General features: G+C 41.1%; 54 protein-coding genes and 1 other RNA gene (2 of these 55 cut by a window edge). 46 read left to right on the plus strand and 9 right to left on the minus strand.

The annotated features are described in order from the left end of the window. The 17 genes from xseA to R4146_RS05335 form a co-directional block, all read left to right on the plus strand. Positions 1 to 1,273 carry the 3' portion of an exodeoxyribonuclease VII large subunit gene (gene xseA, locus R4146_RS05255; RefSeq protein WP_339960373.1) on the plus strand. Its footprint begins 86 nt before the window's first position, so only the last 1,273 of its 1,359 coding nucleotides appear in the window; the start codon falls outside the window, past its left edge; the stop codon is at positions 1,271 to 1,273. Further along, a complete protein-coding gene (locus tag R4146_RS05260; RefSeq protein ID WP_339960374.1) occupies positions 1,273 to 1,500 on the plus strand; it encodes an exodeoxyribonuclease VII small subunit in 228 nt (75 codons plus the stop codon). Before xseA ends, R4146_RS05260 begins: the two co-directional genes overlap by 1 nt. Before the next feature lie 2 nt (positions 1,501 to 1,502). Beyond that, entirely contained in the window at positions 1,503 to 2,387 is an 885-nt protein-coding gene (locus R4146_RS05265; protein ID WP_339960375.1) for a polyprenyl synthetase family protein, read from the plus strand. A 17-nt stretch (positions 2,388 to 2,404) separates the two neighbouring features. Further along, on the plus strand, positions 2,405 to 3,223 hold the full coding sequence (locus tag R4146_RS05270; protein WP_339960376.1) for a TlyA family RNA methyltransferase: 819 nt from the start codon (positions 2,405 to 2,407) through the stop codon (positions 3,221 to 3,223). Positions 3,224 to 3,258: 35 nt separating this feature from the next. Then, positions 3,259 to 3,714, plus strand: a complete 456-nt coding sequence (argR, locus tag R4146_RS05275; protein WP_339960377.1) for an arginine repressor — start codon at positions 3,259 to 3,261, stop codon at positions 3,712 to 3,714. Between the two features lie 47 nt (positions 3,715 to 3,761). Next, positions 3,762 to 5,456 carry a DNA repair protein RecN gene (gene recN, locus R4146_RS05280; RefSeq protein WP_339960378.1) on the plus strand — a complete coding sequence of 565 codons (1,695 nt, stop codon included), beginning with the start codon at positions 3,762 to 3,764 and terminating at the stop codon, positions 5,454 to 5,456. Between the two features lie 71 nt (positions 5,457 to 5,527). Continuing rightward, positions 5,528 to 6,145 (plus strand): guanylate kinase, encoded by a 618-nt coding sequence (gmk, locus tag R4146_RS05285; RefSeq protein ID WP_339960379.1) that lies wholly within the window; start codon positions 5,528 to 5,530, stop codon positions 6,143 to 6,145. Then, positions 6,145 to 6,339: a DNA-directed RNA polymerase subunit omega gene (gene rpoZ / locus R4146_RS05290; RefSeq protein ID WP_339960380.1), complete on the plus strand. Its 195-nt coding sequence runs from the start codon at positions 6,145 to 6,147 to the stop codon at positions 6,337 to 6,339. The genes gmk and rpoZ overlap by 1 nt, the downstream gene beginning before the upstream one ends. Before the next feature lie 67 nt (positions 6,340 to 6,406). Beyond that, positions 6,407 to 7,615 carry a bifunctional phosphopantothenoylcysteine decarboxylase/phosphopantothenate--cysteine ligase CoaBC gene (gene coaBC, locus R4146_RS05295; protein WP_339960381.1) on the plus strand — a complete coding sequence of 403 codons (1,209 nt, stop codon included), beginning with the start codon at positions 6,407 to 6,409 and terminating at the stop codon, positions 7,613 to 7,615. Between the two features lie 17 nt (positions 7,616 to 7,632). Beyond that, positions 7,633 to 10,044, plus strand: coding sequence for a primosomal protein N' (priA, locus tag R4146_RS05300; RefSeq protein WP_339960382.1), 2,412 nt, complete (start codon positions 7,633 to 7,635; stop codon positions 10,042 to 10,044). Positions 10,045 to 10,057: 13 nt separating this feature from the next. Beyond that, complete coding sequence (fmt, locus tag R4146_RS05305; RefSeq protein ID WP_339960383.1) at positions 10,058 to 11,008, plus strand: methionyl-tRNA formyltransferase; 951 nt, start codon at positions 10,058 to 10,060, stop codon at positions 11,006 to 11,008. Beyond that, a complete protein-coding gene (rsmB, locus tag R4146_RS05310; protein WP_339960384.1) occupies positions 11,001 to 12,347 on the plus strand; it encodes a 16S rRNA (cytosine(967)-C(5))-methyltransferase RsmB in 1,347 nt (448 codons plus the stop codon). The genes fmt and rsmB overlap by 8 nt, the downstream gene beginning before the upstream one ends. Next, a complete protein-coding gene (locus tag R4146_RS05315) occupies positions 12,344 to 13,102 on the plus strand; it encodes a Stp1/IreP family PP2C-type Ser/Thr phosphatase (protein ID WP_339960385.1) in 759 nt (252 codons plus the stop codon). Before rsmB ends, R4146_RS05315 begins: the two co-directional genes overlap by 4 nt. Continuing rightward, entirely contained in the window at positions 13,095 to 14,996 is a 1,902-nt protein-coding gene (pknB, locus tag R4146_RS05320; protein WP_339960386.1) for a Stk1 family PASTA domain-containing Ser/Thr kinase, read from the plus strand. The genes R4146_RS05315 and pknB overlap by 8 nt, the downstream gene beginning before the upstream one ends. A gap of 53 nt (positions 14,997 to 15,049) precedes the next feature. Then, complete coding sequence (rsgA, locus tag R4146_RS05325; protein WP_339960387.1) at positions 15,050 to 15,931, plus strand: ribosome small subunit-dependent GTPase A; 882 nt, start codon at positions 15,050 to 15,052, stop codon at positions 15,929 to 15,931. A gap of 10 nt (positions 15,932 to 15,941) precedes the next feature. After that, complete coding sequence (gene rpe / locus R4146_RS05330; protein WP_339960388.1) at positions 15,942 to 16,595, plus strand: ribulose-phosphate 3-epimerase; 654 nt, start codon at positions 15,942 to 15,944, stop codon at positions 16,593 to 16,595. Further along, complete coding sequence (locus R4146_RS05335) at positions 16,595 to 17,245, plus strand: thiamine diphosphokinase (RefSeq protein WP_339960389.1); 651 nt, start codon at positions 16,595 to 16,597, stop codon at positions 17,243 to 17,245. The genes rpe and R4146_RS05335 overlap by 1 nt, the downstream gene beginning before the upstream one ends. A gap of 138 nt (positions 17,246 to 17,383) precedes the next feature. Here the strand turns inward: R4146_RS05335 and rpmB are convergent, their stop codons facing one another. Continuing rightward, entirely contained in the window at positions 17,384 to 17,569 is a 186-nt protein-coding gene (rpmB, locus tag R4146_RS05340; protein WP_035167220.1) for a 50S ribosomal protein L28, read from the minus strand. A 214-nt stretch (positions 17,570 to 17,783) separates the two neighbouring features. On the opposite strand from rpmB, the gene R4146_RS05345 reads away from it, so the two are divergent. From R4146_RS05345 to rplS, 18 genes are all read left to right on the plus strand, one after another. Next, positions 17,784 to 18,146, plus strand: a complete 363-nt coding sequence (locus R4146_RS05345) for an Asp23/Gls24 family envelope stress response protein (protein WP_339960390.1) — start codon at positions 17,784 to 17,786, stop codon at positions 18,144 to 18,146. Positions 18,147 to 18,180: 34 nt separating this feature from the next. After that, positions 18,181 to 19,869, plus strand: a complete 1,689-nt coding sequence (gene fakA / locus R4146_RS05350; RefSeq protein ID WP_339960391.1) for a DAK2 domain-containing protein — start codon at positions 18,181 to 18,183, stop codon at positions 19,867 to 19,869. Positions 19,870 to 19,919: 50 nt separating this feature from the next. Further along, positions 19,920 to 21,944, plus strand: coding sequence for an ATP-dependent DNA helicase RecG (recG, locus tag R4146_RS05355; RefSeq protein WP_339960392.1), 2,025 nt, complete (start codon positions 19,920 to 19,922; stop codon positions 21,942 to 21,944). Between the two features lie 15 nt (positions 21,945 to 21,959). After that, a complete protein-coding gene (plsX, locus tag R4146_RS05360; protein WP_339960662.1) occupies positions 21,960 to 22,997 on the plus strand; it encodes a phosphate acyltransferase PlsX in 1,038 nt (345 codons plus the stop codon). 15 nt (positions 22,998 to 23,012) lie between these two features. Next, positions 23,013 to 23,258 (plus strand): acyl carrier protein, encoded by a 246-nt coding sequence (acpP, locus tag R4146_RS05365; protein WP_339960393.1) that lies wholly within the window; start codon positions 23,013 to 23,015, stop codon positions 23,256 to 23,258. 66 nt (positions 23,259 to 23,324) lie between these two features. Beyond that, complete coding sequence (gene rnc / locus R4146_RS05370; protein WP_339960394.1) at positions 23,325 to 24,014, plus strand: ribonuclease III; 690 nt, start codon at positions 23,325 to 23,327, stop codon at positions 24,012 to 24,014. 30 nt (positions 24,015 to 24,044) lie between these two features. Beyond that, complete coding sequence (gene smc / locus R4146_RS05375; protein WP_444939756.1) at positions 24,045 to 27,581, plus strand: chromosome segregation protein SMC; 3,537 nt, start codon at positions 24,045 to 24,047, stop codon at positions 27,579 to 27,581. Between the two features lie 5 nt (positions 27,582 to 27,586). Beyond that, entirely contained in the window at positions 27,587 to 29,080 is a 1,494-nt protein-coding gene (gene ftsY, locus R4146_RS05380; protein ID WP_339960396.1) for a signal recognition particle-docking protein FtsY, read from the plus strand. Positions 29,081 to 29,141: 61 nt separating this feature from the next. Continuing rightward, on the plus strand, positions 29,142 to 29,483 hold the full coding sequence (locus tag R4146_RS05385; protein WP_339960397.1) for a putative DNA-binding protein: 342 nt from the start codon (positions 29,142 to 29,144) through the stop codon (positions 29,481 to 29,483). Between the two features lie 13 nt (positions 29,484 to 29,496). Then, positions 29,497 to 30,957: a signal recognition particle protein gene (ffh, locus tag R4146_RS05390; protein ID WP_339960398.1), complete on the plus strand. Its 1,461-nt coding sequence runs from the start codon at positions 29,497 to 29,499 to the stop codon at positions 30,955 to 30,957. Between the two features lie 58 nt (positions 30,958 to 31,015). Further along, complete coding sequence (locus R4146_RS05395; protein WP_339960399.1) at positions 31,016 to 32,158, plus strand: ATP-binding protein; 1,143 nt, start codon at positions 31,016 to 31,018, stop codon at positions 32,156 to 32,158. 19 nt (positions 32,159 to 32,177) lie between these two features. Then, positions 32,178 to 33,452 carry a vWA domain-containing protein gene (locus R4146_RS05400; protein WP_339960400.1) on the plus strand — a complete coding sequence of 425 codons (1,275 nt, stop codon included), beginning with the start codon at positions 32,178 to 32,180 and terminating at the stop codon, positions 33,450 to 33,452. Then, on the plus strand, positions 33,453 to 33,746 hold the full coding sequence (locus tag R4146_RS05405; protein WP_339960401.1) for a hypothetical protein: 294 nt from the start codon (positions 33,453 to 33,455) through the stop codon (positions 33,744 to 33,746). A gap of 100 nt (positions 33,747 to 33,846) precedes the next feature. Further along, a complete protein-coding gene (rpsP, locus tag R4146_RS05410) occupies positions 33,847 to 34,122 on the plus strand; it encodes a 30S ribosomal protein S16 (protein WP_339960402.1) in 276 nt (91 codons plus the stop codon). A gap of 10 nt (positions 34,123 to 34,132) precedes the next feature. Next, positions 34,133 to 34,384, plus strand: a complete 252-nt coding sequence (locus tag R4146_RS05415) for a KH domain-containing protein (protein WP_339960403.1) — start codon at positions 34,133 to 34,135, stop codon at positions 34,382 to 34,384. Between the two features lie 72 nt (positions 34,385 to 34,456). Continuing rightward, positions 34,457 to 34,972: a ribosome maturation factor RimM gene (gene rimM / locus R4146_RS05420; protein WP_339960663.1), complete on the plus strand. Its 516-nt coding sequence runs from the start codon at positions 34,457 to 34,459 to the stop codon at positions 34,970 to 34,972. Continuing rightward, entirely contained in the window at positions 34,972 to 35,736 is a 765-nt protein-coding gene (trmD, locus tag R4146_RS05425) for a tRNA (guanosine(37)-N1)-methyltransferase TrmD (protein ID WP_339960404.1), read from the plus strand. The genes rimM and trmD overlap by 1 nt, the downstream gene beginning before the upstream one ends. Positions 35,737 to 35,859: 123 nt before the next feature. Beyond that, complete coding sequence (rplS, locus tag R4146_RS05430; protein WP_339960405.1) at positions 35,860 to 36,219, plus strand: 50S ribosomal protein L19; 360 nt, start codon at positions 35,860 to 35,862, stop codon at positions 36,217 to 36,219. Between the two features lie 59 nt (positions 36,220 to 36,278). Here the strand turns inward: rplS and R4146_RS05435 are convergent, their stop codons facing one another. After that, positions 36,279 to 37,709: a C69 family dipeptidase gene (locus R4146_RS05435; protein WP_339960406.1), complete on the minus strand. Its 1,431-nt coding sequence runs from the start codon at positions 37,707 to 37,709 to the stop codon at positions 36,279 to 36,281. Positions 37,710 to 37,826: 117 nt separating this feature from the next. Between R4146_RS05435 and glpK the strand changes: the two genes are divergently transcribed. After that, the gene (gene glpK / locus R4146_RS05440; RefSeq protein WP_339960407.1) at positions 37,827 to 39,326 is read left to right on the plus strand and encodes a glycerol kinase GlpK; all 1,500 of its coding nucleotides are present in this window, start codon (positions 37,827 to 37,829) and stop codon (positions 39,324 to 39,326) included. Here glpK and R4146_RS05445 read toward each other — a convergent pair whose 3' ends face one another. Beyond that, on the minus strand, positions 39,327 to 40,145 hold the full coding sequence (locus R4146_RS05445) for an HAD family hydrolase (protein ID WP_339960408.1): 819 nt from the start codon (positions 40,143 to 40,145) through the stop codon (positions 39,327 to 39,329). 87 nt (positions 40,146 to 40,232) lie between these two features. Between R4146_RS05445 and R4146_RS05450 the strand changes: the two genes are divergently transcribed. Next, positions 40,233 to 41,588, plus strand: coding sequence for an RsmF rRNA methyltransferase first C-terminal domain-containing protein (locus tag R4146_RS05450; protein WP_339960409.1), 1,356 nt, complete (start codon positions 40,233 to 40,235; stop codon positions 41,586 to 41,588). Positions 41,589 to 41,621: 33 nt separating this feature from the next. Here R4146_RS05450 and fni read toward each other — a convergent pair whose 3' ends face one another. From fni to mvk, 4 genes are read right to left on the minus strand one after another with little or no spacing between them, the layout of a single operon-like run. Beyond that, positions 41,622 to 42,668: a type 2 isopentenyl-diphosphate Delta-isomerase gene (gene fni / locus R4146_RS05455; protein WP_339960410.1), complete on the minus strand. Its 1,047-nt coding sequence runs from the start codon at positions 42,666 to 42,668 to the stop codon at positions 41,622 to 41,624. Continuing rightward, a complete protein-coding gene (locus R4146_RS05460; RefSeq protein ID WP_339960411.1) occupies positions 42,643 to 43,749 on the minus strand; it encodes a phosphomevalonate kinase in 1,107 nt (368 codons plus the stop codon). Before R4146_RS05460 ends, fni begins: the two co-directional genes overlap by 26 nt. Before the next feature lie 15 nt (positions 43,750 to 43,764). Next, a complete protein-coding gene (gene mvaD / locus R4146_RS05465; RefSeq protein ID WP_339960412.1) occupies positions 43,765 to 44,757 on the minus strand; it encodes a diphosphomevalonate decarboxylase in 993 nt (330 codons plus the stop codon). Between the two features lie 12 nt (positions 44,758 to 44,769). Then, entirely contained in the window at positions 44,770 to 45,693 is a 924-nt protein-coding gene (mvk, locus tag R4146_RS05470; RefSeq protein ID WP_339960413.1) for a mevalonate kinase, read from the minus strand. Between the two features lie 176 nt (positions 45,694 to 45,869). Between mvk and R4146_RS05475 the strand changes: the two genes are divergently transcribed. From R4146_RS05475 to R4146_RS05490, 4 genes are all read left to right on the plus strand, one after another. After that, positions 45,870 to 48,659, plus strand: a complete 2,790-nt coding sequence (locus tag R4146_RS05475; RefSeq protein ID WP_339960414.1) for an exonuclease domain-containing protein — start codon at positions 45,870 to 45,872, stop codon at positions 48,657 to 48,659. A gap of 66 nt (positions 48,660 to 48,725) precedes the next feature. Next, entirely contained in the window at positions 48,726 to 49,229 is a 504-nt protein-coding gene (locus R4146_RS05480) for a cell wall elongation regulator TseB-like domain-containing protein (RefSeq protein WP_339960415.1), read from the plus strand. 30 nt (positions 49,230 to 49,259) lie between these two features. After that, on the plus strand, positions 49,260 to 50,555 hold the full coding sequence (gene asnS / locus R4146_RS05485) for an asparagine--tRNA ligase (protein WP_339960416.1): 1,296 nt from the start codon (positions 49,260 to 49,262) through the stop codon (positions 50,553 to 50,555). A 59-nt stretch (positions 50,556 to 50,614) separates the two neighbouring features. Then, positions 50,615 to 51,352 carry a DnaD domain-containing protein gene (locus tag R4146_RS05490; protein ID WP_339960417.1) on the plus strand — a complete coding sequence of 246 codons (738 nt, stop codon included), beginning with the start codon at positions 50,615 to 50,617 and terminating at the stop codon, positions 51,350 to 51,352. Between the two features lie 70 nt (positions 51,353 to 51,422). Here R4146_RS05490 and R4146_RS05495 read toward each other — a convergent pair whose 3' ends face one another. Next, the gene (locus tag R4146_RS05495; protein WP_339960418.1) at positions 51,423 to 53,762 is read right to left on the minus strand and encodes a PBP1A family penicillin-binding protein; all 2,340 of its coding nucleotides are present in this window, start codon (positions 53,760 to 53,762) and stop codon (positions 51,423 to 51,425) included. Between the two features lie 16 nt (positions 53,763 to 53,778). Continuing rightward, positions 53,779 to 54,378, minus strand: a complete 600-nt coding sequence (recU, locus tag R4146_RS05500; RefSeq protein WP_339960419.1) for a Holliday junction resolvase RecU — start codon at positions 54,376 to 54,378, stop codon at positions 53,779 to 53,781. A 121-nt stretch (positions 54,379 to 54,499) separates the two neighbouring features. On the opposite strand from recU, the gene R4146_RS05505 reads away from it, so the two are divergent. The 5 genes from R4146_RS05505 to R4146_RS05525 all read left to right on the plus strand — a co-directional run. Next, on the plus strand, positions 54,500 to 55,066 hold the full coding sequence (locus tag R4146_RS05505; RefSeq protein ID WP_339960420.1) for an SLOG family protein: 567 nt from the start codon (positions 54,500 to 54,502) through the stop codon (positions 55,064 to 55,066). Positions 55,067 to 55,123: 57 nt separating this feature from the next. Continuing rightward, a complete protein-coding gene (gene gpsB, locus R4146_RS05510) occupies positions 55,124 to 55,510 on the plus strand; it encodes a cell division regulator GpsB (RefSeq protein WP_339960421.1) in 387 nt (128 codons plus the stop codon). A 17-nt stretch (positions 55,511 to 55,527) separates the two neighbouring features. Beyond that, positions 55,528 to 55,906, plus strand: an RNA gene (gene rnpB / locus R4146_RS05515) — RNase P RNA component class B. A gap of 80 nt (positions 55,907 to 55,986) precedes the next feature. Further along, complete coding sequence (locus R4146_RS05520) at positions 55,987 to 57,138, plus strand: THUMP domain-containing class I SAM-dependent RNA methyltransferase (protein ID WP_339960422.1); 1,152 nt, start codon at positions 55,987 to 55,989, stop codon at positions 57,136 to 57,138. Further along, positions 57,131 to 57,671 carry the beginning of an NAD(P)/FAD-dependent oxidoreductase gene (locus R4146_RS05525; protein ID WP_339960423.1) on the plus strand. Its footprint extends 572 nt past the window's final position, so only the first 541 of its 1,113 coding nucleotides appear in the window; the start codon lies at positions 57,131 to 57,133; its stop codon lies off the right edge, out of view. The genes R4146_RS05520 and R4146_RS05525 overlap by 8 nt, the downstream gene beginning before the upstream one ends.

Raw genomic sequence — 57,671 nt, forward strand, 5'->3', positions numbered from 1 at the left:
GAAGGTCTTTGTGACGGGTGAAATTTCTAATTTTCGCCCGCGGCCCAATTCACACCAATACTTTGCGTTAAAGGATGAACAAAATAAGATCAACGTGGTGATGTGGAAATCTGCATTTGCTAAGTTGGCGTTTCAACTCGAAGAGGGGATGAAGGTCTTTGCTACCGGCCGGGTCTCTGTTTACCCACCAACTGGGAGCTATCAATTATACATTGACCGCATGGAACCCGATGGTGTGGGGGCCTTATATCAAGCTTATGAACAATTAAAGCAACGGCTGAATGCAGCGGGATTGTTCGATCCAGCTCATAAGCAACGAATCCCGGTTTTTCCCAAGCGCATCGCGGTGGTAACGTCTGAAAGTGGTGCGGTGATTAAAGATATCATCACTACGACCCGGCGGCGCTTTCCAATTGCGCAAATCGTTTTATTTCCAGCGATTGTGCAAGGGAATGATGCCGCTGCTGATATTACGCACCAAATTGAACGCGTGAATCAAATCGGCAATTTTGATACGTTAATTGTTGGTCGGGGTGGTGGCTCCATTGAAGACCTCTGGCCATTTAACGAAGAACAAGTTGCAATGGCGATTTATAATAGCCGCATTCCGGTGATTTCGTCCGTTGGGCATGAAACTGACACTACGATTGCTGATTTAGTTGCTGATCAACGGGCGGCCACGCCAACGGCAGCAGCTGAAATAGCAGTTCCTAAGCTATCAGATGTATTGTTGGCCATCCAAAATGACCATGATCGTATTTTGAACGCATTTCGTAATTATTTACGTAATGATCAGCAATATTTAGATAAGATTATGGCATCATATGTCTTTAGACAACCAGAACGGCTTTATGAAACCTATTTACAACAGGTGGATAATTTAACGGGCCGGTTGAACAACGCCTTTCAAAAGCGGCTGACGACCACCCAACAACGCTTACAACAAGTGATCTATAACTTAAATTATCATTCACCGATCCAACAGGTAAACGCACAACGTAACCAGTTGAAATTATTAAATCAACGGCTGCGCAGTGCCGCTACGAATTTGGTGCAACAAGATCAAAATCGATTGAATCGACTTGCTAATGCCTTAGACCACCTAAGTCCACTTAGAATTATGGGACGTGGTTATTCATATACTTCGAAGGCTAACCACGTAGTGACTAAGGTCGATGAATTGAACGTAAATGATGAAATCACCCTCAGCTTCATTGACGGTAGTGCGAAGGCAGAAGTGAAGCAAATTAACCCGAAGGAGCGACAAGATTAATGAATGAAGAACCATCATTTGAACAAAATATGCAACAACTAGAACAAATTGTTCAACAATTAGAACAAGGCAACGTGCCATTAGAAGCGGCATTGGAACAATTCCAAGCGGGCGTTAAGTTAAGTCGTGAATTACAAGCGACCTTGAACAACGCGGAACAAAAGCTAACTAAGGTCATGAACGATGATAATCAAGAAGTCCCATTTGATCGGGACGATGGTCAATAATAATGGCAATTGATGAGCACCTTAGTCGATTTGAAGCGCAATACCGCCCCCAAATCAATGCCTGTTTAGCTAATGATGTATCAGCGGATGTAGATCAAGCAACGTTAGCTAGTTCCATGCAATATTCTCTAAATGCGGGTGGTAAGCGATTGAGACCATTGATTACGATGGCCGTGTTGAAAACGCTTGGGCATCCGATTGATGCTACTAACATGAAGGCAATTTGTGCCGTTGAATTATTGCACACTTATTCGCTGATTCATGATGATTTACCAGCCATGGATGATGATGATCTCAGACGGGGCGAACCAACGAACCACGTTAAATTCGGGGCTGGCATGGCGACCTTAGCTGGTGATGGGTTATTGACGTTGGCCTTTCAATGGCTCGTGGATAATCAATTACCACCACACACTAAACTAGCTTTAGTCAGTGAACTAGCAAAGATGGCTGGTCCAGCAGGGATGGTTGCGGGACAAGCAGATGATATTCAATTTGAAAATCAACGCTTACCATTAGCTAAGTTACAGACCCTCCATCGGCATAAAACGGGGGATTTGATTAGTTATGTGGTCTCAGCAGGGATGATCATTGCTGATGACATGAGCGCCCAACCATATTTGGACCGCTTTGGACAATCATTTGGGTTAGCATTTCAGATTTATGATGATATTTTAGATGTCACAAGTAGTGCTAACCAATTGGGCAAACCCGTGCATCAAGATGATAATAAAAATACCTACCCTAATCTATTAGGATTAAAGGCTTCCTATCAGGCATTGCATGATACGATTGCAGATGGGCAGGCGGCATTATCAGATATGCAAACGGCTTTATCCATTGATACGACCTTGTTATCATCATTTTTTTCATATTTTCAAGTTTAACGGAGCGAATTAATAGAATGGAAAAACAAAGAGTAGATATTTTATTGGTGGCGCAAGGGTTATTTGATTCGCGCGAAAAAGCCAAGCGGGCAATTATGGCCGGTGAAATTTTAGGTAAAAATGAAGAACGCTTAGATAAACCGGGCGAACGAATTCCGGTGGATACTAAATTACATTTAAAGGGCAAAGCCTTACCATACGTAAGTCGCGGCGGATTGAAGCTAGAAAAGGCACTGCGGGTCTTTAAGATTGATGTTGCCGGCTTAACGGTATTAGATATTGGTTCATCGACCGGTGGCTTTACCGACGTGATGCTTCAGTCTGGTGCTAAGCAAAGTTATGCTCTAGATGTTGGGAGTAATCAATTAGTGTGGAAACTACGCAATGACCCCCGGGTGATCGTAATGGAACACACCAATTTTCGGTATAGTAAACTAGCTGACTTTACGTCAGGTCAACCTGAGTTCGCGTCGATCGATGTATCATTTATTTCCCTTCATTTGATCTTACCACCGCTCAAAAACATTATTAAACCGGGGGGCGAAGTCGTCGCATTGGTAAAGCCCCAATTTGAAGCGGGACGTGAAAATGTTGGTAAGCACGGGATTGTCCGTGACCATCAAGTCCACGTTGACGTGTTAAATGACATCGTCCAATTTGCGGTGGCGAGTGGCTATTCCGTATTAGGGCTAGACTTCTCCCCAATTAAGGGTGGCGAAGGTAACATTGAATTTTTAATTCATCTACGGTCAACAGACCAACCCACCATCAATCCAGATGTTTCAGTGGATCAAGTACTAGCTAATGCGAACGAAGCGTTAAATATTAAAAAATAGTCACTATGATTATTGATTAGAAAGGAGGACCTGCATTGAAAAAAAGAGATCGCCAACACATGATTAAACAGTTAATTAGTAAGGAGTCCATCCGTAACCAAGCTGAATTTGTGAAACTACTAGATGAAGTTGGGGTAAAAGTGACCCAAGCAACGGTGTCTAGAGACATTAAAGAAATGCGGTTGGTTAAGGTCCCGGCTCAATCGGGTGGCTATCAGTACAGTTTACCCCATGAAAAGAAGATCAATATTGAAAAGAAATTAACTCAAGCGCTTGGGGATGCCTTTGTTTCAATGGCAGTCCAAGATAAGAATTTATTATTAAAAGTCTTACCGGGCAATGGTCCAGTAGTTGGCGCGCTGATTGAAAAGATGAACTTTACGGAAGTATTTGGCACACTATGTGATGATAATACTATTTTAGTAATCTGCACTTCTGATAAATCGGCGCTGCAATTAAGAGACAAGTTGAATCAAATAGTGGTAAAATAAAAAGACTTAGTAACCAAGTCTTTTTTTAGTTTAGGGGGATTGCTCCATTGCTACAGGAATTAAATATTAAAAATTTAGCGATTATTGATCATATTGACGTGAAATTTGAAGATCATATGACGGTCCTGACCGGTGAAACGGGGGCCGGAAAATCAATTATCATGGATGCAATCGGATTATTGGCCGGGGGCCGGGGCTCAAAGTCATTGATTCGAACTGGTGCAGATAAACTAGTCTTACAGGGCCAGTTTGTGTTTCCTGCCGCTGGTTTAACCTATCAACTATTAGATGAGTTAGGGATTGAACATGAAGACGGCGGGGTCATTTTACAGCGTGAGATTTCACGGAGCGGCCGGAATGTTTGTCGTATCAATGGGATGCTCGTTAATACGAATACATTAAAACGCGTGGGGCAAACCATTGTTGATATTGAGGGTCAACATGACCATCAAGAATTATTAAGACCTGATCGACATTTACACTTACTAGATGAATTCATTGGAGATCCGGTTAAAAAAATCTTGGCACCGTATCAAACGACCTACCGACGGTTCAGAGAGTTAAAGCGCTTAGTTGATGATAAGAACAGTAATCAACAGCAATGGGCTCAACACATTGATATGTTGCAATTTCAGGTCAATGAAATTCAATCCGCTAATTTACAGCCCAATGAAGAAGACGACCTAGTCAAAGAACGTGATCAGTTAAGAAACCATCAAAAGATTAGTGATGCGTTGAACAGTAGTTTGGTCCACATTAATGGGGATGATACGATCAGTCCCTTAGATATGATCGGTGAAGCGATGGGGACCATGCAGTCGATCGAACAATATGATGATACTTATCAAACGATTAGTGCTGACTTGCAAAATGCTTATTATTCATTGCAGGATGCTGCGAACCAAATTGCCCATCAAACTGATTTACAAGAATTTGATGAGAACTGCTTGGCAGACATTGAAGCCCGTTTAGATCTAATTTATCAATTAAAGCGTAAGTATGGTGATTCGGTCACAGCCATCTTGGCATACTATCAAAAGATCACCCAAGAGTTAGCCGAGACCCAGGCTGATCAAGATAGCAGTAATGATTTAGATGCGCAATTGACTCAAACGGAGGCGAAGTTACAAACCCTAGGCGAGCAGTTAAGTCAGGTCAGACATAGGGCGGCAGCTAAACTAGAACAAGCCATTCATCAGCAATTGGCGGATCTATATATGGCGCAGACCCGCTTTGAAGTAAAGTTCACACCACTAGCCGCCCATCAATACACGAGCCATGGAATTGAAAATGTTGAATTTTATGTTCAAACCAATCCCGGTGAAGGCTTTCATGAACTTGCCAAGAGTGCTTCCGGTGGGGAGCTATCCAGAATTATGTTGGCGCTAAAGACCATCTTTGTGAGCGCCCAGGGAATCACTTCGATTATTTTTGATGAAGTGGATACCGGCGTTAGTGGCCGGGTGGCTCAAGCGATGGCAGAAAAAATTAGTGCGATTGCTGAAACCGAACAAGTACTATGTATTACTCACTTACCGCAGGTAGCAGCCATTGGCGATCATCACTACTTCATTGGGAAACAAGTTGATCACGACCGGACTAGAACCACGATCAAACGGTTGAATCATGACCAACAGGTCAAGGAACTATCCCGAATGCTTGCGGGGAAGAAGGTTACCCAATTAACGTTAGACCACGCTAGTGAAATGTTAAAGATGGCTTCTGAGAAGAAACATGTTTAATAATGGGTTGATAAATTCTTAAAAAAAAGTAATAATATAACTACTAGATTAATATTGAGGGGATAAATCAAATGGCTAAAAAAGGAATGCTAATTGTGTTATCAGGACCTTCTGGGGTCGGCAAAGGAACGGTTAGAAAGGCCCTTTTCAATGAACCGGATGTTGATTTTCAATATTCGATTTCAATGACGACTAGACAACCACGTGAAGGCGAACAAAATGGGGTTGATTACTTCTTCGTTTCCAAAGAAGAATTTGAAGAAAAGATCAAGAACGGTGAAATGTTAGAATACGCTAAGTATGTTGATAACTACTATGGCACCCCATTAGAATACGTGAACCAAACACTTGATTCTGGAAAAGACGTTTTTCTAGAAATCGAAGTGAACGGGGCAATGCAAGTACGGGCTAATTCACCAGAAGGGGTCTTTGTATTTTTGACACCACCAGACCTATTAGAATTGAAGAACCGTTTAATCAGTCGGGGAACTGATGAAATGGACGTCATCAACAAGCGGATTCAAAAGGCAGTTGGTGAAATTAAGATGATGCGGAATTATGATTACGCCGTCTTGAACGATCAGGTGGAAAATGCCGTTGATAATATCAAAAACATCGTTCGCAGTGAACGCCTTAAGGTCAACCGCGTAATGCCAGATTATTTATCCATGTTAGGAGATGAAAATTAATGTTACTTTACCCATCAGTTGATAAACTATTAACTCAAGTTAACTCTCGTTACTCATTAATCATGCTTGCTAGTAAGCGTGCGCACGAATTAGATGCCGGTGCTAAGCCACTGTTATCTAGTTACAAGTCCCAAAAGACAATTGGAAAAGCGTTCGAAGAAATTGCTGCAGGTGTAGTTAAGATTGATCGTTAGACAAATTGCTTGATTCTAAAAACCTTTGTGAATTTCACAAGGGCTTTTTTAATATTGGGAGGTTTAAATGTTCGAAAATCTAAATGTTGCGCTATACGTTACCGGTAGCATTGCTGCCTACAAAAGTTTAATGTTTACGCGGTTATTAGTTAAGGCGGGGGCCAACGTCCGGGTTTTAATGACCGATGGGGCTCGCCAATTCATTCAACCACTAAGCTTTCAAGCATTGGCTAAACACGATGTGATCACTACTGATACCGATGGGATGCATGCTGATCAAATTACCCACATTGAATTAGCCCAATGGACCCAACTGGCGATTATGATGCCAGCCGATGCCAATACAATTGCCAAGGTAGCCAATGGATTAGCAGATAATGAAGTCACGACCACTTGGTTAGCCACTAGTGCACCTAAGGTCGTGGTGCCTGCTATGAATGATCAAATGTTGGCCAATCCTGCAACGCAACGAAATATTGATACGTTAAAACACGATGGGGTCACGTTGATTGATCCAACGGTCGGCTTTTTAGCAGAAGGATATCAAGCCAAGGGCCGAATGGCTGAGCCAGAAGATGTGTTGGCGCAAGTTGAATTAATGTTAATTAAATTAAATCCGGATGCCCCATTGAAACATCGAAAAATCTTGGTCACTGCCGGTGGGACCCGCCAACCATTAGACCCAGTGCGATTCATTACTAATTCATCGTCTGGTAAGATGGGCATCGCCATTGCTAAAGCAGCCCAACGCATGGGAGCGGACGTAACACTGATAGCGGCAGATGTAAAGATTGCGCTGCCATTAGGGATGCGAATCGTGCGAGTGACGACCAGTGCAGAACTATGTTCGACTGTGTTAAAATTAATGCCGGAAAACGATGGGTTAATCATGACGGCTGCCGTTGCTGATTTTGAGCCAATAACGGTAGCAGACCATAAAATTAAAAAACAACAGCAAAGTGGTGAATTTACGCTGCAGTTCCGCGAAGCAACTGATATTTTAAAGGCCGTGGCGAAGATTAAGCGCCCCGACCAATTCACGGTCGGCTTTGCTGCTGAAACGAATGATTTAAAAGCGAATGCGGCTAAAAAATTAGCGGACAAGGGCTTGGACCTATTGGTCGCTAACGACGTCTCTAACCCAAAGATCGGGTTCAGTAGTGATGATAATCAAGTGACGTTCTTGCGCCCCCATGCAGCGCCCATTCAAACCCCTGTATTGCCTAAAGCTGCGATTGCAGAGCGGTTAATGCAATTAGTTGTTGATCTTAAGTAGAAAGGAAGCGATGTCGCGTGCAATTTGCCCAGGTATTAGTAGATGTCCCAACGATGCAAACGGATAAGCCATTTACTTATCAAGTGCCAGCTCAACTGGCTGGTGATTTAAAACTAGGGATGCGAGTCATCGTACCGTTTGGGCGTGGTAAACGTAAAATTCAAGGCTTTATTGTTGGTTTTAGTGACCACGTTGACTTTAAGGGCCCGGTAAAACCGATCAGTGCCATTATTGATCCCAATCCGGTCGTTAACGATGAAATGTTAAAACTATCGGCATGGCTCGCCCAGACGACCTTTTCATTTCGGATTAGCTGTGTATTGACCATGCTACCTAGCGTAATGCGCGCTAAGGCTAAGAAGGTCCTCCAACGAACGGATGGGGAACTCCCAGCCGCCTTGCAGGCCTTATTTGGTGACCATGAACAAATTGAATTTGACCAAGCTGCATTGAGTGATGAACAAACGAAGCTCATTTTAAAGGCCGTTCAAGCGGGACAACTAAGCGTCGATTACGTCGTTAAGAACCATGCTAAACCAAAGCTGATCACTAAAGTCCAGGCTCACTTGGGACAACCCCAATTACAAAAGATATTGGATCAGGTCGCAAAAAATGCGGTCGCCCAGCAAAAGCTATTGCGGTGGTTGATCGATCATCCTAAGGATGCCATTGCTCAGCCAACATTGATTAAAACGCTTGGCATTAACGCGTCAACGATTAAGACAGCGGCCCAAAAGGGGTGGGTGACTCAATCGACGGTAGAAGCACTGCGGAATCCCTATCAAAAGCCGATTCAAAAGAATTACCCACTTCAATTAAATGCGGATCAACAAAATGCAGTGGATCACATTGCAGATTCGATTCACAATGATAATGCCAAAGTGTACTTATTAGAAGGGGTAACTGGTTCGGGGAAAACAGAAGTTTACTTGCAGGCAATGCAAAAGGCATTAGCAGCTGGTAAAACGGCATTAATGTTAGTTCCTGAAATCGCTTTGACCCCCCAAATGGTCAATCGAGTAAAGGGACGGTTTGGCAACCTCGTGGCAATGTTGCATAGTGGCTTGTCAATGGGTGAGAAGTATGATGAGTGGCGACGAATTGATCAGGGGGATGCTAAGGTCGTCGTGGGAGCTCGTTCAGCTGTGTTTGCCCCGTTACAAAATATTGGAATAATCATTATGGATGAAGAACACGATAGTAGTTACAAACAAGAAGACACCCCGCGGTATAGCACCCGTGAAGTAGCGAAGTGGCGGGGACAATATAACCATTGTCCGGTCGTATTGGGTAGTGCTACGCCATCGCTTGAATCCAGGGCCAGGGCTAGTAAACATGTGTATGAGTTATTAATGCTACCCCATCGAATCAACAACCAGGCCTTACCAGCAGTCCACATTGTCGATATGCGTAATGAAATGGCCAATAATGTGACTAGTGACTTTTCACAATCACTAGTGGATGCAATTAAACTACGACTGGCACGTAAGGAACAAACGGTGTTGATGTTGAATCGCCGGGGTTATTCTGCTTTCCTATTGTGTCGTGATTGTGGATTTGTTTTAAAATGCCCTAATTGTGATATCTCATTAACGGTGCATTTAAAGGGCCATCAAATGCAGTGTCACTATTGTGGGTATGAACAACCAATCCCTAATGTGTGTCCAAATTGTCAGGGGCACCACCTCCGGACGTTTGGGACCGGGACGGAAAAAGTGGAACAAGAGTTGAACCAGATTCTGCCTGATGCTAGGGTAATTAGAATGGATGTCGATACGACCAAGCGTAAGGGCGCCCATGAAAAGCTGCTGGCTCGCTTTGGCAGTGGGCAAGCTGATATTTTACTGGGGACTCAAATGATCGCTAAGGGACTAGACTTTCCAAACGTAACGTTGGTCGGTGTTTTAAATGCAGACACATCACTAGAGTTACCCGACTTTAGAGCAAATGAAAAGACATTTCAGCTATTGACCCAAGTTAGTGGGCGGGCCGGTCGGGCTGATAAAGCCGGCTCAGTTTACATTCAAACGTTCAATCCGGATAGTCAAGCCATTCAACTGGCTAAGACGCAGGACTATGAACAGTTTTATCGTTCTGAAATGAGGTTACGGCACTTGGCTAATTATCCGCCATACTTTTTTACGATTCGGGTGACTGCTAGTGCGACCTATGAAAATCAAGCTGCCGGAACCATCTATCAGATCGCAAACTTCTTAAACGGCGCGTTGACGAATCGCAATATTATTTTAGGCCCGACGCCATCTGCGATTACTAGGGTCAATAATAAGTACTACTATCAATTAATAATTAAATATAAACATGAGCCTAATTTGCAATCAGCATTAGAGACCGTTTTAAATAAATATCAAAGTGCGACTCGGCATGGAATCTATATTTCGATTGATCCGGAACCAGTCAGCTTTATGTAAGGAGATTTTAATTATGCCATCAGTTGTTTTTATGGGGACGCCCCAATTCAGTGTACCAATTTTAAAAGGATTAGTTACTGCCGATTACGATGTATTAGCGGTAGTGACCCAACCAGACCGTCCGGTGGGACGGAAACGGGTGTTGACCGCTTCACCAGTTAAACAAGCTGCTGAAGAGTTAGCCATTCCAGTGCTCCAACCAGAAAAAATCAGTGGGAGTCCTGAAATGCAAAAAATTATTGACCTGCAGCCAGACTTTATCGTAACGGCTGCATTCGGTCAGTTCTTACCAGATGCCTTGTTAGCTGCTGCTAAAGTTGCTGCGGTCAATGTTCATGGTTCATTACTACCTAAGTACCGGGGCGGTGCGCCGGTTCAATATGCCATTATGAATGGGGACCAAGAAACTGGGATTTCAATTATGTACATGGTCAAACAAATGGATGCGGGGGATGTGATTGCCCAACGAGCCATTCCAATTCAAGCCACTGATGATACGGCATCCATGTTCGATAAGCTCAGCATCTTAGGCCGTGACATGCTATTGGATGTCTTACCAGCCCTAAGTGCGGGCACTGCTAAAGCAGTACCCCAAGATCCAGCTAAGGTCGTCTTTTCACCTACGATTAAGCGCAGTGAAGAACGATTAGACTTTAATCAACCAGCGGCGTTAGTAGATGCCAAGGTGCGGGCATTACGCCCCGACCCTAGTGCCTATACTGATTTAAATGGCAAACGGACTAAGGTATGGCAAACAACACCCTTAGATGAAACAACTACGCAGGCGCCAGGAACAGTGGTGGCCAAAACCAAAAAACAACTAACGATTGCAGCTGGCCAAGGAACCGTATTACAACTCGATGTAATTCAACCAGCCGGTAAACCAAAGCAAAAGATTAATGACTATTTAAATGGTGCTGGTCAAAATATTCAAGTTGGGGAGCAAGTAATAACCAATGACTAAAACTAATAATCCCCGCCAATTGGCGGTTGAAACCCTTACCAAAATTGAACAGGGTGCATATTCGAGCTTACAGTTAAACCAAGTAATTCAAAACAGTCAAATTGATGAACGGGACGTGAACCTATTAACGAACATTGTTTATGGGGTCTTACAACATAAACTAACGTTAACAGCCCAGATTAAGCCATTCATTAAAAATCCAAAGAAGGTCCAACCATGGGTGATCGAGCTGCTTAAAACGGCAGTTTATCAATTAGAATACTTAAATCGTATCCCCAAGCGGGCGGTATTTAATGAAACGATCAATATCGCTAAGCATCTGGGACACGATGGGATTCGTAAAATGGTCACTGGAATCCTCCATCAAATGGACCGTAGTGGACTGATGAATCCGGCGCATATCAAAGATCCATTAGAACGCTTAGTAATGGAATACAGTGTTCCTAAGTGGATTATTGAACAGCTAATCGAGCAAGTGGGCATTGATAAGACCACGACGATTTTAGCCTCGCTCAACCAACCGGCTAAGCAATCGGTCCGGATCAACACGGCTTTGATCGATCGGGATACATTGATCGATCAACTCACTGCCGAAGGGTATCAGGTTGAACCAAGCCCATTAGCGGCAGATGGGTTGATTCTAACTGGACGGTCCGCCAACGCAGCTAAGGAATTTAAAACTGGTGAATTAACGATTCAAGATGAAAGTGCGATGTTACCGGTAGAAACGATGCCGATCAAACCCGATCAATTGATTTTAGATGCCTGTTCAGCCCCGGGTGGTAAAACGACGCAGATTGCCGAACAATTATCGTTGCAACACTCTGGTCAAGTCGTGGCGCTAGATTTACATGAAAGCCGGTTAAAACAAGTGGTTAAAAATGCGAAACGGATGCATTTAAATGATTATATTACCACTAAGGCTTTGGACGCCCGTAAGTTAGACCAAGTTTATGCTGATGAGACCTTCAATCAAATTTTAGTGGATGCGCCATGTTCTGGGTTAGGCTTGATGCGTCGTAAACCAGAAATTAGATATGAAAAAACGAGCCAAGATATTGAACAATTAGCTACGATTCAATTGGCCATCTTAAATGCAATTGCGCCTAAATTAAAAGTAGGTGGGCAATTAACCTACAGTACTTGTACCATCATTGATCAAGAGAATCATGATGTATTAGTGGCATTTTTAGCCCAACATCCTGAGTTTAAGCTAGTGCCGATCAAATTAGCCCACGTTAGTAGTGCCAGTGGGGAATTACGCATCTATCCAGATGATTTCGATTCAGATGGCTTTTTTGTGGCGAACTTAGTTAAAACGGAGGCTAGCGCTTCATGAAATTAAACGTTGCATATGAAAGTTCAATTGGTAGGGTCAGACAAAAAAATGAGGACAACGCCGCTTATTTTTACGATGACCAAGATCATCTCTTGGCAATCGTTGCCGATGGGATTGGTGGCAATCGCGCTGGTGAAGTGGCATCCAAAATGGCTGTCGATGGAATTGGAAAGCATTTTAAGACCCAATCCGTGACGCCAGGGAATGTGACCCAATGGTTCACAGAACAAATCAATCAGCAAAATCAAGAAATTTTAGGGATCTCTAAGCAACATCAGCAACTAAAAGGGATGGGCACAACCTTTGTGGGGGTCATTTTATTTGATCATCAGTTTATGGTCTGCAATATTGGCGATAGTCGCGGTTATTTATACCGCGATCATCGTTTACAACAATTGACCATTGATCATTCATACGTCAATGAACTCTTACGGGCTGGTAAAATTTCTAAGGAAGAACTGGCCACATCACCATACAAGCACGTAATTGTGCGGAGCCTAGGCATTTCTGAACAGGCCGAACCATCGATTGATCAAGGCTCCATTCATCTGCATGATCAATTTTTATTGTGTAGTGATGGGCTAACTGATCTAGTATCCGACTCCATTATTAAATTAATTTTGGAATCAAGTCGCACCGTGCATGAAAAGTGTCAAAAGCTAGTTGAACTTGCGAACCAAAATGGGGGCACGGACAACATTACCGTGTTGATTTCAGAAGTCGCTGCTGACCAAGGAGTTGATAATAATGATTAAGGGACATTTATTAAATGATCGTTATCAAGTTATTGACCAAATTGGCCAGGGTGGGATGTCTGATGTTTATTTAGCTAAGGACTTGAAACAACACCGGTTAGTTGCAATCAAGATCTTAAGAATTGATTTTCGGGACAATCCCCATACCCAAGCTCAGTTCAAACGTGAAACCCATGCGATTAGTCAATTAGATAGTCCAAACATTGTGGATGTATATGGGTTCAACGATGATGATGGTTTGCAGTACTCGGTGATGGAATACGTCAAGGGAAGTAATTTAAAGGATTACATTAAAACGCACCCCCAGATTCCAATTCCACTAGTGATCAAAATCATGAATCAAATTTTGAACGCCGTTGCAATGGCGCACCAAAATAATATCGTGCACCGGGATTTAAAGCCGGAAAACGTTTTAATCGATAGTGATGGTAACGTTAAAATTACTGATTTTGGAATTGCTATTTTTTCATCTGAAAAGACATTGACCCAAACGAATTCAATTGTGGGTTCGATTCACTACCTATCCCCCGAACAAGTGCGAGGTGAAATTGCGACGAAGCAATCGGATATTTATTCACTAGGGATTATCATGTATGAGTTGTTGACGAGTCATGTGCCATTCGATGGTGATAATCCAGTCTCAATTGCCTTAAAGCATTCTAAGGAACCATTGCCATCGATTCATAAGCAAAATCATGCCGTTCCAATGGCCCTTGAAAATGTGGTCCTAAAAGCCACCGCGAAAAATCCAAGTCAACGATATGATTCAATTCAAGCAATGCAAGCTGATCTAAATGCGGCGTTGCATAAAAAACATGTGAAAAGATTCGTACCAGATAATGCCATTCACGTTGATGATGAGACTAAGGTCATGGACTTGAATCAAATGAAGCAATATGCGCATGCTGATGATCAAGTGACGGTTAACCCCAAGCCGAAAAGGACCGGCCAAATCTTTTGGTACACCTGGGGAGCAGTCGTAGCCATCGTCTTAGTATCATTTGGATTATTAATTCATTTTTGTTTTGTCCAGGTCCCGACCTTGAGTGGCCTTAGTAAAACGCAGGCCATTCATAGGCTAAAAGAAGCTGGCTTGCATGTAGATCGAATTCAATATCGTTATGACGACAACGTGGCGATTAACCAGGCTTTTAACACGAATCCGGGTCCTAATAGTTGGGTGTTGCGCAATAAAGCGGTGACCTTAGTGCTAAGTAATGGAGTCAGTAAGGTCAATTTAAATAACTATATTGGCCAAGACTATCAACAAAGTGCAAAGGAACTATCTGATCAAGGATTTACCGTTGAAAAGACTTATACGAGTTCTGATACCTTTAGTAGTGGTAAGATTTTGAAACAAAACTTTACGCCGGGGGATTCATTTAGTCCGCGTAATAAGGTCATTAAGTTCGTAGTGTCAGATGGGATTCGTGAATTTACATTAAAGAAGTTGGTGGGGATGACCAAGGACGAAGCAGCTAGTTATGTTGAAATGATGGGCTTGAATCCTACATTTGATTATCAATATAATGATGAGTATCCAGCAGGCAGCGTCTTTAATCAAAATCCGGATTCTGGTTTGACGGTCTATAACGGCGATAACGTGATTATCTCGATTTCAAAGGGACCGAAAACTAATAATAAGAGTAGTAATACTCAACACACGTTGAACGTTAATGTGAACTTACCGTATGTTGATAACGAAAACAAATCAAACCAAATTGAAATTTATGTTAAGGATGAGAACAATAATATTAACCATATATACCGGAGTATTACGATTTACCAAGATACCAAATTTATTATTCCGTTTAAGTTGAATGGTAAACAACCGGGTGAATATCGGATTGTCCGGGATGGCAAGACGATTAGTGATGTTAAAAATATTAATTAGTGCTGATTTAAACGCATAAAGTTAGTATAATAAAAACCAAAAGGGGTGTTGAATTGGCTACAGGAAGAATTTATCAATCGCTTAGCGGGTTCTTTGATGTGCATGCGGACGGCAAGACATATCGGACGCGGGCCCGTGGTAATTTTAGAAAGCATGGCATTAAGCCGATCGTAGGTGATATGGTAACATTTGAAAATGACTATATCTTAGACGTATTAAAGCGTAAGAACGCATTGGTACGGCCACCATTGGCAAACATTGACCAAGCAGTGGTCGTAACGGCCGCAACGGAGGCTGAATTTAGTATTAATCTATTGGATCGACAATTAGTTGGACTAGGGATCAATAACATTAAAGCCATCATTTACTTTACAAAAACAGATTTATTGTCACCGGACCGGTTGCAGTTCATTCAGCAATTGGCGGCTGATTATCAACAAATTGGTTATAATGTGATCTGTCCAACCGGGGATGATAATCAAGCGGCCATCGATCAATTAAAGGCCACGTTTAAAGACGCTGTGACCGTGTTTATGGGTCAAACGGGGGCTGGGAAGTCCACGCTGTTGAACCACATTTTGCCATCCTTGCACTTAGCGACCGGTGAAATTTCACAGGCGTTGAACCGGGGCCGGCATACCACTAGAACGGTGACGTTGATTCCATTAGCCGGGGGGTTAGTTGCGGATACCCCTGGTTTTTCATCCTATGATACATTTGACATTGATTACCGGACGGTGAAAAATTACTTTCCTGAGTTTGTTAGCCACGCCAATGAATGTAAGTTCAGAGAGTGTTTACATGTGAACGAACCTGGTTGTAAAATTAAAGCAATGGTATCTGACGGTGAAATTTTAAATAGTCGGTACGATGATTACCTACAATTATTTAATATGATCAAGAATCGGAAACCAGTTTATAATAAAAAGAAATGAGGAAGTTAAAATGATTAAAGTAGCACCATCAATTTTAAGTGCAGATTATGTAAACTTACAACGCGATATTGAAAAGGTAGAACAAGGCGGTGCCGAATACCTCCACATTGATATTATGGATGGGATGTTCGTTCCAGCTATTTCATATGGTCCAAACTGGGTAAAGGCAATTCGCCCAATTTCAAACTTGATTTTAGACGTGCATATGATGGTTGAAAACCCAGAACGTTACATCGATACCTTTGCCGAAGCTGGTGCCGATTTAATCGGGGTCCACGTTGAAGCTACCCCTCATATTCACCGGGCACTTCAAATGATCAAAAATCATGGTGTAAAGGCTGAAGTAGTTATTAACCCTGGAACACCAGTAGATGCCATTAAACCCGTCTTATACATGGTTGACCAAGTATTAGTAATGACGGTCAACCCTGGATTTGGTGGTCAAAAGTTCATTCCAGAAACAGTTAAGAAGATCCAAGAATTAAACGCTATCAAAAAGGCTGAAGGCTATGACTTTGATATTGAAATTGATGGTGGAGTCAACGACCAAACCGTTAAGGGAGCTTATGAAGCCGGTGCTACAGTAGCCGTAGCTGGTTCATATGTCTTTGGTGCTGATGATCCAGCAAGTCGAATCCATGCAATTAAGGATGCGACTAAGTAATGACTAATCATCTAAATTTATTGGTCGGCGGACCAGTTGAAAATTGGCCGGATGCGTTACAAAAGCATCAAATTAAGGGTGATTGGATCGGCGTGGACCGGGGAAATTTACGATTGATTAAGCTAGGCATTGATCCTAAGTATGCGGTGGGCGATTTTGATTCGTTAGCCCCAGATGAATTGGCATTGGTCGAACAACACGTGCAACATATTCATCATTCACGGGCTGAAAAGGATGATACTGATACTCAGCTGGGCTTAAAGGCAGCTATCGAGTTATTTCATGCTGATTCAGTTGATATTTATGGAGCCACTGGCGGTCGCATTGACCACTTTTTGGCTAACTTTTTGATGGTATTAGAATTACGGTTTCGGATGTATGCACCTAAGATTAGGTTGATTGATAAGCAAAACACAATTACCTATTATTTACCAGGTGAACACGTCATTACTAAGGAACCAGATAAAAAGTATTTAGCATTCGTGCCATTGACGCCGATGACATTAACGCTTCCGGATGAAAAATATCGCTTAGATCGATTTCCCATTCAACATCCCGTTTCGTTGTCCAGCAATGAGTTTATTGGTAACAAAGGGCATTTTGAATTTGACCAGGGTGTAATGGCCGTGATTCAAAGTAGTGATAAATAATTAAAAAAACCAGCTCGATTTAATTGAGCTGGTTTTTTAGTGGCTACAAAAAACTAGGCTGCTATCTTCAAAATGAATTGAAAATAACAGCCTAGCAAAATAGTCTAAGTACTTAGAATTTTTATTTAAATCATGTTATTAAACACGAGTAACCTTACCTGATTTTAAGGTACGGGCACTAACCCAAACTTTTTTAGGTTTGCCATCAACTAAAATCCGAACCTTTTGCAAATTTGGCTTCCAGCTACGACGTGAAGAATTTAAAGCGTGAGAACGCTTGTTACCGAAGTGGGTTCTCTTACCACTGAAAAAGTCTTTAGCCATGATAATGCCTCCTTACATTTATTTTATTCTTTGTTTTTAATACACTACAATAATTTAGCATATAAATGGCCACATTGCAATAGTTTTCTTTCAAGTATATTTACTTGACAGCATATTTACTTAAAATTAGGCCGGCCTCTTTGGATTTTTACATTCTTGTGTTAATATTATTACTGATTATGTGTATTTCGAATCTTTTAAGGAGGCTATTACTTTGGCCGTTAAAATTAAGACAAAATATGGAATTGTAGATATTAGCAATGATGTGATTTCATCAGTAGTTGGGAGTGCCACCACTGATAACTATGGAGTCGTTGGAATGGCTAGTAAAAAGCAACTCCGTGATAACGTGAACAGTATCCTAGGAAAAGACAATTACTCCAAGGGAGTTGTGGTTAAACAGGAAAATAATGGAATTTCAGTGGAAGTAAACATTATTGTTAGCTACGGGACTAAGATATCAGAAGTATGTAGAAACGTTCAATCAAAGGTTAAATATAATTTAGAGACAATGCTTGGCATTACTGCCAATGCCGTTAATGTTGTAGTCCAAGGGGTTCAAGTTTTAAATGACTAGCATTTAGCTTGTCGCTTACTTAGGAGGATATCAATTGACAGTTACAGAAATTGACAGTAATCAATTTAGAAAGATGGTTAAAGCGGCTTCGATGTCGCTTAATAACAATGCAGATTTTATTAATTCTTTAAATGTGTTTCCCGTGCCAGATGGTGATACCGGAACGAATATGAACCTATCACTTGCCAGTGGCCAAAAATACGTTGCTAATACGGATAGTAAGTCAGTTGGTGACTTAGCTGCTGCCTTAGCAAAGGGATTATTGATGGGCGCCCGGGGAAATTCTGGGGTGATTTTGTCCCAAATTTTCCGTGGCTTTTCTAAATCGGTTGAAAATAAGAAAACATTAGCTGCTAGTGACATCAATGATGCGCTAGTGGAGGCAACTAAAACGGCTTATAGTTCGGTCATGAAGCCAACGGAAGGGACCATTCTGACCGTTATTCATGGTGCCGCTGAACGTAGTCGCGAAATTTATGAAACAACTGATGACGTAGCAGCATTGATGGATGAAGTAAGTAATGCTGCTGATAATGCATTAGCTAAAACAACTGAATTACTTCCCGTCTTAAAACAAGTGGGGGTAGTGGACTCTGGTGGTCAAGGGCTAGCATTCGTTCTCCGGGCATTTGCCGATTCACTTAATGGACGTGAAATTTCAACGGAAAGCAATGAACCAGATAATGAAGAAATGAACGAAATGATTGATGCTCAACACCATCAAAGTGTCCAAGGACAAATTGACCCCGCTGACATTAAATACGGGTACTGTACCCAAATTATGGTCCGCATCGGTAAGGGCAAAGAAGTGGATCGCAAGTTCGAGTACCAACCATTCTATGATTACTTAGCTCAATTAGGTGATTCATTGTTGGTCGTCAACGATGAAGAAATTGTTAAAGTCCATGTTCACACTGAACACCCCGGTAAAGTACTAGCGTGGGGTCAACAATTCGGTGATTTAGCAAACGTAAAGGTCGATAACATGCGCTTGCAACAAGAAGATATCATGGAAGCTGATCAACCACATCCTAATCATGACCAACCCAAGGCAATCCAACGCCCAAATGATACGGCAGTAATCGCAGTCGCTAGTGGTAGTGGAATTGCGAAGTTGTTTAAGAGCCTAGGGGTGACCGACATAATTAGTGGTGGTCAAACCATGAACCCAAGTACTCAAGACATTGTGGATGCAATCAATCAATCCGGGGCTAAGCGGGCCATTATTTTACCTAATAATGGTAATATTTTCTTAGCTGCCGAACAAGCTGCAAAGGTAGTCGATATCCCAGTTGTAATTGTCCATAGTAAGACCGTACCGCAAGGGATGACGGCTATGTTAGAATACGATCCGAATGCTAAGCTAGCTGATTTACAATCCGCAATGGATGAAAGTGTCAGCTATGTGCAAACTGGTGAAGTGACCCAAGCGGTTCGTGATACAGAGTTAGATAATGTACACATTAAAAAAGATCAGTATATGGGCATTGTGGATGGTAAAATTTCCGTCACTAGCTCAAATATGATCGACGCAGCCACTCAAATGGTGAAAACCATGTTAGATGAAGACAGTGAAGCGGTAACCATCTTATACGGTGATGGGGCGGATGAACGCGAAGCCCAACGCCTTAAGGACAATATCATTAAGATGGATGATGATTTAGAAATTGAAATTCATGCTGGTGGCCAACCAGTTTATCCCTTCTTAGTGTCTGTTGAATAGTTTGAATTAATCGGATTAAATTCCGATTTTTTTGTTCGGAGGGATTTTAAATGACAGGATTGAACGAATCAATTGCCACGATGAGTGGAATTGGGCCTAAGAAGCAAGCGGTCTTAAATGGCCTAGGCATTAAGACGATTGCTGATTTATTAAATTACTTTCCATTTCGGTATAATGATTTTAACGTTCAGTCATTAGCCGATTTACCTGATCAATCCCAAATTACTCTGAAGGGCCGGGTATTAGACGCCCCTAGCGTGTTTCGATATGGTTATAAAAGATCACGGCTCGCATTTAAATTATTAGTGGGTCAAGCAGCGGTACAAGTTAATTTCTTCAATCAGCCCTGGTTAAAAAAACAAATTGAAGTCAATCAAGAACTAGTGGTGTTTGGCCGCTTTGACCGTAATCAATTAGCGTTGGCTGGCATGAAGATCTTAACCAATCATAATAATGAAATGGAACCCATTTATTCGGTCAATAAGCAGATTCGCCAAACAACGTTGCAAAAGATGATTCAACAAGCCTACGTTGATTATCATGATCAAATTGAAGAAATCTTGCCACAATCGTTACGAACTAAGTACAAGTTAGAATCCCACCAACAAGTCGTTCATGATATGCACTTTCCTAAGACATTACGGGATGCCCAATTAGCACGGCGCACGGCAAAGTTTGAAGAATTTTTTATTTTTCAAATGCGAATGCAATTAGTTAAACGGCGGCACCAAAAATTCGAAGGGGTGCCGATTGAATATGATCAACGGGCATTGCAACGCTTCATTGATCACCTACCGTTTAAACTAACGTCAGCGCAAAGTCGGGTGTTGAATGAAATCTTGCATAATTTGGCCATGCCCGTTCAGATGAACCGTTTGTTACAAGGAGATGTTGGTAGTGGTAAAACGGTCGTTGCGGCTGCAGTAATTTATGCGGTCGTTTCAGCTGGCTATCAAGCGACACTGATGGTTCCCACTGAAATTTTAGCTGAACAACATGCCAATAACTTGGTGAAGTTGTTTGATGGGTTGAATATTTCCATTGCCCTATTGACTGGGGATACCAAACCAGCCGCCCGCCGGGAATTATTACCCCGCATTAAAGATGGGAGCGTTGATTTAATCATTGGGACCCATGCGTTAATTCAACCCGAGGTGAAGTACCATAACTTAGGGCTAGCGGTTATTGATGAGCAGCATCGATTTGGAGTCAATCAGCGGGCCGCGTTGCGTAAAAAGGGTGACGCCGTCAATATTTTAGCAATGACAGCGACCCCAATTCCCAGAACCCTACAAATCACGGCCTTTGGTGAAATGGACGTTTCAATTATCGATCAAGTTCCGGTGGGACGAAAACCGGTTCTGACTGCCTGGCTCAATGAAAAGCAGTTATTGGATTCGAAACCCTTTTTCTTATCTCATTTACTTAATAAAGAGCAAATGTACGTAGTGGCTCCTTTAATTGAAGAGTCTGATAAGTCCGATATGGTCAGTGTCCAATCACTGTTTGAAACGATCAAGAATACTTTTCCGGGGTTTGAGGTTGGGGTTTTAAATGGTAAAATGAAAGACGCAGAAAAAAATGCGGTCATGGATGCATTTAAAGACCAATCAATTCAGATATTAATTTCCACGACGGTCATTGAAGTCGGTGTGGATGTTTCGAACGCTTCGTTGATGGTAATCTATGATGCTGATCACTTTGGATTAGCCCAATTACACCAACTTCGGGGACGTGTTGGACGGGGGACGCGTCAGTCGTATTGTATTTTGGTGGCGAATCCAAAGACTGAAGATGGGGCTAAACGAATGCAGATCATGGTCGATAGTAATAACGGGTTCGAGATTGCCCAGCGAGATTTAGAGCTCCGGGGACCTGGGGACATGATTGGCCGTCAGCAATCGGGGGTGCCGCAATTTAAAATTGGGGACCCGGTAGCAGATGTCAAAATGTTGACCTATGCTCAACTGGAGGCTCAAAAAATAGTTAGTGATCCTGATTGGGAAACCCAAACTGATAATTTAGCACTAGTGAAATACTTAAACGATGATAAGTTAAATCAATCGTTAGATTAGGGAGAGATAAATATGATGAAAGTAGCAGTTGATGCAATGGGTGGCGACTATGCGCCGACCGAAATTGTTAAAGGGGTCGAAATGGCACGGGACCTTTATCCAGATATGGAATTTGAATTATTTGGACCTAAGGATCAAGTGGAACCATTAATTGCTAGTAATGAACGAATTAATTTAATCCATACCGATGAAGTGATTGAAATGGGTGAAGAACCAGTTAAGGCGGTTAAAAGTAAAAAGAACTCCAGTATGGTCAAAGCTGCTGAAGCGGTTAAGGCTGGTCAAGCCGATGCCTTTTTATCTGGTGGTAATACGGGTGCCTTACTTACGGCCGGATTATTTATTGTAGGTCGAATCAAGGGGATCGAACGCCCTGCATTAACGACAACACTACCAATGGTGGAAGGCCCAAATAGTAAGTTCGTTATGTTAGATGTGGGTGCTAATGCTGATTCTAGAGCATTTCATCTGTACCAATATGCCTTTATGGGCACTTATTATGCCGAAGCCGTATTAAAGATCAAGAATCCCCGCGTCGGGTTATTAAATAACGGGACCGAAGCAGATAAGGGTGACAAACTCCATAAGGCAGTTCATGATCTATTAGCAGCTAATAAAGATTTGAACTTTATTGGCAACGTTGAATCACGGGAACTACTTAACGGAGCGGCCGATGTCGTGGTTACCGATGGGTTTACCGGAAATGCGGCCCTTAAGAGTACTGAAGGAACTGCTTTGACAATGCTAAATTTAATTAAAAGTAGTATAATGAATGGTAGTTTAAAGGATAAGTTAGGTGCTTATCTATTAAAAGATACCTTCAAGTCCATCAATACCAAGTTAGATTACTCTAAGTACGGTGGAGCAGTATTAATTGGGGTGAAGGCGCCGGTAGTTAAAATGCATGGTAGTAGTAAGGCGGATACCGTTCGTAACACCATCGGTCAAATTCATACCATGTTGCAATCAAACACGGTCGGCCAAATCGTTGATTATTTTAGTGCTCATTCTGATGACATGAAGGCAATCAAGCAAGAAGCGAAAAATAATTAAATTGGTGGGAATATAATGACAAGAGAAGAAGTATATAATAAAGTAGCCGATATGATTTCTGATCAATTTGAAATTGATCGTAGTAAAATCTCCGGAAGCTTAAACTTCCAACAAGATCTAGATGCAGATTCAATTGATTTTGTTGAATTCGTGCTTAATTTAGAAAGTGAATTTGATGCAAGTATTGCTGACGAAGACGCTGAAAAGTTGAACACAGTTGATGAAGCGGTAGACTATATCGTTAGTCATTCTAATAACTAAAAATAAATTAAAGAAGCGATTACATTGTGTAATCGCTTTTTGTTGAATAATTAGGAGCGTGAAATAATGGACGCAGCATTTGATCAAGAATTAGCGCAAAACTATGGGATTAAATTTCATGATGAATCACTATTGGATGAAGCATTTACCCAGGCTTCATACGTTAATGAACATCCAGGGATGCATTTAAAGTTTTATGAACGAATTGAGTTCCTTGGGGATGCCGTTTATGAATTAGTCGTATCTGAATATATTTTTAAACGGTATCCCGAATTACCTCAAGGTCAGTTAACTAGATTAAGAGCAGCCATGGTCAATGAACAAAGCTTTAGCAGTTTTGCTCGTGAATGCCATTTTGATAAATATATTCGATTAGGCCATGGTGAAGAAAAGGCGAATGCGCGCAATCGCGATTCACTACTATGTGATATTTTTGAATCGTTTATTGGTGCAGTCTATTTAGACCAAGGGATTCAACCAGTGATTCGGTTCTGTAAAAAGGTGATTTTTCCTAAATTAGATGAAGGCTGGTTCGATGAATTCTTTGATCACAAAACAGAATTACAAGAAAAGGCGCAAGTTAATGGTCCAGTGGATATTGAATATCATTTATTAGATGAAAACGGCCCTGAAAATCGCCGCCGCTTTAAAATCTCTGTGACCATTGATGGAAAGGAATATGGGGTCGGCACCGGCCACTCCAAGAAAAATGCCGAACAAGGGGCTGCTAAACAGGCCTTACAACATTTTAAGTAGAACGGAGTAATCATATTGAAACTAAAATCAATGCAACTGGTTGGTTTTAAGTCGTTTGCCGAAAAGACCGAAATTAATTTTCAAAATGGATTAACGGCAATCGTGGGCCCGAATGGGAGCGGAAAGAGTAATGTGATCGAGGCCATTCGATGGGTCTTAGGGGAACAATCTGCTAAGCACCTTCGGAGTAATAAAATGGCGGACGTTATTTTTTCTGGTGCGAAGAGCCATCGGGCGTTGAACCGGGCTGAAGTTACACTGACGTTTGATAATACGGATCATTATCTGAACACGAATTATACTGAAATTACTGTCACTAGAAAACTATTTCGTAATGGTGATAGTTTTTATTATTTAAATCACCGTGAATGTCGGCTGAAGGATATTAATAACCTATTGATGGATACTGGAATTGGAATGGGGTCGTTTTCAATTATTTCCCAAGGTAACGTTGAGGCAATCTTTAATAGTAAGCCGGAACAACGACGGAATATCATTGAGACCACCGCGGGAATCTATAAGTATCGTCAGCGAAAACAAGAAGCAGTCCAACGCTTATCTGAGACGAATGACAACCTAGCCCGCGTTAATGACATTATTTTAGAACTGAGTCGTCAAGTAACGGACTTAGAACAACAGCGTAATGCTGCTAAGCAGTATCAAGCCCTCAATCACCAATTAGCTGATTTACAACAACAATCGTTAGCGCTAACGGCCCGTGATCTATTGCAATCCCATGAACAAGATCAAGCTCAATTAACGCACCATCAAGGCCACGTTACGGATTTAAAACATAAGATTGCACAACTACGGGCCCAAAAAAAGGATGCCCAAGATCAAGTAGATCGCATCAGCACCATTAATGAACAACGCCAAGCCAAGCGATTAACGCAATCAAATCAAATTGAAAAGTTACGTAGTCAGCGTCAGCTAGCCACCCAACAGTCGAACTTCCAATCTGAACAGTTATCACATGATAAGCAACAACTTGCCCAACTAGTGCAGCAGTATTCTGTTATTGAAGATCAATTGACCCAAATTGACCAACAGTGCCGTGAGCAACAAGCTCTAATTAAGCAGTTGCATGCAAGCTTGAGTGACGAGGCACCAGTGCATTTGCAACAACAAATCGATACAATTGAACAACAAATTAGTACGTTGCGCAGTCAATATCTAGATCAGCTCCAACGAACTAGTGATTTAAAAAATCGGTTGAACTATGCGAATAAGAGTCAGACCCAGGCCAATACGCAACAACAAATTATCGAGCAACGAATTAAGGCGAACCAAGCATCAATTGATGAGTTAAATGCTAGCCGGGCCGAGATAACTACTAAGTTGGATGATCATCAACATCAATTGACTAAATTCGAACATGATGAACAACAACATGCTAAGCAATTGCAAACCGTTCGCACGCAAACGGAAACTGCTCAAAATGAATGGTATCGCCTACTTAAGCAATCACAACAACTAAAGGCTCAATTGGATGGCTTAACAGAATTTCAGCACCACTTGGGGGGCTACTTTCAAGGCAGTAAGCACCTATTAGCTAATCGAGACCAGCTAAAGGGGATCATTGGCGCGGTGGCAGAATTTATTAATGTGGATCAACCCTACGTTAAAGCCATTGAAACGGCATTAGGTAATCGGATTCAACAAATTATGGTAACGGATCACGACAGTGCACGTGCAGCAGTCCAATTTATGACTACTAAGCGGTTAGGCCGTGTGACGTTGTTACCAGTGAACCAACTATCCCAACATCAAATTCCACAAGCGGTATTATCAAAAGTGTCAGCGATGCCAGGATTTGTGCAAGTGGCTAGTGAACTAGTCCAGATGAGCGCTCAATACCAATCGGTATGCCAATTTTTATTGGGCAACGTATTGATTGCAGCTGATCTAAAGGCGGCAACGCACATCAGCAATGCCGTTCAACATCGTTATCGCGTAGTGACCTTAGATGGCCAGGTGGTTAACGCCGGCGGTTCAATTACCGGAGGAGCCAATCGTAACCAATCTGATGGGATGTTGACACAAAAACAACGGCAAGCAGACCTAAAGGCGCGCTTGGATCAATTAAATCAACAGTTGCAACAGGCGGAAGCCAATGTTAAAACGAGTCAAGCTCGGCAAAAGGAACTATCTGAGCGAGTAAATGATGGTCAACGAACGCGAAGTGAAGTTAAGCAAACGATTCAACTCCTCACTGGACAGTTAAACCAAACGAATCAATCAATTGACACTAAGCAGCGGGAATTAGCAACCCAACGCATCAACTTGAAGACGATCTTAGGTGATCAAGCGATGGATTCAAATGGTGATGATGAACGCCAGTTGCAATTATTGAATCAAAAGTTGCAGCAAAATCAAGCTGCGGTCAAAGCGCATACTGAACACCTATCGACTCTGCGTGATCAATTGCAAACTGCAAATCGCAAGGCACAAGCGCAACGTGAACAATTAGTGCGTAGTAAGGCTGAAGTAGACCATCTGACCCAACGGGAAGCTGAGTTAAAACAGCAATTGGAGCAAAATCAAGCGACCCAAATTGAATTAAATCAATCGATTAAATCGGTCAGCGACCAACTGGATCGCCAATTAACGCATGCTGAATTAGCCAGTCAAATTGAACAACTGCAAACTGAAGTGACCACCCTTAATCAAGCCATCGATGCTGACCAAGACCAATTGCAACGGCTGAAAACAGTAATTGCACCGTTGGATGACCAAATTGATGCTGCCCAGGATGAATTGATGAAAAGTCAAAAAGCAACGGATCAACTGCAAACCAAGTTATCGGAAACAGTGGAACGGTTGCAAAAGATTAAGGTGACTGCTAACCAACGGGATGGCCTTGATTTTAAATCATTACTTGATTTAACAGTAACAGTTCCGCTAGCGGAGTTGAAACGACAAATCAGCCAGTTGAGCACCCAAATTAGTGCCCTAGGTCCAGTGAATATGGGTTCGATCAGTCAATTTGAAGCCGTGAACGAACGCTATCAATTTTTAAAGCAACAAGCAGATGACTTGATTCATTCCAAGCAACAATTGGAATCGACAATGGACAAAATGGATACGACCGTTAAGAAGCGGTTCAAGGACACCTTCGACCAATTACAGGTGGCATTTAAAACCACCTTTAAAGAGATCTTTGGGGGTGGTGAGGCCAAGTTAACCCTAACGGATCCGAACCATTTATTGACCACTGGAATTGAAATTATGGCGCAGCCACCTGGAAAACGTTATCGCAACATGATGTTACTATCGGGTGGTGAACGGTCTTTGACGGCCATTGCATTGTTATTTGCCATTTTAAAATTACGACCAGTTCCATTTTGTATCTTAGATGAAGCAGAATCGGCATTGGATCCGGCGAACGTCGATCGATTTGCACGCTATATTCAAAAATTAAAAGACCACACCCAATTCATTGTGATTACCCATCGAAAGGAAACCATGGTCTATGCTGATCACCTATATGGTGTGACGATGCAAGATTCTGGAATTTCAAAGGTATTATCAGTGAACCTAAATCAAGCTCAATCAACGAAAGGATGAGATTAATGGGATTATTTGATATTTTTAAACGGCGGAATAAGAAAAATAAATCCGCAGCACCTCAATCAACTGAATCATCAGCCGTAAGTAGTTCTGATGACCAAGTTGATGCAAGCAAAGTAGCCGCTAGTGAAAGCACTGCTCCCACTAGTGAATCCAATGTCGAAGCTAGTAGTACTAGTTCAAATGCACCTAGTAGTGAACCGGCTAGTTCTGAAACAAGTCAGGGGAGCGAAACGAATTCAAGCAGTAGTGTTGAATCACAAAGTACTAGCGCGGAATCATCAGTCCAAGCTTCATCAACCAGTGTTGAACGTGAATCGGTAGCAAGCGAATCCAGTGCACCAGTTAGTGAATCCGCATCTGCTGAATCGATTTCTTCAGAAGGCGAATCAGACTCAGCATTGGCCAGCTCAGATGCAGACCGCAATGCTGAATCAACTGAAGCTTCCGCATCTGCATCGAATGATAACGAACAATTGGCGGAAAGTGATGCAGAGCAAACAGATCATGATGAAACCGATAATGATCAAGCCACTGATGCTGAACCTGATAATAATGATGAACCAGAAACGCAAAAGTATGAACATGGTTTAGCTAAATCACGCTCCTCGTTTGGACAAAAGTTAAATCAACTATTTGCTAACTTTAGATCTGTTGATGAGGACTTTTTTGATGATTTAGAAGATACGTTAATTGAATCTGACGTTGGCTACGAAGTCGCAGTCAATTTATCAGATCAATTACGAGATGAAGTTAAGTTACGTAACGTTAAGTCACGCTCAGAAGTGCAAAATGTGGTGGTTCAAAAATTGATCGAGTTGTATGATCAAAACGGAAATGGCGAAAAGAGCACCATTAACTTTGCTAAGGAAGGGCCAACGGTAATCCTCTTTGTTGGGGTCAATGGAGTTGGTAAGACCACAACGATTGGTAAGATGGCTAAACTATACCATGACCAAGGCAAAAAGGTGCTCCTAGCCGCTGCAGATACATTTAGAGCCGGAGCCATTCAACAATTAGATGTGTGGGCTAAACGTGACGGTGTGGACATTGTGAAAAAACCGGAAAAAAGCGATCCCGCATCAGTGGTATTTGAGGCGGTACAAAAGGCGAAAAAGGAACAATATGATGTATTGTTCGTTGATACGGCAGGGCGTTTACAAAATAAGGTTAACCTAATGAACGAACTTTCCAAGATGAAGAAGATCTTGACGCGTGAAATTCCAATGGCGCCCCATGAAGTCATGTTAGTTCTAGACGCAACGACAGGCCAAAATGCGTTGAACCAAGCCAAATTGTTCAAGCAGGTAACTGACGTAACGGGAATTACGTTGACTAAGCTAGACGGAACTGCTAAGGGTGGAATCGTATTAGCCATTCGTAATGAGTTACACATTCCAGTTAAATACGTTGGATTAGGTGAAAAGGTTGGCGATTTACAACCATTTAATGCTAATGACTTTGTTTACGGATTATTCAAGGGCTTGTTAAAATAATTGACGAATGAGCTGTTGATTATGTATTCTATAGGGGACGCATTATGATGGAGGAATTAATTTGGAACTAGCAAAGAATTACCGGATTAACTCACTGTTGGAGTTCTATCAACCACTGTTGACGAAAAAGCAAAATAGTTACATGCAACGCTACTATGTTGATGACTATTCGCTAGGTGAAATTTCTGAAGAATTTACCATTAGTCGCCAAGCAGTTTATGATAATATCCGCCGGACTGAATTAATTTTGGAAAAGTATGAGGATCAACTTCATCTATATAGTGATTTTGTAGCCAGAAACCAAAAGACCGATCACATTAGAGACTATGTAATGACTAATTATGCTAATGATAAGCATTTGATTGAATTAGTAAATGATTTAGAACAAATCGAAGAAGAATGAAAGTGGTGAAATAATGGCATTTGAAGGATTAACAGAACGACTCCAAAAGGCCATGCGGAATTTACGAGGCAAGGGAAAGATTAGCGAATCTGATTTACGCTCGACCATGCGTGAAATTAGATTAGCCCTCCTAGAAGCCGACGTTAACTTTGGGGTAGTCCGCAAGTTTGTTAAACAAGTTCAGGCCCGGGCCAAGGGTTCTGATGTATTGGAAGGGTTAAATCCGGCCCAACAAATTGTTAAAATTGTGGACGAAGAACTAACTAAGATGATGGGTGAAACCGCCGTCCCATTGAATAAATCACCTAAGATTCCAACGGTGATCATGATGGCCGGACTCCAAGGAGCCGGGAAAACGACAACGGCTGGGAAGTTAGCATTAAAGCTAAAGGATGAACAAAAAGCCCGCCCATTATTAATTGCGGCTGATATTTATCGGCCTGCTGCGATCGATCAATTACAACAAGTTGGTGAACAAATTGGCGTGCCAGTGTTCTCAATGGGCACAGACGTGGATCCCCGTGAAATTGTTGAACAGGGGATGGCACAAGCCAAAGAAAACCACAACGACTATGTGATTATTGATACGGCTGGTCGACTACAAATCGATGCTAAATTGATGGATGAATTAAAGGACATCAAGCAATTGGTCCATCCAGATGAAATCCTATTAGTTGTTGATGCAATGACCGGTCAAAATGCGGTTGAGACCGCAGAAGGATTTAATGAAGCCTTAGATGTTACCGGAGTCGTATTGACTAAATTAGATGGTGACACCCGTGGTGGGGCAGCCCTTTCAATTCGGGCCGTAACTGATAAACCCATTAAGTTCGTTGGACAGGGTGAAAAGTTAACGGACTTAGATGTCTTTCATCCAGACCGGATGGCTTCACGAATTTTAGGGATGGGGGATATCCTATCCTTAATTGAAAAGACCCAAAAAGATTATGATCAAAAACAAGCCGAAGAAATGGCTGAAAAGATGCGTGAAAACACCTTTGATTTTAATGACTTTTTGGATCAAATGAAGCAAATTCAAAAGATGGGTCCCATGGAAGATTTAATCAAGATGATTCCAGGGATGGCCAATAATCCAGCTTTAAAGAACGTGAACATGGATCCAAAGGATATTGCCCACATTGAAGCGGTAATTTATTCCATGACCATGCAAGAACGGGAACATCCAGATATTTTGAACCCATCTAGAAGACGGCGGATTGCTCGTGGTTCTGGTCGACCAATTCAAGAAGTAAACCGGATGATCAAGCAATTTAATTCGATGAAAAAAATGATGAATAAGATGTCGAATGGTAACATGGCCGGAATGGAAAACATGATGGGTAACCTTGGTGGCAAGGTGCCTGGCATGGGTGGTGGCGGAATTGGTGGGAAACTATCCAATCTCGCAATGAAGCGCATGGCCAGAAAAATGAAGAAAAACAAAAAACGGCGGATGAAAAAACGCAAAAAATAGTTAGCTAAGGACATCGTGATTGATTTTGCGGTGTCCTTTTTGAATGGAGGGGTACTGAATGGCATTAAAGTATCAAGATTTATTGACGGCCGTTAACGTTGTCGTCAACGGTGGCAATGTTCCTAATATTGTGGGGACCGCCGGAATTGGTAAATCAGCATTGGTCGCAGACCTTGCTCGGCAAAATGGGGCTAAGCTATTCACAACGGTGGTCAGCTTAGCAGAAAAGGGGGATTTAGCAATCCCAGTTCCGCCCCTTACGAGTGATTCATTCATTGATACGAAGCATTATGGGCGAATCGCAGACGTTCAGTTTGGTTATTCGCATACGCTAATTGAAATCATTCAATTTGCTGAGGCACATCCCGACCGCCCGGTTTATTGGTTCTTAGATGAGTTTAATCGAGGAAGTCAAGCCGTGCAAAGCGAGTTAATGAATTTGGTGTTACAACGCCAGATTAATAGCTTACGTTTGCCCACCCAGGTCCACATCATCATTGCGGAAAATCCAGATGCGACCATGACCGGGTTTGAAAATAGTACGTATAGCGTAATGAGTGGTGATGATGCAATTAAAGACCGGACCGTTCGGCTAGTCATGAGAGCGGATGTATCAGACTGGTTAACTTGGGCTCAACGTACCCATCAAATTCATCCGTTGATCATTAATTATCTAAAACTACATCCGGAAATGTTGAACCAAATTAATGGGAATGATGATATTATGCCCACGCCACGAGCATGGCAACGATTGTCCGATAATTATCAACAATTATTGAAGTTAGATTCAACTACCCGGGCTGCCATTCAACTAGATATCTTTGCGGGTGACGTTGGCGTAGCAGTGGCAACCGCATTGAACACCTATTTACAACAACAGGATCAAACCCAAATTGCAAAGCGGCTATTTGATCCGGAGAATGCCAATACGGTTGCTGACTTCGTTAAACTAGATGAGGTCGATAAAGTCGAAATCATTAAGGCCCATTTACAACAAACTGATTCATGGACCCCGACGCTAATTAGTCGTTTGAATCAATTCATGCCCCATATTAATCCAGATGGACAGTATGCATGTGCCCATCAAATGATTAATAATGCTGCCCGCTTAGACGAACTATATCAACTAGCAATGAATGGGGATGCCAATAGTCAATCCCTATACCAACAATTACAACAAATTGGCATTGATAATCTATAGTTAAATGGGGGTGACATGCATGGATTTAGCACAGCAACTATCTAAATTACAGCAGGCGCAACTACCGAGTAACCAAGCAGTTGACGCAACGATTAGTGCAGCAACGATTCAGTTATTAAGGACCCACCGCTTTGATGGTGAAGTATTAATTCAATTACGCCACCGCTATGATGATGGATTTATGGGGGCCATAGGGCTTAGTTGGTATGATCATCAGTTAGTAATGTTGATCAACCCACGCCGGTTTCAAGCAGCTGATTATACCGCTGAACAATTAGTGGCAACCTTGCGGCAGTTGGTTTTACACCTAGTCTTTAAACACCCCTTAATGTATCCGAAACCCAACCCGTTGAATCGATTAGCTTGTGACTTAGTCGTTGATCAATACCTAGGGGCTGATCAGACCCATCAGTTGGCGCAAGTTAATTTTGCCACCGGCTTAAATTTATTGCCCGACCGGGGTTCACATTACTATTTGGCTCAACTTACTGGTCATTTTCAAAACGGGAATACGACTCACCATCGGCCTGCTGATCAATTAGCACAACTGGACCAAAAATTAACGGGGGATAGCCATGCTGGCTGGGCTGACTTTGATGATGACGAACAATCATTACAACAAGGGCGCTTAAAACAATTAATGAATCGCTCATGGCAAAACACTCCTGAAAAACAACGGGGCGAGTTACCAGGGACGATCACTGCTATTATTCAAGCTCAATCAACCGCACCGAAAATTAAAAATTGGCGCCAGTTGATTCGCATGGGACTTGGCAGCATTCCGTTAGCAAATAAACCATCAGCAGCACGCTTTAATCGCCGGCAAGCATATCGAATGGAACTACCGGGCCACATTGCTAATACGATGCGTAAAATTAATGTCTTCGTGGATAATTCTGGTTCAATGGGGGATGCAGAGATTAATGCCCTGTTAAATGAAATTAAGCATTTTTTAAGTGAAATTCCCACTGAAATTACCATCTATAGTTTTGATGCTCAGGTCCACTTTGAACGCCGCTATCGGACGAATAATGCTCAACAGGTTAAGTTTGAACGCATTGGTGGAGGTGGTACTAGCTATCAAGCTATTTTTGACTATTTATCTGAGCATACTAATTTGTTAAAAGATACTTTAACTGTCATTTTAACGGACGGCAAAGGTGAAAAAAACATCAATGCCCATGGCATTAATGCAGTGATTTGGATCTTAACAGTCCCATTATTGAAATTTTCGTTAGATGATTCATTTCCTGGTCAAGTAACAACGATCAATCCAGAAGTGAGGGGGATTTAAATGCAATTATTAACACCAGATGAGTTAACAGCACTATTGAATGGTACGCCCCAAGTAAAACGGGCCGTCGCGGTCTTAAAAGATCGGTTTGAAGCAGTGGATGATGATAATCCATTTTTGCCAAAGCGCATTACAAGTGAAACGATTCGAATGGCGCAACAATTAGCAGCAGCTAATTTATTCACTACGAAGTTAGATTTAAATGACTATCGATCGGTACATGCGTTTATCGTCCGCAATGATAAGTACTTAAACGCGGATGCTAAAAACCTATTATTAGGACCATTTAACTAGGTAAACTAAAAAAATTAATGGTGTAAAGAAAAAAACCTTTACATCTAATCCAATTACTGATATATTATTACTTGTCAAAAGAAATATAGGAGGTGTTTGAATGTCAGTTAAAATTCGTTTAAGAAGAATGGGTTCAAAGAAGCGTCCTTTCTACCGTGTTGTTGTCGCAGACTCAAGAAGTCCTCGTGATGGTCGTTTCATCCAAATCGTTGGTACTTACAACCCACTTGTTAAGCCATCCGAAGTTAAGCTTGAAGAAGATGACATCATGGATTGGTTAGGCAAGGGTGCACAACCTTCAGATACTGTTCGTAATTTATTATCAAATGCAGGAATCATGAAGAAGTTCCACGAATCAAAATTTAGTAAGAAATAAGTGATTAGTAATGACGACTAATTTTGACAAGCTAATTAAAACAATCGTTAAACCTCTGGTTGAATATCCAGATGATATTACTATTCAGCATAATGAAACTGACCGGTTTTATGAATATCATTTAAAAACCAATCCTAAAGACGTGGGTCGGATTATTGGTAAAAAGGGCCACATTGCCCAAACCATTCGGACCATTGTTTATAGTGTACGGGTAAATGGTAACAAGCGGGTCAGATTGATTATCGAAGATGGTCGCAAATAAAAACTCTTAGATAAAGCCACTGGTTTTATTTAAGAGTTTTTTTATTTTAAATACAGAAAGTAGGGAATCCTAATCGCATACTATAATATTGGAAAGATCGTTAACACCCAGGGAATCCGTGGCGAAGTCCGCGTTATTTCTACGACTGATTTTCCTGCCAATCGATTCTTTGTCGGCAATCACGTTACCGCCTTTTTAAATAACGGGGAAGAAGTGCCCTTAGAAATTGATAAGGTTAGAACCCAAAAGGGGTTTGTGATTTTGCATTTTAAAGGGAAGGATTCGATCAACGACATTGAATTCTTGAAGCCATCGACCCTAAAAATCACAGATGATCAATTATCTGCTGACGATTTAGCAGAAGGGGAATATTATTACCACCAAATTTTAGGCTTAGCTGTATATGATTTGGATGATAATTACTTAGGCACAATCACTGATATCATGGATACGGCGGCTAATGATGTTTGGGTGGTAACTCGTGAAAATGGTAAAGAGTTACTTTTACCAAAAATCGACCAAGTAATCAAAAAAGTCGACTTAGATAATAAGCGGGTCACCATTGATTTATTGGAGGGATTAGAATAATGCGCATTGATATTCTAAGTATTTTTCCTCATATGTTCGATGGCCCCATGAGTGAATCAATTGTGGGGAAAGCCATTGAAAAAGGCATTATTGATTTGAATATCACTGATTTTCGTGATTATTCAACGAATAAGCATCATAATGTTGATGATTATCCATTCGGTGGTGGTGCTGGGATGTTATTACAAGCTCAACCGGTGTTAGATGCCTTTGATGCCACACAACAACAAGCTAAACAAGCGGATTATCCAACTGGTAGGGTGATTTTAATGGATCCGGCTGGTAAAAAGTTTGATCAAAAGGTAGCGGAAGATTTAGCTAAAGAGGATCATTTAACGTTTATTTGTGGTCACTATGAAGGATATGATGAGCGCATTAAATCAGTGGTGACTGATGAATATTCAATGGGTGACTTTATTTTAACCGGTGGAGAATTACCGGCAATGACCATTATTGATGCCACCGCCCGTTTATTACCTGATGTTTTAGGGAATCAACAATCAGCACCGGGCGACTCATTTTCAACGGGCCTATTGGAATATCCCCAATATACACGTCCAGCTGAATTTCGGGGAATGAAGGTTCCAGATGTACTCATGAGTGGGAACCATCAAAAAATTGCTGAATGGAAGCAAAAAGAAGCCCTCCGCAAAACATATTTAAGACGGCCTGATTTAATTGACTATCAGCAATTAACCGCTGATCAAAAACGCCTCTTAGGTGAAGTTAAAATGGAAGAAAATCCAGACCCAAATTATGATTAATCATCTTTACAATCGTTTGGGTCTGTGATAGTATTATTTTTGTTGTATTACAAACCAATTAAAACGGTATTCCGCTGCTAATATCCATTGGGCATGAATGCTAGTTGAAAGGAAGATATATATATGCGTCAAAATAGTTTAATCGCAAAGATCAATGCTGATCAATTAAAGTCTGATTTACCAGATTTTCGTGCCGGAGATACTGTCCGTGTTCACGTTAAGGTTGTTGAAGGGGACCGTGAAAGAATCCAATTATTCACTGGTGTTGTAATCAAGCGCCGTGGATCAGGCATTCAAGCTACTTACACTGTTCGTAAGACTTCCAGTGGTGTTGGTGTGGAAAGAATTTTCCCATTACACTCACCACGGGTTGCTAAGATCGAAGTTCTTAGATACGGTCGTGTACGTCGTGCTAAGCTTTACTACTTACGTGAACTTAGTGGTAAGTCTGCACGTATCCCAGCTTCACGTCGTCGTCGTTAATTTTAAACTTAAAATTAATTCAAAAAACCATCAATCATTACGATTGGTGGTTTTTTAATTTATAGATTTAAATCTTGTTGATAATTGAGAGGGGAAAAATCGGTCGATTGAGCAATTAACTTAGCTGCTAATTGACGATAGGTATCCATTGCTAAGTTAGCTGCCTTCAGACTAGCGGCATTAGCTAAATCCACTTGTTCGGATGAGCTCAGCGCTGCTGCTTTTTGGTCAACTGCTAAAATGATTTGACGATAACTAATGGCTAGCTCTTCTTGAGCAGCTTCGACAGCATCATTTAATTCTAGATAGTGAGGATCTAAGAGCACCCCCACTAGTTTAAAGATCCAATATGCAGACTTTGGATCATAGTTAGCAGCCCCTACTTGATATTCAGCAGGCACCTTAGTAAAGCCACTAAAGAATGGGACATAGGTACTTTGTGCTGCTACGCCCATTGCTAACCAATGAATATTACCAATGGCCTTGGGTAAATTAGGTCTTAGTTGTAATAAGTGTGATTCCTGGGTCTTAGCGAGACTAATGGGACGGAACTTGTGCTTATCAGCTTCAGAGCCAGTGCCAATCGGATCATAAACCGTTTCTTGGAAGTGCGATGATAAAAAGGCTTTAGCGTCATCGATTGAAATCTTTTGAGCAGGCGTTCTGAGCATGGGCATGGATTGACTTTGAGGATCTTGTTCAATATCTGGATTGAACATTTTTTGTCCATACCATACCCGTGGGGTGTTATAGTATGTGTCTGATTGACTGTGGGTCCCGAAAATATTACGGAAGTTAAATTGCCCATCCATTGCCGGATTCAGGTGATTAGTAGCCACGAAGTCTTGAATCCCCGTTGACCACATAAAATCATCAGGGTTATCGAAATCAATGTTTTCAATGATCATTTGATTGGCGATAACGGCATAACAATCATCTGGAATGCGAATGGCGACCCAATGATGGCCAGAGCCAGTTTCCATATACCATGCCTCATCGTTATCAGCAAATAAGATTCCATTACTTTCGGAAGTTCCATATTTTTCAACGATATGGCCCAGCCGTCTTACCCCTTCACGGGCGGTTTTAACATAGGGGAGGACTACGGTGACCATTGCTTCTTCACCAATTCCATTTGAGACTAATGGGTCGAACCCAAGGACTGTGGAATTGGCATACGTACTTTCAGTAGCACTCATAGCAACACCGTATTCATTAAAACCGTCTTCTTCAAATAAACCGTATTTATCGGTCCATTCAGGCGTGGCTTCATATTGATAACGAATGCTAGGAAGTGGCATTGTAAAGCCATTATCTTTGGAAACAAATGTTAAGTTAGTTGATTGATCTTGACGTGGATGGACTGCTAGGTGTTTGGGCCAAGCTGATTTAGCATCTTCATTGCGACCGATGATAATTGAGCCATCCAGACTAGCACGTTTACCAACTAAGATACTGGTACATGCGGATAAATAAGGAATTGTATTCATTTATAATCATCCTTTCCATTTAATATAGTAAATTATAACGATTATTTAATCGCAAAACCAGTTCCTTAAATCATGGTATAATTAACATTAAAGATTTTTACGAATGGAGCAATTGCAATGACTAATCAACAATATATGATGTCCATTGATGCTGGAACGACCAGCGTAAGAGCAATTATTTTTGATCATCAGGGGCAAATTCTACAAAAAGCCCAACGCGAATTTAAACAGTACTTTCCTAATTCTGGTTGGGTAGAACACAATGCTAACGAAATTTGGAGTGCTGTTCAAACGGTGATTTCTGAAGCCTTAATTGCGGCTGAAATCCCACCATACCGCATTCAAGGGATTGGAATCACGAACCAACGTGAAACCACCGTTATTTGGGATCGGCATACTGGTAAGCCCATCTATAATGCAATTGTTTGGCAATCTAAACAAACTAGCCAAATTGCAGATGACTTGAAGCAAGCTGGTTATACGGACCTAATTCATCAAAAAACGGGGCTTGTAATTGATTCATACTTCTCTGCGACTAAAATCAAATGGATCTTAGATAACGTCGCTGGTGCTCGTAAAAAGGCTGAAAACGGGGACCTTTATTTTGGCACGATTGATACGTGGCTACTTTGGAAGTTGACCAATGGGCATGTACATGCAACTGATTATACTAATGCTAGTCGGACGATGCTGTTCAACATTCATGATTTAACATGGGATCAAGAAATTTTGAAACTGCTTGATATTCCGGCATCAATGCTACCGGCGGTCAAGCCATCTTCGCATAACTTTGGGTATACTGCGAACTTTACTTTCTCAGGAGTTCAGGTACCAATCACTGGCATTGCTGGGGATCAACAAGCAGCATTATTTGGGCAATTAGCACTAGAACCAGGCATGGTTAAAAATACATATGGGACTGGTGCGTTTATCGTGATGAACACGGGTCTAAAGCCCACGATTTCTGATCAAGGGCTGTTAACAACGATTGCCTATGGTATTGATGGACAGGTTCACTATGCATTGGAAGGAAGTATCTTTGTTGCTGGTTCTGCTATTCAGTGGCTCCGTGATGGAATGCGCATTATTAAAAATGCGGGAGAGACAGAACGGATGGCTGAAGAAGCAGCCGACAGCGGTGTTTATGTAGTCCCAGCATTCACTGGGTTAGGGGCACCATATTGGAACCAGTCCACACGGGGAGCCGTCTTTGGATTAACGCGCGGTACCAGTCGTGAACAATTTGTCCGTGCCACGTTAGATTCATTGGCATATCAGACCAAGGACGTTATGAATACGATGGTCAATGATACCCAATTACAATTAAAGACATTACGTGTTGATGGTGGCGCAGCCAACAATGACTATTTAATGCAATTTCAAGCTGATATTTTAGATGTTCCGATTGAACGTTCAGCGATTTCTGAGACCACGGCATTAGGCGTTGCCTATTTAGCGGGATTAGCCATTGATTATTGGCATGATATTGACGAAATTAAGGCAACCGTCGGCCAAATGGTTAAATTTGAGCCCCATATGAATGCTGATGTACGTAACAAGTGTTACGCTGGTTGGCAACGAGCGGTTAAGGCTGCGCAGATGTTTGGGGATGCTTAATTAGTCGACTAATTGGGCTAGGTATTTAGCTGCTCCCTGATGGTCGTTGTCTTCATCAGTGACCATATCCGCAACTGCTTTAATTTCTGGGACTGCATTTTTCATCGCTACCTTGGTGCCAGCTGCCCTTAATAGCGGAAGGTCGTTAATTTGGTCACCGATTGCAATGATATTTTCAGGGTTAATTTGAAATGCTTGAGACAATTGATGCACCCCATATGCTTTATTAACACCAGTCCGTTTAATTTCAAGCACTGATAATGGGCCACCCCAATGTGCAATTTCAATTTGTTGACCATAGTGTTGGTCGATATATGTGGTTAATTGGGCTAATTTATTATGGTCATAGCTAACGGCGAGGCCAATTGGGTCTTCAGTTAAATTGTGCTCGTTTAAAATTTCGTTCGGGGCCAATTGGTCAGGAAAGAAGCCGTATGATTCTTTAAACAGTTGTGAGCTAGCTGGTTGGTTAGCAAGGAGCATTTGCTTATCTTCAGCGGCCATTACTTGAATCCCTAGTGCTGCTTGATGTGCTAATAGATCCAATACGATTTGCGTGTTGATTGGAAATTCATATTCTGCTGACCATTTTTGATTAGGAATAATGCCCATCGCCCCGTTAAAATTGATCATTGGGGTAGTTAGGCCTAGCTTTTGGTATGCTGGTAGTGCTAATCGAGTGGAGCGACCAGTTACAATGCAGACAATGTGGCCCTTGGCAATGATATCTTGAATGATGTGACTAGTGGCGTCATCAATAACGCCGGCTTGGTTTAATGCTGTTCCATCTAAATCTAATGCAATTAATTTTTGAACCATGTTTAAAATATCCTTTTTTAATAATTTTAATTTAAAGTATTACTTAAAACGAACTAATTTGTCAAATGTAAGATTGGAGGATTCATTTTGAAGTTACCTGATCAGTTTATAGCGAAGTATCAGCGGTTAATGGGGTCACAGGCAGCAGCTTTTTTTGCCAGCTTTGACAATCCTGTTAACTACGCGTTTCGAATCAATCCATTGAAGCAAAATGTGCCTGAAAACATTGATTTATCTAAGCCAGTCCCATACTGTCAATGGGGATATTACGGCAAGGTAAATGGTAAATCAGTTAACCACCAAAGTGGCGCGATCTATAGTCAAGAACCCAGTGCAATGTATGTGGGGGAAGTGGCAGCTCCCAAGGCCGGCATGAAAGTATTAGACCTTTGCGCAGCTCCGGGTGGTAAGTCCACCCATCTAGCGAGTTTCTTAAATAATACCGGATTCCTAGTTTCCAATGAAATTAATCATAAGCGGGCTAAGGTATTAGTTGAGAACATAGAACGCTTTGGTCCACAAAATACGTTGATCTTAAATGAAGATCCCGCAACGATTCGTAAGCACTTCCCGGGTTATTTTGACCAAGTAGTCGTTGATGCCCCATGTTCTGGAGAAGGGATGTTTCATAAGGATCCAGATGCAATGCAATATTGGAATGATGAATACCCAGCTGAATGTGCGACGCGTCAGCATGAAATTCTATTGGATGCTATCCGCACCCTTAAACCTGGTGGGGAATTGATCTATTCTACATGTACCTTTGCGCCAGAAGAAGACGAACAAGTCATTGCGTGGCTCTTGGACAATTATCCATTTGAAATGGTCCCCATCAAGAAATATGATGGCATGGTGGATGCGAAGCCGGAATGGGCTAATCATAATCCAGAATTGAAAAAGGCAGTGCGACTATTTCCCCATCTATTTAAAGGCGAAGGGCACTTTATTGCCAAGCTAAGGCTTACCCAAGCAATTGATGAACCACGTAAAATAAAGTTTGAACGAGGAAATTTAAATCGTGAACAAAAACAATTGTGGGCTGACTTTATGCAATCAAGTATTAGTGACCTACAATACCATGATCTAATCGTCTTTGGGGATCAATTATACACACTAAATGCTGAAACACCTCAGTTAAAGGGGCTAAAGGTAATGCGACCAGGATTACTACTAGGGACGTTTAAGAAGAAACGGTTCGAGCCTAGTTATGGGCTTGCTTTAGCATTACGCCCCGATGCAGTTAAAAAAAAGATTGTAATTGATCATGATCAATGGGCTCAATATGTTCATGGTGACACGATCAAATTAGTCCCATCAGATGCAAACCTGGCTAAGGGATGGTACCAGTTGATTTGTGAAGGCCGACCAATTGGTTTTGGTAAGTATGTAAATGGTACGATTAAAAACTTCTTTCCTAAGGGATTGAGATTTATTGCAAATTAAAAAGAGGCTTTGGAGTGATACTCTAAAGCCTCTTTAATATTTTATCCTTCGTTGTTGAATGTAATTAATTAACTCAGGGGATAACAATAATTTTTCATTTTGTAAATCCTGTATGGTTCGACAGCCGAGCATGGTCATAATGGTAATCAACCCAGTTTGCCAGTCTTTAATCATCTCAATGGTCTTTTCAGGTCCATTTTGAATCAATTGATTTAAGATCGTTCCAGCAATGCCAACCGCATTAGCACCTAAGGCAATGGCCTTAGCAATATCCAATGGTGTTTTAATGCCACCAGAGGCAATTAAGTCGACATCGGTTTTGAATGCTTGGGCTTCTAATAATGATTCAACGGTGGTTTGCCCCCAATCAGCTAAGTAATCAAGATCTTTATGCTTACGGCGGAAGTTTTCAATTGTAGCAAAATTAGTTCCACCCCGGCCACTGATGTTGATTGCTTTGGCTCCAACGGATTGAACTAACTGCTTAATTGTGGCTTGGTCCATCCCAAAACCGACTTCTTTAATGATTACTGGGACTGGAGCATGACTAACGATGTCAGTTAATTCAGCGATCCAGTTGAATTCGCGGTCGCCTTCAGGCATGATCATTTCCTGGGCCACGTTAATGTGGACTTCTAAAGCATTGGCATCAATTAAACTGACCACTTGTTTTGCATCTGCCAATGAATGACCGGCGCCCATATTGGCAAAGACGATGCCAGTTGGGTTTGCATCACGAATCACGGTAAAACTATTTGCAGTGGATGGGTCCTTTAATGCGATGCTTTCAGAACCACTGGCCATGGCAACGCCGGTTTGGTGAGCAATTTGTGCAAGTTGTTGATTCAATTTGCCAGTCTCATTGCTCCCGCCGGTCATGGCTTCAATGTAAAAGGGCCATTGCATTTGAAGCTGATTGTTAAAGAGGGTGGTTGTGGGGTCAACTTCTTTGACCGTAATTTCGGGCAACCCGTGGTGAATAAATCGAAGCTGTTCGAAGCCGGCGCTAGCAGATTCTTGGAAGAATTTTTTAGCTAATGAAACATGTTCATTTTTACGATGAGAATGACGGCTGATCATTTGGTTCCTCCTGCTCATGATTGCTAATTTTAAAATTAAGTTTGTTAATTTGATGATCGTGCCAGTCATTAACGATGGCACGATCATCTACATGATCATCAATTAGTGCAATGCCACAATCACCGCCCCCAGCGCCGGATGTTTTGGCAACGCCACCATGTTGGATCACGATATCGCTCATTTGTTTTAACCGAGGCGTTTCGATTGGAATACCCATACTATGCCCAAGCTGGTTCAATAATTGTCGGTTTACCTTAATTTGATGTTGAATCCCCGCAGTATCTTGGTGGTGAAATGCAATGATCATTTGATTGACACATGCCTTGCTTTGGGCCAAAAAGGATTGATAAAAGTTAGTTTGATTAGCCTTTTTGCCAGCGACGGTGCCAACTAAACTGGCTGTGGATGCGGGGGAACCAGTCCAACCAATCATTAACTTTAAGTTGTTAGGCGGGGTGAGTCGTTCAACTTTTAAGCCGGGCCAGGATTGCTCAATGACGTCTTTGATCGAATGCGTCTGTAGTTGATCGAACAGCCAATTACGATCAAATGATTGATAGGCAATCCACCCCTGATAAGCACTAGCCGCTACGTCACCCAATGAACCATTCCCCTGGACTTTTAAGTGCGCAATGGCAGCTAGTTTAAAGATTGTTAATGTGTCCAATGGTAATTGATATAGTTTAAAAATGGCCTTCACGATGGCAACGCTAACGGCTGCTGATGAACCGAGCCCATATTTATGCCCATCATGACTATCCAAATCGCTATCAATGGATAATTGATACTGATGCGTAGGTAAGTTAAGTTCACCTAAATATGCTTCAGTAATCCGCATGGCCATCATGACATAGCTAAACGCAGCTGATTGCTGGGTAAAGTGGATTTGATGATTTTGATTGTGCCATTGAATGATTTGATGTGGTGATTGACTGGATTTAATCATCCCGGAATCTTTAACGATTTTCGCATTAACTTGAATGAATTGATCGACCGTAATTAATACGGCGGGATGACCTGCTTCCACCACTGCATATTCACCAGCGATATATAATTTACCGGGAGCCTTAACAGTTATCAAAAAATCATTTCCCTTCTATTTTAGTCTGGGGTCGCGAATTACTTTAACGCCGGGACCAGGGTTACAAACAACGATGTCTTGGGGCTTAAAGTGATTTGCTAGTTCGTCTTGAATTCGTTGCTCATTTTTAGATTGGCATAAAATTTTAACATTAGGACCAGCGTCCATTGTAAAGTAACATTCGATGCCGTTTTGCCGTAAATGATGCACGACATTCATTACCGTTAGACTGTCAGCATTAAAATAGGTAAAGCTAGGATCAGCACTTAGGGTCAATGAATGCATCCGCATGGCATTGGTTTCGGCAATCTCACCTACGTTCGTAAATTCATTACTATAAATGGCTTGTTTGATGTTAATGAGATCATTTGCTGCTTGGTCGCGCCAAATGGGGTAGTAAGGTGAGGTGGTAACTGAGCGTTGCATCCCATTACTACTACTAATTGATTTTTGACTACGGTTTAGGATGACCGTAATCATTTTGATATCCATTGTAACTGGATCTTGGATGGGTTCAGCATATGAAGTAGCATCAGAATTACCACCATGCCATTCAACGAAGCCACCAAAAATAGAACGAGTGGACGACCCAGAGCCCCTGCGCGCAATTCTGGATAGTTGCTTACCGTCTAAATGTAATCCAGCAGCCCGGCTAGCAGCCGTTGCTAAGGCTGCAAACGCAGATGCTGAGGATGCTAGTCCGGCTGAGTTGGGAACATGGTTATATGAAACCACCTTAGCAAATTGATTGATTCCGGCCAGCTCACGCACCACATCTAAACATCGTTTGACCTTAGAACTAACGGGGATCGACTGGTCATCTAACCAAAATTGATCTGCTGATAAATATTCATCGAATTGGACACCGGTTTGAGTATAAAAATGATCTAGCGTCAGTGATAGACTACTGTTTTGGGGGATGATTAATTCTAAGTTGGCTTTCCCCCAGTATTTAACGAGTGCAATATTAGTATGAGCCTGCGCCCACGTTAATGGTTCAGTCTTCAATTTATTCCCCTCCTAAAAGGATTCGATCCAGGTATTAACAGCACCAGCGTTCGATAGGGCGTTGGCAATTTTAACGGCTTTTGAATGGGTGTCAGTAAGTGAGATAATGCATCCACCTAAGCCACTGCCGGTTAACTTAGTGCCCAATGAGCCATTTTGATTAGCAACGTTGATCAAATACTCAGTTCTTGGAATATTGATACCTAAGTAATCAAGTTGTTGTTGGGCTTGATTCATTAACGTCCCTAACCGATTGATTTGATTTTGTTCTAAGACCGTTTTGGTTTGGTTCGTTAAATCGCCTAAGTGTTGAATGGCGGCATTGGCATTTTGATCTTGTTTAACTAATTGTCGAACGGAGTTGACCGCCACATCAGTTTGGCCTCGAATTCCACTATCAGCAATGATTAAATAACCATTTAGGTTTAAATCAATGGTAGCTGGTTGTTGTTTGTGAATGAACCACACTGGCGATTCAGAGCTAACGGTGGCCGTATCGATTCCACTGGGATTACCGTGGGTGATCGTTTCCTCAATATCACTTAGCTCAAATAACTTAGCCCGCGAGAGGGGGGCGTTAAAGTAGTGATAAAGACTTTTGATCAATGCAATTGATACCGCCGCTGATGATCCCATTCCGCGTTCTGATGGGATTTCACTACTGAAGTTGATTTGTAAATGCACGTCAGTCGGGCTCAATTCATTACAAATTGTGGTGATCAATCGTTTGATACCTGTCAAGTTAACGGGGGCCTCTTTTAGCTCGCCTTTATAAAATTCACTATTGATTCTCATCCCATGTGAGATGGACTTAGTCGTTACCGTAATTGGAATGCTATCAATGGGGAAGGCAATCGCAGGTTTGCCATAAACTACGCTGTGTTCACCAATTAAAATAATTTTAGCATGACTTTTTCCGGTCGCTTCTTTTTTCAATGTTATCGCTCACTTTCTAAAACCAGTATTCATATTATCATAAAATACCCGCTAACAACATGAAAAACCAAGTCGATGGGGGAATAATTAAATGCATCTTAAACTTAGAATAAATTACTTAAATGTAGTATCATTATGCTAGATTAAAATTTGAACGAATAAGATTGGTGAATTTGATGAATTCTAATACTGTATTTTCAGTGGTCGATCTTGAAACGACTGGAAATAGCATCCACGAGGATAATCGCATTATTCAATTTAGCTGTGCTTTAGTTCAGAACAATAAAATTATTCGAGTCTACTCGACAAATGTTAATTCCGAAACTGAAGTTCCAGCTAGAATTACCAAATTAACTGGCATTACAAATGATGAGATTAAATCCGCGCCTACATTTAAACAGATTGCAAATAAACTTTATAAATTACTATCCGGGACCGTGTTCGTTGCCCATAATGTTAACTTTGATTTTCCATTCTTGAACCATGAGTTTCAACGAGTTGGCCATGCTCAGTTAAATATCAAGGCCATTGATACGGTAACGTTGAGCCAAATTTTACTACCGATGGTGCCTAGTTTCAGACTGCGTGATCTAACTAGCTATTTTAATATCAAACACGACCATCCCCACTCTGCCAGTAGTGATGCCATTGCAACGGCCCACCTCTTTTTGATATTGGTTAAGCGCATGAAGACGTTACCAACGCCTACGCTTAAGTCCATTTTGGGGTTACAGTTACAATTACCCCTAAATACCGGGCAGTTAGTTCAATCAATATTTCAAGAGCAGGTCCATGCGAACCGAAAATTACCGGCACATTTAATGTATCGACACGGACTAGTGTTGCGGCGGTTCACCCGCCAAAAACGGGATGGCGATAAGGCCGTCTATCCATACCCATTTAGTAATCATGAAAAGCAAATGGAGTTTAGTACGCAAATTCGATTTATTCCAGAACAAGTCAAACTGATGAACACCCTCTATGATAATTATCAAGCCCATCAGCCTGATAACTTATTGGTAGCAACGAATAAGGGGATGGGGAAGAAATTTGGCTATGGGTTACCGATGGCATATCTCAGTCATAATCGGAATCAAAAGGTGATCATTAGCCTAGGAAACCGTGATAATGAATTAGATTTTGTAAATAAGACCATTCCAGTGATCAAACAATTAGCACCGTTCAACGTTAGTTATTCGATTCTAAAGTCAGCTAATAATTATATTGATTTGAATCGCTTCTTTGTTTCTTTACGAACTGATAAACGATCGGTGCAAATTCAATTCATTAAGGCCCAAATCTTAGTTTGGTTGACAATGACTAAGACGGGGGACTTAGGCGAATTGAACTTAAGTAACCAATCACCGTATTGCAATGAGATCAATCACCAGGGAGTTAAATCAATTCGGCCCACCCAACCGTTTTATCGAGTCGACTTTTTAAAACGAGCACGGAATTCCAATAAGTACTCTAACTTTTTAATTACCACGCATGATTATCTACTACGGCATGCTAAGCAGATTAGCCAGCAGAATCAAAAACCACTGTTAGTGATTGATAATGCCTTGGAATTAAATGATAGTGTGATGCGGATGAACCATATTACCCTCGAATTAAATCACGTTAATGTTTTGATTCGCAAAATTCAAGGGATTATCAATAATACCCACACCCTAAGTTTAAATGATATCTTGGGGCATCAAAAACAATTTCGTAAATCGGTGGAGCGCGTTAGCAGTGACTTAAATGCAATTAGTGCGTTCTTAGAACCAATTCAAAAGCGTATTTCAACGCGGTTCTTAGGACGTGAATTTGAGCGGCCGAACGATAAGCATTTAACGGGATTAGTGGACGTTGGTAAGTTGCGGGATGAATATAATTTCGAAAAACAACGCTTTAATCAAATCAAGGCCAAATGGAAGGCCTGCTTTGAAAATGCTAATCGGATCGTTAGTGGGCCCAACCACGGTTACTCACTAAAAGAACAGGCGGTAGTTGATCATTTTCAAGCGTTAGTATTAGAAATGACGCGTGAAATTAAGCAGTATCATGAATTTACTGAGCGCTTGAAACAACAATCCGATGATTTAATCGTTTCAGTGTATGCGAACCAAGTCCATGACTTAAACAATGCCTTTTTGACTGCAGAGACGTTAAGTCCCCGGCTGGATTTAAGTCAATCATTGTTCAAGCATTTTCCAGCGGCATTATTAGTTGATAATTTGAACATCGATAGTCGAATTAGAAAATTTACGTTCGATCAATTGGGGATGCAGATGCCCAACAAACGCTTGGTGCAAATTGAACAGCTAATGAAGCGACAATCCTTATCCGTAGTGGATGATGGCCCAATGCTCAATGCAACTTATGATTCAAAACCGGTTGATTACTTTGCAGAAGTCATTGTTAAGGCCTTAAAACACGGGACCAATCAGAATTACTTCTTGTTTAATTCCAAACAATTATTGCGCCAAGTGTATTTCGCCTTAACGGAACGGCATATTAACGATCACTACAATGTCATGGCAGAAGGAATTAGCGGGAACCAAAGCAAATTAATTAAAAATATTTTAAATGATGGCCAATTGACTGTATTAGGCACCATTGCTACCCTGGAAACGAGTCGTGAAATTGCTAAACAGCCTCAATCAATATTTATTGTGGACCTACCCATTTTATTGGGTGATTCACCTAAGCAGCGGTTGTTGTTATCACAAGTTAATAATCTTGACGGTGATTCATTCAAAGATTTCATTGTGCCGAATGCGATTTTAAAGCTGAATCAAGCATTAGCATTAACTAATCCCAATCAATGGCTTGCCATCTTAGACTCACGATTGGTCAATACTGATTATGGACGTCAAATTGCGACAAGTTTGACGTCGCAATTTGCACTGGAACGAATGCCGACCCGCCGGATTAATTTCGCCACCGCGAATTTCTTTAAAAATTTTATTAAAAAATAAGTCAATTCCAAAATGAATTTGCTATAATGGTATTGTTATCAGGAAACGCAGTAAAGGAAGTTCGCTATGCAAAGAGAATTATTACGGCATCAGCAACGGCGTAAATTTAGAAGGATTATTTATGCGATCGTTGCATTACTGATTATTATCTTTTGTATTCTAATTTTCCGTGCTCAAAGACCAATGAGTAGGGCAAAGGGCCAGTCGATCGATATTGCTAAAAAGGCTGCCGGAATTCAAAATGTTAATAAGTTTTACATGTCCGCATTGAACCGGACGTACTACACAGTTCAAGGAACTAATAATCGGAATGCTTCACTATATGTTATTATTAATAAGGATGATGGCAAGACGACCGTTTTAAAGGCTAATCAGGGCATTTCAGAAACTGATGCTATTAATAAGGTCAAACAAGACGGTCAAGCGAAGAAGGTGCTCAATGCCGCACCATCGATATTTAATAATAAACCAGTGTGGATTGTTAGTTATTTAAATCATTCCAATAAGCTATGCTACGAAACATTGAATTATGCTAATGGCAGATCAATCCAATTAATTTCGAATGTATAGTAAATTCATTACTAAACGGGGGAAATTTTGATGCAACAAATTAATATTATCGACGCCAAAAATCACGTTGATGAAAAGGTTAAAATTGGCGTTTGGCTCACTAATAAGCGTTCTAGCGGAAAGATTGCATTCTTACAATTAAGAGATGGAACTGCTTTTTTCCAAGGCGTTGTTTTAAAAAAGAACGTTTCTGAAGAATTATTTGAAGAAGCCAAAAAATTACGACAAGAAACTAGTATGTACGTAGTTGGAATCATTCATAAAGATGAACGTTCTAAGTTCGGTTATGAAATGGAAGTCGAAGATATCGAAATCATTTCTGAAACTGAAGATTACCCAATCACCCCTAAGGACCATGGAATCGAATTTTTACTTGACCATCGTCATTTATGGATTCGTTCCCGGCGTCCATTTGCCGTATTAAAAATTAGAGACCAAGTTATTAGAGCTACTTATGAATTCTTCGGCAAAGAAGGTTTCGTTAAGTTCGATGCACCAATCTTAACGGGAAGCGCTCCTGAAGGAACTACTGAATTGTTCCACATTGATTACTTTGATACTAATGCTTATCTATCCCAAAGTGGTCAATTATATGAAGAAGCAGGGGCGGAAGCATTTGGTAAGGTTTACTCATTTGGACCAACTTTCCGGGCTGAAAAGTCTAAGACCCGGCGTCATTTAACTGAATTTTGGATGATTGAACCAGAAATGGCATTCATGCACCAAGAAGAAAGCTTAGACATTCAAGAACGCTACATTGCTTACTTAGTTCAAAGCATTATTGATAATTGTCAATATGAACTTTCAATCTTAGACCGTGATATTGAAACGTTGAAGCGTTATACGAAAGTACCATATCCACGAATCAGTTACGATGAAGCAATTGAATTGTTACAAAAGGCTGACTTTGATATTAAGTGGGGCGATGATTTTGGATCACCTGAAGAAACTTACCTCGCTGATCATTTTGACCAACCAGTGTTCGTTTTGAACTATCCAAAGGCAATTAAGCCATTTTACATGAAGCCTCATCCAACTCGGGATGATGTGGTTATCTGTGCAGACTTATTAGCTCCCGAAGGATATGGTGAGATCATTGGTGGTTCCGAACGGGCTACTGATTATCAATACCTATATGATAAAATTGTCGAAGCCGGCTTAGACCCAGAAGCCTACTCATGGTATCTCGACTTAAGAAAATACGGAAGTGTTCCGCACTCTGGTTTTGGATTAGGACTGGAACGAATCTTAACTTGGTTGACCCTTGAAGATCACGTTCGTGAAACCATTCCATTCCCAAGAATGTTAAACCGGCTTCACCCATAAACCACAAAAGTAGCCTGAATGGCTACTTTTTATTTTTCAAATTAACGGGAGGGATTCACATGGATGCATTAACTAACCATCTGATTAGGGATGGCAGCACTAATTTACCCAACTACTTATTAGCGAATTACACTAAAATTGGCATGGATGCAAATGAATTATTGATCTATTTGCAATTCAAACGCTTCTTTGATCGCGGCATTGCAGCTCCAGACATCGAGACCATTGCTGAAGCAACTGGTTTTGATCAGCAATCATTCTATCAAATCCTTCATCAATTGATTCAAAAAAAGTTGATGACGATCCAAACCAAAAAAGATCGACAGGGTAAGGATTTTGATCAGTATGATTTTCAACTAATGTATGATAAATTAGCTGAATTATGCTCAAATGAGGATGCAAATGGTAGTGGGGATGATTATGCACAAATGACTACCACGATGCCTGATCAAGCTAATTTAACCACTAACAATGACCGTAAACATGTATTTGAAAGTATTGAACGCGAGTTCGGCCGTGAATTATCACCCATTGAATTAGAAACGATTAGTCAATGGCTAGATACTGATGGCTATCGACCAGACATGATTGAACTAGCGTTACGAGAATCTGTTTTAAACCAGGTCTATAATTTGAAATATATTGATCGGATTTTACTGAATTGGGAAAAGAAGAATATTAAGACGCCTAATGATGTTGAAAAAGAAATTGATCGATATGAAAATAGTCGAACGCCGAAACGTTCATGGAAACGTCATGATGATGGTCCTGAAATCCCAATTTTCAAAATAAAATAAGGTAGACAAAAAGCCCATCTGCTAAAGATTTAGCGGATGGGCTTTTTAAGTTGCCTAACTAATTGTTGTTTTAGTTATTATTGGCATTTGTCTGATTTTGGTTATTGTTGTCATTATTATTTTGGTCCTGGTTTTGGTTCTGATTAGCATTGTTATTTTGTTGTTGGTCATTAGTTTGACTACTGCTACTAGAGCTAGAACTACTAGAGCTGCTAGAAGATGAACTATCAGATGATTTACTACTATCATCATTGTCCTTTGGATGTTGTTCAACATCACTAGAGGAACTACCAGATGAGTTGTTAGTACTGTTAGAACTATCCTTAGAACTAGATCTGCTCGAACTGCTAGAGTTAGAGTTAACTACGGTCGATGATGAAGTGCTAGATGAGCTATTATTGACCACACCATTGCTGTAGCCAACCACGTAGTACTCAGTTTTACCATCTTTAGTTACTGAGCCGACGTCATCTGGTTTAGTCCAGTCGACATTTGGTTTGTTTTGAGAAGCATATGCCATCGTGTATTTATATAGTTCCTGGGCAATTGTTGACTGTTGCTCGGTAATATAGTGGTTTGCTTCGAACGGTTTATCATATCCAGTCCAAACTGACATGGAGTAGTTCTTAGTATAACCAGTGAACCACGAATCCATTGATGACATACTAGGCACTGAACTCAAGTAGTTATCAGGGTATTGAGTAGTTCCCGTTTTACCAGCTTCATATAATCCATCGATCTTAGCTGAAGGACCGGAACCATTGGCATCCGTCATAACGCCCTTTAGCATATCAGTGATCATAAATGCAGTAGCTGATGACATTGCCTTTTTACCTTGGCTGCTGTATTTATGAACATCTCCATTAGCTTCAACGATCTTATTAATGTAATAAGGCTTGTAGTAAGTTCCACCGTTAGCAAAGGCAGCATAGGCAGCAGCTTCTTGTTCGGATGAAATGTAAGCCCCAATCCCATTTTGGAGGTTAAAGGCTGATTTTTGGGTAATTCCCAATCCCTTAAGGAATTCAGTAGCACGGTCGATTCCAACGTCTTGTAAGGTCCGAATGGCCGGAATATTTCTTGATTCAACTAATGCTCGACGCATCGTGATGTTTCCTTCATAACGATCATCGAAATCCATTAACTTAGTATTAGTCCCAGGATAAGTGAACGGCGTATCTTGGACCATTTGGTAAGTTGGATAATGGAGGTATTCGATTGCGGGTCCATAATCCATTAGTGGTTTCATTGTTGATCCACTCGAACGATCGGTTTGCACGGCTCGATTTAAACCAAATGAAATGTTGGATTTACGGCTACCAAGCATTGCAACGACCTTCCCGTTATTGGAATTAACCATTGTAGCGCCGACTTGGAAATCATTACTTGGGAAGTTAATAGTCGAATTACTATTAGCGATCTTATATAGATACTTTTGATTAGATAGGTTTAAGTTAGTGTAAACCTTAAGGCCAGAACTAGTGTTGTAACCCTTAGCTTTTAATTCTTGAAGAGTTTGTTTTAAGTATGAATCAATGTATTTTTCATTAACAGAGGTCACGTCGGTATTGTGATGCGTTTTAGCTAAGCCGCGTTTAACGCTAATGGCTTTCGCTTTATCTGCTTCTGATTGAGAAATCTCTTTATTTCTGACCATTGCTTGTAATACTTGATCCCGGCGTTCCTTAGCATACTTAGGATATAGATATGGATTGTAATTAGTAGGAGATTGTGGCATTCCTGCTAATAATGCGTATTCAGCTAAACTAAGTTTCTTTAGTGGTTTGTTATAGTAATATTCAGCAGCTGTTTGCATTCCATAGACATTATTGCCCATGTAAACCTTATTAATGTAGAATTCTAGAATCTTATCCTTGGAATATTGACGGTTGACCTTCATGGCTAAGTAAGCTTCTTGGGCTTTTCGTTTTAAAGTCTGTTCGGAAGCAGCAGTGGAGAAGACTGATAATTTAACTAATTGTTGGGTTAGGGTACTTCCACCTTGGAGCCCGAGTGAAGAACCAGTTAGGTTACCAAATGCAGCTCCAACGATTCGTAGTGGATCAACACCACCTTCTTTGTAGAAGCGACGATCTTCAATTGAAACTACGGCTTCTTTTAGTTGGCTTGGAATATCCTTGGACTTAACGTATTCACGATTTTGAATACCGAGGCGAGAAATCACCTTACCATTAGCATCGTAAATTTTGGTCGAATTATCACTAGATAATGCATTATAGGTAATTTCTGGTGCACTGGAAGCATAGTAGAAGAATAATCCACTTCCTAAAGCGATGATAGCCACAAAAAAGGCAACGATACTTAAGATGATTTTGCGTAATAAGTGCCGATGTTTGGGACCTTTAACTCGATTCCGAGTCATTCGCGACTCTTGATTATTGTCTGACATGAAAAAACTCCTTCACTTAATCAATTAACTGATCCACCGCTTCCAAGTATGGAATGAGTGGTTGTAACTGATAGTTAATACTGTACCCAAGCTCTTGAATTGTCAATTTCGGAATGGATTTACGACCACCTTTTTTTTGTGCATCCCAAAATTGAAATAAATCAGTTGCTTTGAATAAAAAAATATCATTTGTTTTTACGAATTTAATAATCGCAAAACAAATGCCACCTTGTTGAATGCATTTACGCATGTGTTCAATTTGGTGTTGATGAAAGTTGCTTAATGGAAAAGCAGTGGCGTTTTTGGTCTCTTTGGCATCAAAATCAATGTAGTGACCACGATAAACGCCATTATAATCAGTAGTAGAGGCTTTATTAAAGTAAGCTTCTTTGATGACTGCTGCTGCCCGCTTAGGATAGTTAACGCGTACGATTTGAACGGGGGTGGGCTTTTTATGAATCACTGCAATATCATGGGCTAAGTAGTATTGGTTGCTTGCGTTTAGTTCAGATTCCAGCCCCATTCCACGATCGCCGTAGTTAGTATTGAACCGGGTGGGCTTAGACTTTAAATTGTTATGATTAGCCCGTGTTCCACCAGGATAATTAATTTCCATATAACCACCTTCCAATATTATATTCTAACAAATCTAACGTGTTAGAATATAAATAATAGCTCATATTCATTATTATACCAATTGCCATCATTTTTTTAAATTCTTTTTAGGAGGGATCGATTTGAAACGACTTTGGATAACCGGTTATCGAAGCTATGAATTGGGGATATTCAACCCCAATGATCCAAAATTAATAATTATTAAAATGGTTTTAAGAGCTCAGTTGATTCAAGCGATTGAATCGGGGTATGAATGGTTCATTACGGGAGCACAAATGGGCATTGAACAGTGGGCTGTCGAAGTAGCTAATGAGTTGAAAAAGGAATACCCAAATGAGTTTCAAATTGCAGTAATGTTACCATTTAGTGAATTCGGTAATCAATGGAATGAAAATAATCAAGCAAAGCTAGGGCAAGTCAAAGTGATGGCTGATTTTACTGCCAACGTTAGCAATCAGCCGTATCAATCACCCCAACAATTAAGAAATTATCAAGAATTCATGTTAAAGCATACAGATGGGGCACTAATGATTTATGATGAAGAAAAGCAAGGTAAGTCGCAATATGATTATCAATTAATCAATCAGTTCATGGCCCATCACGAGTATGATTTAAAAACGGTGGATTTTGATGATCTGCAAGAAGCGGCTGATGAGTATCAAGAAAATCAAAATAATAGTTTTCAATGATTATTTTTTTTGCTATAATGATACTTGCACTTGAAAAATTAGTGAGGTGTGCCAATCATGGAACAAATTCATTTTACGCCCAAGCAAATTTTGCAAAAGGAATTTCGGCAAAAGATGCGTGGTTATGATCCTAATGATGTTGATAGCTTTTTAGATGACGTAATCAAAGATTACGACACTTTTGATAAGATTAATCAACAACTACGGGATGAAAATGACAGATTAAAAGGTCAAGTTGACGAATTAAATCGTCAATTAGCAATGAGCCAAGATACAGCATCGATTAATAGAAGTAATAGTAACGATTCATTCCAAAGCTCACAGGCGGCTCCAACAATGAATAATGCTACTAGCATTGACATTTTGAAGCGATTATCTAATCTTGAACGTCGGGTATTTGGAACTCAAATGGGTAATGGCAATAACGATTCCCATCGTTTCTAACAACATTAACTGGTGTAAATCCTGAGTAATCGCGGCTAGTTTAATACTAGCTGAGGAAAGTCCACTCTCGCACAGGCTGCGATGTCTGTAGTGTTCGTGCTCGGTGAAAAAATAAGCCGAGGCATTACCATTAGGTAATGATGGCGGAGAAACGAGCTAAGGTTTCGACTATGCTTTAATACTCTGTAAAGTGCCACAGTGACGAAACAATAAAAGAAATTTTATTGATGGAACGCGGTAAACCCCGCGAGCGGGAAACCCAAACTACGGTAGGGGAGCTTCATGTACGGAAATTGAACCACGCATGGGGGAGAAATTTTATTTCTCAGATAGATGATTACTACTCAATTGATTTTCCCTGAGATTTTAATTGAGCACAAAACATGGCTTACAGGGATTTGCACCATCAGGAAGGGGTGAGAGTTATACTCTCACCCTTTTTTTATATTCATTTTTAATTGATAAAAGGAGAAGTTATGCAAACATTTAATTTAATTGCTACCTGTGCAGCAGGAATTGAAGCATTAGTTGGAAAAGAATTACGTGATTTAGGATATGAAACACAAGTGGAAAATGGTCGGGTTCGGTTTCAAGGAACGGCTAAGGATATTTTAACTGCTAATCTTTGGCTACGAACTGCCGATCGAATCAAAATTGTGGTTGGTGAATTTAAAGCATTTACCTTTGATGAATTGTTTGAAAAGACTAAGGCGTTGGATTGGGGCAGCTTACTGCCCATGGACGCTAAGTTTCCAATGGAAGGCCGTTCTAGAAATTCAAAGTTACACAGTGTCCCAGATGCACAAGCAATTGCTAAAAAAGCGGTCGTTAGCAAGTTAACTGATGTTTATCATCGGCGGACTCGTTTTCCAGAAACTGGTGCATTGTTCCCATTAGAAGTGGTGATCAATAAAGATAAGGTCATGTTAACCCTGGATACAACGGGATCCAGTTTATTTAAGCGTGGGTATCGAGTAGCGAAGGGAATTGCACCATTGAAGGAAAATATGGCGGCTGCGTTAATTATGTTAACTAGTTGGAAAACTGATATGCCATTTGTAGATCCAATGTGTGGTTCTGGGACGTTACCAATTGAAGCCGCCTTAATTGGGCGTAATATTGCACCTGGTTTTAACCGCGATTTTCAATGCGAAAGTTGGGATTGGATTCCAGATGAATTAGCAGCGCAAGTTCGTGATGAAGCAGACGCTAAGGCTGATTATGATAGTGAACTGCAAATTTTTGCTTCTGATATTGATGGAAACATGGTCGAAGCGACTAAACAAAATGCTCAAGAGGCAGGGTTGTTCTATGATATTAAATATAAGCAACTAGCAGTTCAAGACTTTAAGACTGATTTGAAGAACGGGGTCGTTGTATCTAATCCACCATATGGGGAACGAATGAGTGATAAAGAAAGTATCGTTCGTTTGTATCACCAAATGGGGCAGGTATTTAAGCCATTAACAACGTGGTCCAAATACTTCTTAACTAGTGATTTGGAATTTGAAAAACACTATGGTCAAAAAGCAACTAAAAAGCGAAAGCTCTATAATGGATCTTTAAGAACCGACTACTTCCAATATTGGGGCCATCCAGATTTTAGAAAGGACCATCAAAATGACTAGGCAAAAAGTAGCCATCGTTGGTGGCGGAATCATGGGGAGCACGGTAGCTTATTATTTGACTACGCATCCGAACTGGCAAGATTTTGAAGTGACGATGTTTGACGATGGAATGGGCCAAGCAACTAAGGCTGCTGCTGGCATTATTTCGCCATGGATGTCCAAGCGTCGAAATCAGCGTTGGTATCGACTAGCGCGAATGGGAGCTGATTTAATTCATCAATTAGCCGTTGAAACCAAGATGGATGCGTCGATGTATCAACAAAATGGGACCATCATTACCCGAGATACAGCTGCTAAAATTGATCAATTGCTGCAACTAGCTAGGCAACGAGAAGTTGATGCACCACTAATGGGGACGTTAACTAAATTATCTGCAGATGAGATCAATCAATTGATTCCAATGGTTGAAAATCAACTGCCGGGTTTATTAGTTAGTGGCGGAGCGATGATTGATGGCGGGCGGTTTGCCCATCATTTACGTTCGATTGCGGAACAACATTATTTTTCTAGTAAAAAGCAAAAAGTTACTTTAA

It is taken from the genome of Nicoliella lavandulae, from assembly GCF_037546185.1.
GTDB lineage: Bacteria > Bacillota > Bacilli > Lactobacillales > Lactobacillaceae > Nicoliella > Nicoliella lavandulae.

What these genes read in the sequence shown, in the direction of transcription:
- recU (WP_339960419.1), bottom strand. Translation starts at nt 54,378, where the DNA reads ATGGAAATTAATTATCCTGGTGGAACACGGGCTAATCATAACAATTTA.
- gpsB (WP_339960421.1), top strand. Translation starts at nt 55,124, where the DNA reads ATGGAACAAATTCATTTTACGCCCAAGCAAATTTTGCAAAAGGAATTT.
- rpe (WP_339960388.1), top strand. Translation starts at nt 15,942, where the DNA reads ATGATTAAAGTAGCACCATCAATTTTAAGTGCAGATTATGTAAACTTA.
- fmt (WP_339960383.1), top strand. Translation starts at nt 10,058, where the DNA reads ATGCCATCAGTTGTTTTTATGGGGACGCCCCAATTCAGTGTACCAATT.
- R4146_RS05490 (WP_339960417.1), top strand. Translation starts at nt 50,615, where the DNA reads ATGGATGCATTAACTAACCATCTGATTAGGGATGGCAGCACTAATTTA.
- rnc (WP_339960394.1), top strand. Translation starts at nt 23,325, where the DNA reads ATGGACGCAGCATTTGATCAAGAATTAGCGCAAAACTATGGGATTAAA.
- R4146_RS05405 (WP_339960401.1), top strand. Translation starts at nt 33,453, where the DNA reads ATGCAATTATTAACACCAGATGAGTTAACAGCACTATTGAATGGTACG.
- rpmB (WP_035167220.1), bottom strand. Translation starts at nt 17,569, where the DNA reads ATGGCTAAAGACTTTTTCAGTGGTAAGAGAACCCACTTCGGTAACAAG.
- plsX (WP_339960662.1), top strand. Translation starts at nt 21,960, where the DNA reads ATGAAAGTAGCAGTTGATGCAATGGGTGGCGACTATGCGCCGACCGAA.
- R4146_RS05445 (WP_339960408.1), bottom strand. Translation starts at nt 40,145, where the DNA reads ATGGTTCAAAAATTAATTGCATTAGATTTAGATGGAACAGCATTAAAC.
- rplS (WP_339960405.1), top strand. Translation starts at nt 35,860, where the DNA reads ATGCGTCAAAATAGTTTAATCGCAAAGATCAATGCTGATCAATTAAAG.
- ftsY (WP_339960396.1), top strand. Translation starts at nt 27,587, where the DNA reads ATGGGATTATTTGATATTTTTAAACGGCGGAATAAGAAAAATAAATCC.
- trmD (WP_339960404.1), top strand. Translation starts at nt 34,972, where the DNA reads ATGCGCATTGATATTCTAAGTATTTTTCCTCATATGTTCGATGGCCCC.
- R4146_RS05400 (WP_339960400.1), top strand. Translation starts at nt 32,178, where the DNA reads ATGGATTTAGCACAGCAACTATCTAAATTACAGCAGGCGCAACTACCG.
- R4146_RS05520 (WP_339960422.1), top strand. Translation starts at nt 55,987, where the DNA reads ATGCAAACATTTAATTTAATTGCTACCTGTGCAGCAGGAATTGAAGCA.
- glpK (WP_339960407.1), top strand. Translation starts at nt 37,827, where the DNA reads ATGACTAATCAACAATATATGATGTCCATTGATGCTGGAACGACCAGC.
- R4146_RS05260 (WP_339960374.1), top strand. Translation starts at nt 1,273, where the DNA reads ATGAATGAAGAACCATCATTTGAACAAAATATGCAACAACTAGAACAA.
- fni (WP_339960410.1), bottom strand. Translation starts at nt 42,668, where the DNA reads ATGATCAGCCGTCATTCTCATCGTAAAAATGAACATGTTTCATTAGCT.
- R4146_RS05495 (WP_339960418.1), bottom strand. Translation starts at nt 53,762, where the DNA reads ATGTCAGACAATAATCAAGAGTCGCGAATGACTCGGAATCGAGTTAAA.
- smc (WP_444939756.1), top strand. Translation starts at nt 24,045, where the DNA reads ATGCAACTGGTTGGTTTTAAGTCGTTTGCCGAAAAGACCGAAATTAAT.
- R4146_RS05335 (WP_339960389.1), top strand. Translation starts at nt 16,595, where the DNA reads ATGACTAATCATCTAAATTTATTGGTCGGCGGACCAGTTGAAAATTGG.
- R4146_RS05480 (WP_339960415.1), top strand. Translation starts at nt 48,726, where the DNA reads ATGCAAAGAGAATTATTACGGCATCAGCAACGGCGTAAATTTAGAAGG.
- ffh (WP_339960398.1), top strand. Translation starts at nt 29,497, where the DNA reads ATGGCATTTGAAGGATTAACAGAACGACTCCAAAAGGCCATGCGGAAT.
- recG (WP_339960392.1), top strand. Translation starts at nt 19,920, where the DNA reads ATGACAGGATTGAACGAATCAATTGCCACGATGAGTGGAATTGGGCCT.
- R4146_RS05435 (WP_339960406.1), bottom strand. Translation starts at nt 37,709, where the DNA reads ATGAATACAATTCCTTATTTATCCGCATGTACCAGTATCTTAGTTGGT.
- R4146_RS05395 (WP_339960399.1), top strand. Translation starts at nt 31,016, where the DNA reads ATGGCATTAAAGTATCAAGATTTATTGACGGCCGTTAACGTTGTCGTC.
- coaBC (WP_339960381.1), top strand. Translation starts at nt 6,407, where the DNA reads ATGTTCGAAAATCTAAATGTTGCGCTATACGTTACCGGTAGCATTGCT.
- acpP (WP_339960393.1), top strand. Translation starts at nt 23,013, where the DNA reads ATGACAAGAGAAGAAGTATATAATAAAGTAGCCGATATGATTTCTGAT.
- R4146_RS05315 (WP_339960385.1), top strand. Translation starts at nt 12,344, where the DNA reads ATGAAATTAAACGTTGCATATGAAAGTTCAATTGGTAGGGTCAGACAA.
- R4146_RS05270 (WP_339960376.1), top strand. Translation starts at nt 2,405, where the DNA reads ATGGAAAAACAAAGAGTAGATATTTTATTGGTGGCGCAAGGGTTATTT.
- rsmB (WP_339960384.1), top strand. Translation starts at nt 11,001, where the DNA reads ATGACTAAAACTAATAATCCCCGCCAATTGGCGGTTGAAACCCTTACC.
- asnS (WP_339960416.1), top strand. Translation starts at nt 49,260, where the DNA reads ATGCAACAAATTAATATTATCGACGCCAAAAATCACGTTGATGAAAAG.
- rpsP (WP_339960402.1), top strand. Translation starts at nt 33,847, where the DNA reads ATGTCAGTTAAAATTCGTTTAAGAAGAATGGGTTCAAAGAAGCGTCCT.
- gmk (WP_339960379.1), top strand. Translation starts at nt 5,528, where the DNA reads ATGGCTAAAAAAGGAATGCTAATTGTGTTATCAGGACCTTCTGGGGTC.
- R4146_RS05415 (WP_339960403.1), top strand. Translation starts at nt 34,133, where the DNA reads ATGACGACTAATTTTGACAAGCTAATTAAAACAATCGTTAAACCTCTG.
- pknB (WP_339960386.1), top strand. Translation starts at nt 13,095, where the DNA reads ATGATTAAGGGACATTTATTAAATGATCGTTATCAAGTTATTGACCAA.
- rpoZ (WP_339960380.1), top strand. Translation starts at nt 6,145, where the DNA reads ATGTTACTTTACCCATCAGTTGATAAACTATTAACTCAAGTTAACTCT.
- R4146_RS05265 (WP_339960375.1), top strand. Translation starts at nt 1,503, where the DNA reads ATGGCAATTGATGAGCACCTTAGTCGATTTGAAGCGCAATACCGCCCC.
- R4146_RS05475 (WP_339960414.1), top strand. Translation starts at nt 45,870, where the DNA reads ATGAATTCTAATACTGTATTTTCAGTGGTCGATCTTGAAACGACTGGA.